A 48,392-nucleotide genomic window follows, 5' to 3' on the forward strand; every position below is an offset into this window, starting at 1 on the left:
TATTTGTATCTACAAAGATAGTATTTTCTTTGCGAATGCAAAACTAATAGCTCTCCGCAGTTGAATCCTCCACAGATACCGCTCGTTAAATTAAACCACCTAGAGCGGAGACCACGGAGATTTTTTTTAAGATTCATTACCTTTCGCCGTATATACCTCCCGGTCACGGAGGATGGATTGCATGTGGTCTATAGCCCAACCAAAAAGGGCATTCAGATGAGGCATCAATGACGCTGCACGTTCCGTAGACTGATACTCCACTCTTGGTGGGACCTCTGCGTATGCCTTTCTGACGATGAAGCCATCCTGTTCAAGCGTCCGGAGTGTAGACGTGAGCATCTTCTGCGATATATCCGGAATGGCACGCTGCAGTGCCTTGAAGCGCATGGGATCGTTTTGCTGCGACAGTGTGTAGAGCACAAGCAACGACCATTTGTCGGCAATGCGGGCAAGCACATTGCGTATCGGGCATTCCGGTGAAGTCAAGTCTCTAATGAATACAGGGTTCGTCATATTGGCTTAAGGTTTATATCCGACTACAAAAATAATAATAAATATCCTATACTCCTAATCCGACTTGCAGCTCACAAGTTGCGCTATGTTAAAATTCATAAAATATTAATATTAAAAAAGATTGATAATTAGCATTACTAACCTCGACGTAACCAATCCACATTTCTGTACCTTATTGCATAGTAATTCTTGTCATTATAATTTTGCGGCAGAAAAATTTAGTAATTACAAATCAAGACACAATCATGAGCAATTATTCAAAAATCAACTTACCCTCCGACGCACGTGTAGAACTCCATGACGCACTTGGTCTGACCGGTGCGGAAGTTTCCGTAAATTCCCTTCCCGCAGGTGCACAGGTGCCTTTCGTTCATTCCCATAAGCAGAATGAGGAGATATATGCCATCCTATCCGGGAGCGGCGTGATGACGCTCGATGGTGAGAATGTGCAACTTAAAGCCGGCGATTGGTTACGCGTGGCGCCGGAAGTGAAACGTCAGCTTGCTGCATCTGATAACGAGGACATATCCTACATCTGCATTCAGGTGAAGGAAGGTTCTCTTGAAGGATTCACCATGACAGATGCCGTAATCTGACGATTGATAAATCATCATATAAACTGAGCCTGTACTTTCCCACACAGTACCGGCTCAGTTTTTATAGTCTGTAATCCTGTTTTCAGATCTCATTTGTAGAGGATGAACTCAATTTGACAACAATAAGAATTTTATGGTTGCGTTTATTGTTTGTGAGTGCATTCTGTGTAAAATCCCGTTATACTTCTTTTTTCCGTCGTCTGCTGACCGCGGCGGTGATAGTGTGCATGTTGCCGTCTTGCAGCACGAAGAAAAATACTCCCGCTTCGCGCAACTGGCAGGCGTTCACAACTCGTTATAACGTCTATTTCAACGGCTCAGAACATTATAAGGAGACTCTAAAGGAGATGGAGGATAAATATGAGGACGACTATTCCCGCCTACTCCTCACCCATCCCGCTGAAGCTCGCGCCGACTCCAAAATGCCACAACCTTCAGGTGATTTCAAACGCACCATCGAGAAGATGCAGAAGGCAATACAATTGCACTCCATATCAAAGAAACCCAGAAAACGCTCCTCATCGCCCAAAGAGAAGGCTTTCCGTGAACGCGGTGAATTTAACCCTTTCCTCCACAACGCCTGGCTTATGCTTGGCAAGGCTCAATATCTTGACGGTGATTTTCTCGGTGCCGCCACCACATTCCTATACACTGCCAAACATTTCTCATGGCTGCCAGACGTTGTGACTGAGGCAAGGCTTTGGCAGGCACGATGCTATTGCGCACTCGACTGGACCTACGAGGCGGAGAATGCCTTGCATCCCGTAAAAGAGAAAGATCTTACCAACAAACAGCTTCGTCATCTCTATAATCTCGTGAAGGCTGACTATCTGATACGCACCGACCGATATGAGGAGGCAGTCCCTTGTCTGCGTGAGGCAGCCATGTCGGCTTCCGGAGCACAAAAAAACAGGCTCTGGTTTCTGCTCGGGCAGATATATGCCGCGCTCGACAGACGACCCCAGGCTTACGAAGCTTTCAAGAAAGCCGGCGCCGGTGCCGCCACTCCCCACCGCACAAAGTTCAATGCCCGAATAAAGCAGAGTGAGGTATATTCCGGCAACAACATACGCGGTGAAGTAAATTCTCTACGTGCAATGGCAAGATACGAACGCAACAAGGAGTATCTCGACCAGATTTATTATGCCATAGGCAACCTGTATCTCTCACGCAAGGACACAACAGAGGCAAAGAAGAACTACATCACTGCCGTAGAGAAATCCACGCGCAACGGAATAGACAAGGCTCTCGCCCAGATTGCCCTCGGCGGAATATACTTCGATGAAAGAGAATATGAGAAAGCACAGCCATGCTATTCGGAAGCCCTACCTCTGATACCCGATAACTTTCCCGACCGGAAAACCCTCGCCCTGAGAAGCGATGTGCTTGACGAACTTGCCGTATATTCCGGCAACGTGCATCTGCAGGATTCCCTGCTCACTCTCGCCGCAATGACCCACGACGAGCAGGTGGCGGTATGTCAGAGAATAATCGACGAACTGATAAAGAGGGAGAAGGAGGAGAAGGAGAATGCCCAGCGAGAGGAGTATCTCGCGCAACAGGAGGGTAACAACAATCCCATTGACAATAAAGCCCCTGCCACACCCAATATCTCCATGAACACCGACAAATCATGGTATTTCTACAACAACATGACCAAGAATGCCGGAAAAACCGAGTTCCAGAGAAGATGGGGCGCACGTAAACTTGAAGACAACTGGCGGCGACGCAACAAGGCAAGTTTCTCTTTCGACGACGAGGAGACAAAACCTGATGAGGAGCTATCAGACGACCTTTCATCTTTGCCAACCGATTCTATCGGTGCAGAATCCGACAACGATCAGCTCAAAGCTGACGACCCTCACAATGTGGAGTATTATCTGAAACAGATCCCATCCTCTCCGGAAGAGATACAGAACGCCAACGACATAGTGATGGAGGGATTATACAACATGGGGGTGATACTGAAGGATAAACTTGAAGATTTCAATGCCGCACGAAAGGAATTTGAGAGGCTTGACAGCCGTTATCCCGACAATATCTATCGTCTTGACGTTTACTACAATATGTATCTTATGGCTGTCAGGGAGAATAACCAAAGTCTCGCCGAATCCTGGAGAAGAAAGATATTGGAGGATTTTCCGGATAGCCCTTACGGACAAGCGATGCGTAATCCGGATTATTTCGACAACTTGCGGCGTATGCACGACATTCAGGAGGAGATGTACAGCTCAGCATACAAGGCTTATCTTGACAACGACAACAGTGAAGTGCACGAGATGACCGCAAGAATGGAGAAAGACTATCCCTTATCCCCTATCCTGCCCAAATTCGTGTTCATCGACGCGCTGTCATATCTAACGGAGGGTGACAACACCAAATTCAAGGACCGCCTTACGGAACTCCTTCAGAAATGGCCGGACACCGACATGACGGATATGGCGTCAGGCATATTGAAGGGGCTGAACGAAGGACGCAAGCCTCATGCCGGATTGTCAAATTCAAGAGGTATGCTCTGGGAGACAAGACTCTCCGACCCCGGCTCTGAACTTGGAGAAAACGGCACGCCTGCCAATTTTGATTTCAATCCTGACGATCCGCACTATCTTGTGCTTGCATTCCCCACCGACTCCGTTAACGCAAATCAACTGCTGTATGACGTGGCGCGTTTCAATTTCTCATCTTTCGTGGTGAAAGACTTTGATCTCGAACCGATGCGGTTCTCCGACATAGGTCTGATTGTGGTGAAAGGATTCAAGAACCTCGCCGCTCTCGAGCACTACCGGAGCGTGATGGCAAAATCCGGATTCCGGCTCCCCGAGGAGGTGCGACCCGTCATGATCTCCAAACCGAATTTTGAACTTCTGCTCCGTGAAGGACGTTCTTTCGAAGAATACTTCCGCTCACGCGAGAACAACGATGCCTTAAAGGCGGAAGAGGATATACTCCCCCAAAACGACGACCCGCAGGATGAGACCCTACTGCAAGAGGATGAAAATCCGCAGGAAGAGGATGATCCGCAGGAAGACTTTTAAATTTCTCATACAACACGAAAAACTGAATGTAATTATGGATAAAATTCTCTGGGCTGACGATGAAATCGATCTGCTGAAGCCGCATATAATGTTTCTTAAAGCAAAAGGATATGACGTAGCCACCGCCTCTAACGGACGGGACGCGCTCGACATGCTGATGCACGAGAGGTTTGACCTGATTCTGCTTGACGAGAATATGCCCGGGCTCTCCGGGCTTGAGACCCTCTCCAAAATTAATCAGACTCATCCCGAAATTCCGGTAATCATGATCACAAAATCTGAAGAGGAGAACCTCATGAACCAGGCTATCGGGAACCAGATTGCCGACTATCTCATCAAACCGGTTAATCCCAACCAGATTCTGCTATCAATAAAGAAGAATCTTCACAGCAACGAACTTGTAGCCGCCCAGACCTCTTCCGACTATCAGCAGGAATTTCAGAAAATATCCTCTCTCATCAATATGGCGGATTCCATCGAGAATTGGATGGAAGTGTACCGTCAGCTCGTGTATTGGGAACTGAAACTTGCCGATACCGACACTGCCCTTGCACAGTTGCTGTTGATGCAGAAGCGTGATGCCAACAGCAATTTTTGCAAGTTTGTGAAGAGAGAATATCAGGGATGGTTGCAGTCTGACGATCATCCTATGATGAGCCATGAGATATTCAAACGCAAGGTCTTCCCTCTCCTCGACAAGGGTGAGAAGGTATGCCTGTTCATAATCGATAATTTCCGTCTTGACCAATGGAAGGTGGTGATGCCGCTGCTATCCGAATGGTTTGATATGGATGAGGAGCTATATTCCTCAATCCTACCGACGTCCACCCAATATGCCCGCAATGCCATATTTGCCGGGTTAATGCCGTTGAAGATTAAGGAGATGTATCCCAACCTGTGGGTGGAGGAGGATGAGGATGAAGGACTCAATATCCATGAGAGCGAACTTATACGCACCCAGCTTGAAAGATTCCGCAGGAAGGAGAAATTCTCCTACAATAAGCTCAACGACTCATCTGCCGGAGAGAAATTCCTCAACAAGATTAACCAGATAAAAGACGTGCCGCTCAACGTGGTGGTACTCAACTTTATCGACATGCTATCCCACGCCAGAACCGAGTCGAAGATGATCCGCGAGCTTGCAAATTCCGATGCAGCCTACCGCTCGCTCACGGAATCATGGTTCCGACATTCCTCTTCGCTCGACATATTCCGGCGCATCGCCGAGCTCGGTTACAAGGTCATACTGACCACCGACCACGGCACAATCCGTGTGGACAATCCGATAAAGGTGGTCGGCGACCGCAACACCAACACCAATCTGCGATACAAGGTAGGGAAGAATCTCAACTACAATCCCAAGCAGGTGTATGAGATGGCGGATCCAAAGAAGTTCGGTCTACCATCCCCCAACATCTCCAGCACGTATATCTACGCACTCAACGAAGACTTCTTCTCCTATCCCAACAACTACAATTATTACGTGCAATATTATACCGGCACATTCCAGCATGGCGGGATATCGCTTCAGGAGATGCTTGTGCCGATAATCACAATGTCGCCGAAATAATACCTCATTATGCGCAGATTGATGCCAATAGTCCTTGTGTCGATGATGTCTGTCGCCCTATCCGCAACACACGGAGCCGACGACAGGCACACTGCCGTGTGCCGTATAGCCGAGAAGGCGGCTGCCGGCGACCCAAAGGCAATGTATGACCTCGCATACATGCACGACATTGGCTACGACACAATTCCGGTGGATTCCGCACGCTCCACCGCCCTATATCGTATGGCTGCACAGAAAGGGTATCTCCGTGCTCAGAATTATCTTGGGTTCAGGTATTTTAAGGGAGAGTTTGTCAACAGGAATGTCGACTCTGCCCTATTCTGGCTGTCAAAAGCTGCGGATGGTGGCGATATGTCGGCTGCCAATAATCTCGGCTACCTATATTTCGAGGGGAAAGAGGTGGAACGTGACTATCAAAAGGCTTTCAAATGGCTCTCTGCTGCATCTGCGGCAGGTGTGCCTCCGGCGCAATCCCTTCTTGCCGACATGCTGCGCATTGGTCTCACATCATCTCCCGACACTATTAAAGCCCTTGAGCTATATTCCGATGCTGCCTTACACGGCATAGCGGATGCTGACATAAAGATCTCTGAAATGATGGGACGCAAGTGGGTGACACTGCCGCCCGATTCTGCATTGTCCCTCGGATTGAAGTATTATACCCGTAACGCGCCAGTGACTGCCGTAAGGTTGTTTGAGAATGTCGCACACACAGGAAACCCTCATGCCCTTGCCCTATTAGGCGATGCTTATTCAAAAGGGCGTGGAGTAAGCTACAACCATCAGCTGTCAACCTCATATTTCCTTAAAGCGGCATTGGCAGGTAATCCGGCTGCACAATTCATAATTGCCGAACTTGCCGACATATTCCCCGATGCGATACCTGATTCCATACCGCCTGCCGCATACTGGTATGAGAAAGCCGCTGAAGCGGGCATATCGGATGCCGGAGCAGCGGAAGAGGCTCTTATGAACGTATCGGAATGACCTAAGCCGAATCATTCGCGGTTCAGCACGTTCAGCGCATTCCTCCTCATTCCGTCAAGTTTTGCCCTCTTCATAGCCGATCCCCTGAAAAATGCTGAGAAATCAGCCTGTGTCATTGCAGCGACATCCTCCGCACGAAGCGACATGATACCATCTTTGGCACGAAATTCCTCCATACCCGTAGGCTTGATTCCAACGTTATGCGGACACACCCTCTGGCAGACGTCACACCCGTAGAGAGTATGCTTGCCGGCATCACTGCGCATCACTTCGAGAGCATCCCCTGCCCAATCCCCACGGTGTTCAATTGTGAGATAATTCAGACATCTTCTTGAATCCACACTCCCGTCGGCATCCAATGCCTTTACCGGACAACTGCTGACACAAGCTCCACAACCTGCACACAAAGCCTCTGTCGGCTCATCCGGAGCCACAGGAAGCGTCGTCATCACTTCGGCAAGGAAAATATAGCTGCCAAAATTATCAACGATTACAGAGCCATTTCTGCCCAATCTCCCGATTCCGCTACGCAACGCCCAATACCGTTCAGCCAACGGCGCACTATCGACACATATCCTCCATTCCCCTCCATACGTATTGCGCAGACGCTCCACTGGCGGAGAAAGACGCCGTCTTATCACGTCGTGATAGTCCTCTCCGTAGGCATAGCTTGCCACCACAGGAAGGCTATCATCCCGGAATCTCTCGGGCGCATAACTGAATGCAAGGCTTATCACCGTAGCGGCATTCTCAAGCACATTCCGCGGATCAAGTTTAAGCTCAACATGACGCCGCATATATTCCATCCCGGCATGTTTCCCCTCCTCTATCCATTTTGAATATCTCGCGCTCTCCTCCTCGCTCACCGGCTCGGAACGGGCGAAGCCTACCGCCACGGCACCTGCCGATAGAAATGACTCGCGTATTTCCGTTTTTAGCCTATCCATCCCTACTTCCTTCCGAAATCCGCCGGAATCTCACCCCATCTGTCGGTCTGCCATTTCAGCACCTTGCATGGGAATTGATGCGTGTGGAGCCATGTGACGGCACGTGCCATCAGTTCAAACACCTTTCCATTGCGGGGGGTGGTCTTCAGCTGAGTCTTTATCTTACCGTTTCTAACCCACGCCATACCCGACACAGAATCAGAATAGATATTGTGAAAACGTCCCTCCTTCGTCATCAATGCCATGGCATGTACGATTGCAAGAAACTCCCCGATATTGTTGGTGGCATCCTCAAAAGGACCTATCCTGAACAGAGTGCGCCCGGTCATAAGCTCCACACCCTGATATTCCATCTTTCCCGGATTGCCGAGGCAAGACGCGTCTACCGCCCAGGCATCAAGATCCACTTCCGGGTTAGTCATGTAGTCGGGCTGTCCCGGCTTGGGGAGCGCACGGCTGCTTGCCCCGGCAAGGAATCTGCCGAGGTCGCCGGCATCCTCCTTTTTTGAATACCTACGATAGGCTTCCGCCGCTTCCGCCGCACTCCCATAACCCTTATACACCGGATTAGGATATCCCTCCACCTGGTCGCGGGCATCTCCCCAGTCGTCATAGACTCCCGGATTATGCCCCTTGAATATCACATAATATTTCTTATCTTTTGCCAAAACGATATCCTCTAAAATATTATTCCTCTATGGTAACGCATTATCCCATTATGGCTCCCTGCGATAGTCGTATCTGCCGCGCAAGCCCTCGAAATCATCCGGAGTGCGACGCAGGTTGTCTGTATCCACAAACGGATTATATGATGCACATATCCGCTCCATGCTTATGCCGTCGCCACCCGAATACGCACCCTCCAATCCCGATTTGTCACATTCCACTCCGAAATACTCCTCCACTGCCTCTATTGCCATACGAGTGGCACGTTGTTTACCTTCAAGCGAATATCCGGCTATATGCGGAGTGGCAACTGTGGCAAGACGCATTAATTCCAAATCGATGTTTGGCTCCCACTCCCAAGTGTCGATTATTGCCTTGGTCTTACCCTCTTTCAGATGTAATTTCCATGCCGCATTGTCAACCACCTCCCCACGGGCTGCATTTATCACGATTGCGCCTCTCTTGAGCATGTCAAGCTCACGTCTTCCCACGAGATGGAAAGTGGCATCCTCACAGTCTCTGGTCAACGGGGTATGGAAAGTGACGGCATCCGCCTCATTCAGGACCTGCGACAGGCTGAGATAACGCACATCTGAATAGCCCGCACGTTTACGCGGCGGATCACACACAAGCACACGGCATCCCAACCGGTTGCCCCAATCCGCCACTATACTGCCGATGTTGCCATAACCCACCACTCCGAGAGTGTCTTTCCTGGGGTCAAAGCCGTTACGTAGCAACACCGACCATACGTATTGAGCCACACCGGGAGCATTGCATCTGGCGGCATTCCTGACTGCGATGCCATTATCGCGACACCAGCCGAGGTCTATGTGATCCATGCCTATGGTAGCGGTGGCAACAAGACCCACCGACGAGCCCTGAAGAAGCTCTGCTCCGCAACGTGTGCGGGTGCGCACTATCAGGGCATCTGCATTCTTCACCATTTCACGGGTGATGGCATCAGGTGAAACATAACTGACGTCTGCAACCGATTCCATTCGTCCTCTCAAAAATGGAATCTTATCATCCGCTATTATCCTTATTTTTTGATCCATTAAGAGTCTCTTTTTATTGTTTATCCCGGACTACCCCCGTTGACTATCATCAATATGAAAAATATGACATACACAAATGCCGGAACTGCCACTGCTATCCATTCCCTACGCATGCGCCAGAGTGCACACAGGTTAGCTACCTGCACCGACACAGTGAAATACAGAGTGCCAAGATATGCGAGCATATTTGAGAAATCCACAAATATACACACCACACACACTACCCCGAGTATCGTTATCGTCATATTTAGCGCATTGACACGCGAATTGCCGGCATAAAGCTTTATGCTGTTGTTAAGGGCAAGAAGGGCTCCACAGAAGATTGCAACCCCGACGCTGACAGCAAGCACCACTATCTCAGACGCCTTCGCAAAGTCGCTGAACAGATTTGTGAACTCCGGCACGGTAAACCAATCCGGATGTATCAGACCAAGTCCGACACCTACCCAATAAGGCGCGACAAGTCCCATACATAATGCCAGGAATTCCTTTATGCGGAATGCCTTCATCATTATGGCACCCACGATATAGGCAACCGTCATAGGCAGGAACGCATACTGAAACATTGACCCAACGGAAAAGAATGTGCCTATGGCAAACATCGCCTGAGTGGCATTATGCGACTTGTACTCTCCAAAAAGTATCGACAATGCCAACAGATTGACCACACAGATCAGCGTAGACGAGGAAAGATAGTAGTTAAGCCACGGATTTGAGCCAGCAAGCACAAGGAACATTGCCGGGAGCACCGGTTGTGTCGAGCGTATGAAGTTATGCGTCCTGTTAAGGAAGAATCCGCCTGCCGCTATCGCGCCCAGAAGCACCGTATTGATCATCCACGATGAGATGGGGGGAATATTCCAGGTGTTGGGCGACGGAAGGCATATACCAAGCTCTCCGGTTATTCGTTCGGATGGGCGCAACATGAATGTGATTGCTGTCATGGCAAGCATCACCATGGCAGCAATCACGAGTCCTGTCTTTCCTATTCCTCTATATTGAGTACTCACTTATCTAATTTTTTCCTTTTTCAATCATCTTCCTCATTCTTCTTCCACCCTTTGCGCTGGCGCATGTGGACCGGATTTATGACTGTCGCTGATGATTCCGGAAGTCGCGGACCTCTTGAATTGGCAGGATTATACCCTTTTTTCTCCGGTTGACGATCGCGGTCGCCGCCTCGGTCAAACTTACGGTCGCCTCCTCGGTCAAACTTGCGGTCGCCACCTCGGTCAAACTTACGGTCACCACCCCGGTCAGACTTACGGTCACCACCCCGGTCAAACTTACGGTCACCACCCCGGTCAAACTTACGGTCGCCGCCTCGGTCAAACTTACGGTCGCCACCTCGGTTATTATCAAACGAAGGACGTCCACCACGCGGATTATCATCCCTCATCGGACGGAAGTTGTCGAAATCCTCATCATCCTCCCTGTCATAACGGTTGCGGGAAGCATTGTTGAAGCCTCTGTCGAAATCCCTGTCGAAACTGCGTTTCTTATCATCTCGGTTGAATGGCTTCTTCTTTTTACGATCATCTGCCATCCCTTTACCGCTATTGAATTTACGGGCCTGACGCTCCCAGTCATCATCAGATATATGACGCACCTTCTTCGGTCCCTGTTCCTTTCTTGCATCGGGATTGCTTATGCTGCCTCCTTCGGAACGGAACTCTGAATATTTACCGTCAAACATCACGTATTCACGAAGAGTACATTCCAGACTGCCATTATGAAGAGGAATCTTCACCGACGGCTTCAGACCGATTTCCGTAAACTGCTCCTCCTTATATCCGATAATCCATGCATGCCAGCCCTTGAAATACGTCTTTAGAGTGGTGCCTATGCTTCTGTAGAGCATATTGATATTCTCCGGACGAAGACGCTCTCCGTAGGGAGGATTTGTCACCAACACACCTTCCGGAGCATTGTCAGTCCAATCCGTCACAGATTTGCACTGAAGTTCAACCATATTGTCTACGCCTGCCGACTTTATATTCTTACGCGCTATGGCAATAGCCTCCGGCGATATGTCGCCGCCATAAATCTTATAGGCAAACTCACGTTCGGCAGAGTCATCGTTGTATATCTCCTCAAAAAGCTCCTGGTTGAAATCCGGCCATTTCTCAAACGCAAATTTATCTCTATAGATGCCGGGATTGATATTGGCAGCTATGAGTGCCGCCTCCACGAGGAATGTGCCGGAACCACACATCGGGTCAACAAAATCGGAGTCGCCTCTCCATCCGGTCTTCATTATTATGCCGGCGGCAAGCACCTCATTGATAGGAGCCTCTGTCTGCTCCACACGATATCCACGCTTGGAGAGAGGCTCTCCGCTCGAATCAAGTGATATTGTGACCCGATTATCGGATATGTGGACATTGAGCTGCACATCAGCACCCGTCAACCGTATCGACGGACGACGGTTATACTTATCATTGAAATGATCTGCAATGCCATCCTTCACCCTATATGTCACGAACTTGGAATGAGTGAATTCCGCGCTGTTCACTGTAGAGTCTATGGCAAAAGTGGAATCTACGGTCATGAACTGCTCCCAGTCAAGATCACGCACCTTGTCGTAGAGTTCATCAGTGGAATCCGCAGTAAACTTCACTATCGGCTTGAGAATCCTCAAAGCTGTGCGGCAGCATAGATTCGCACGATACATCAACTCGTTGTCTCCCTCGAATGTAACCATCCTAAGACCGATTTCTACGTTCTCGGCCCCTAAGTCTATGAGTTCATCACGGAGCACCTCTTCAAGACCCTGAAAGGTCTTTGCAACCATCTGGAATTTGGTTTCCATTGTTTTATTTTGACTTCTTGTTTGTTAACCGGGTCGCTGTCGCTTTCCCGCTCGTTATGTCTTGATGTTATTTCTTTTTCTTAGTGTATGCATTCCCCTTTGTCGGGAGATGCTATGTACGGGTTAGGAAAAATCACCGAATGATATCGTCTCGCCCCCTTTCTCCTTTCGTTCGGAGGAACCATACTCCCGACGCCCCTCAGTGAGACGCTGAAGTTCATCGTTAAAGCGTGGATCTCGGTTGAACGTCGGCACGCTCTCTATCATGGCTATGATTTCATGATTGTCAAACTGCGACGGCTTCAACACGGCATATTTCATACGCGCTGCAGTGCGTCTCTGCTTTATGACCTTGTCCGAACCATAGAAATCTGCGATACGCTCTGTCGACTCCTCCTTCTTCAGCTTCTCCTCCTCATGGTCTCGACTTGCCTCAAACACGATAGGACCCTTACCCTTGTCGTCGCCACCTCGTTGAGTCTGCTCCGACTCACGCAGGGTGACGTCGAAGCCGGAGGCAAGCACGGTGATCTTAACCTTGTCACCAAGTTCCGGATTGTCGCCGATACCCCACTTCACATCTATACTTGATGGCAATTTTGACGTGAACTGCGTGATCTCCGCAATCTCTTCGGCTCGCAACGGATTCTCCGAATCCCTCGAGCAGGTGAATTTGAAAAGAAGACGCTTCGACGTGTTGATATCATGAGCCTTAAGCAAGGGTGAATGGAGGGCATTGTGTATTGCGTCCGAGATACGGTGCTCCCCTTCTCCGTAGGCAGTGGAGATTATGGCGGTGCCACTGTCCTTCAGCGTGGTCTTCACGTCCTGGAAGTCAACGTTGATGTAGCATCGCTCTGATATGATGTCGGAGATGCTTCGTGCGGCATTGGCAAGAGTGTCATCCGCTTTCTGGAATGCATTGAAGAAATTATAGTCTTTATACAGTTCTATAAGATTCTCATTGTTGATCACGAGCAGAGCATCCACGTGCTGGCGCATCTCATTGGCACCGTCAAGTGCCTTCAGAATCTTCTTCTCCCCTTCAAACATGAACGGCACCGTGACGATACCGATAGTCAGCATATCCGCCTCTTTGGCAAGACGTGCCACCACCGGCGCGGCTCCCGTGCCCGTGCCGCCTCCCATACCGGCTGTGATGAACACCATCTCCGTGCCGTCCTGAAACAACTTCTTTATCTCCTCGCTGCTCTCTTCAGCACATTTCCTCCCGACATCCGGATTATTTCCTGCTCCTCGGCCGTGAGTCACCTCCCAGCCAAGCAATAGCTTAGTCGGTATCGCCATCTCATTCAGATGCTGCTTGTCGGTGTTACACACCACAAAGTTTACATTCGGAATGTTCTGACCATACATGTAATTGACAGCGTTGCTTCCACCGCCGCCAACTCCGATCACCTTTATGATGGAGGCGTTGGGGTCTTCATCAAACCGCGCATCGTCCGCAAAATTATATATTTCGTCGTCGTTTGACATATAGGATTCTTAATTTAATTGAGGTAAGAGATTGTTTTTCTATTGAAAAAACTTTTTAGGGAACTTATATCAGTCCGATCACTCCATTAATTCGGAATCATCTTCCGGACCGCTGAATATACTGCCTATACGGCGCGCAATACCTTCCATAAAACGGTTGGTCCTTTTCTTCTTCACTTCTCGTCCTCGGACTATCGGTTCCTCTACCACTGGAACTTCTCCGGCAGACGGCACCTCCTCTATGACAGGCATCTCAAGACATTCCTGCTTGCTGAGGGTGGCACCGGCATAAAGCACACTGACAACCTGAAGCATGTTCTTGCTCGTGTAGAGTGATTCATCCACATGTACATAACCGGGCATCTGACCACGACGGACGGGAAGTCCGCTCTGCTGCTCCAGAAGATCAAGCATACCTTGAAGACGCGCACTGCCTCCTATGCATATTATCCCTCCCGGAAGATCCGTCTCCTTAAGATCGGCATATTCAATCTGCTCCATTATGTTGGCAACAATCTCTTCCGAACGCGCCACAACAAGATTATTGATATCCGATTGTTTGATTCCGTTGATATTTGAGGGTGAAATGATATCGGCACCCATGGCATTACCATAGGTCTGCTTGATCTGTTCGGCTTTCTCTTCCAATACGTTAAGCGAAGTGATATCTCTGGTGATGTTACGTCCGCCAAAAGGAAGCGTTGCGAAATAACGCAAACCGCCTTTCTTATATATGGAGACTGTAGTGGTCTCTGCGCCCATGTCAACAAGCATACAGCCCAGGCGTTTCTCATCAGGGGTCAGTATCAGATGACCAGTGGCAAGGGCAGTGACAACGAAACCCTCTATTTTTATTCCAAGCTTATCGGGTATAGTCCGGGTCAGATTTCGTTTCAGTTCCGGACGACATACTATCAGATCATACGTTGCCTCTATATAATTGCCTATGGCTCCCTTAGGAGAATGTGTCTCTGTTTTACCCACTGTATAGATACGTGGCACAGCATCTATCACCTCAAGCGTGTTGTCGATTGCCTTACGCTTGGCATCTTCCCGAAGCCGACGTATGAGGTCTTCGGTTATCTCCGTGTCTTCCGGAAGATTGAGCGACACTTCTGTTGTGATACTTTTGAGCGAACGACCGGACAATCCTACAAATACGCTCTTTATCTTGCGAGGTGAAACTTCAGGTCGGTTTTCAAGCCTGCTCAATAGGCGTGAAACCCTGATTGAAGTCTCTTCCGGATTCTGTATAATACCATACTTCACCACGTCCAAGGTGCTCTCCTCTTCCATGGCGACCACTTCCAGCTGACCCTCAACCGACGTTTTGCCTATTGATGCTATTATTTTCGAGCTGCTTATCTCCACAGCTGCTATATATCTTTCACTCATCGCGTGTTATTGTTCTCTATTATTAACCAATTTTCCGCAGTCTTGTTCAGTCTCTCCATGAATATTGGCTATTGCAACTGCGGCAATGTCGCCTCCTCAAGCGCGATATCATCGCCATTGTCCTCACCATGGTTCAATCTGCTCTTGTCTCTGCGTGTCGCTACCACCTGACCTTCAAATTTAAGCGAAATTGTATCATACGCCTCCCACCCTTTATAGGGCATAACCTTACGATACATCGCGAGTAAAGCTCTGCGCTTCTCCGGAAGCCGAGTAGTATCACCCAAATTTATCACATGCCCGTGGATCCGTGGAATCAAGATGATATTGTCCGCATCATCTGCCTCTATCATTCCCACAAGCTTATTGAGTATCGGATCGGAAGTGATGAACTTGACTACCGACAATAGATCGTGTGGTCTGAAGCGGTCCGTGAAATTTCCGCTCACTATCGGGACATCAACAAAGAAGTTGGCTTTCGCTTCTATTCGCTTACCATCCTTATTGATGTAGTAACTCTTTCCTCCATCAAACACCCGCAGTGCCGGAATCATCGGCGTAACAGTCACGCAGAGGATTCCATCTGTGCGCAATACACAATTGACCTCCTCAAAATTGGAAAATCTGCCAAGATAATTCTTAACCTCCAAAGTATTGATATCTTTAACAGGACATCCAATTATTTTTCTCGGATATCTTGATAATTCATACAATACACCGTTACGCGTAATTGTGTCGGCACTCCCCGCCCTCGTTATGGCTACCTCTATTCCATTACAGGTATGACGCTCCGACTCTCCGTGTGCCCATATCGTCACAAACGTGATATAGCAAAACAGAGAGCTGAGTATCATCCATTTAAGAATAGTCCTACCCATAGCTATGCAGATATCTATGTAGGGTTTTCACCCTTTAGTATTGCTTTAATCTCGGGGAGCAACCGGTCGATGTCGGCGGCTCCTAATGTCATCAAGATGTCAAAATTACTATTTTTTATCTTATTTAGCAAATATTTTCGCTCACAATAACATTTATCTGCGGATGTGACAGCATTGAGTATCAACATGGAGTCAACTCCCGGTATCGCTTCCTCGCGTGCCGGATATATCTCTGGCATGATCACTTCATCCGCTTCCGAGAGTGCCTCGGCAAATTCCGGAGCGAAATCACGGGTGCGGGTGTAGAGATGCGGCTGGAAAATCACGCTGACCTTCCGACCGTGATAAAGACGTTTTACCGAGCGTATCGATGCCTTGACTTCGTTTGGACTATGGGCATAGTCATCAAGAAGCACCGGACCGCCGTCCCTGCCGTCGAGGATGATCTCAAATCTTCTCTTTGCTCCCCGGAATGTGCGGAGACCCTCCCTGACCTCTTCAGGTGTGGCTCCGGAATGCAACGATGCCGCTGCTGCCGCAACTGCATTGTCGATATTAATCTCCACCGGCACTCCAAGTTCTATTTCCTCTATCCTTACGGAGGGACCGACAAGAGTGAAGCTCAGGCGTCCGTCGCCATACATGATATCCTCTGCATGCCAGTCGCCATCACTGCCGCCGCTATACGTCTCAACCCTTACTCCGGAAGATACGCGTGGCTTCAACTTTAGTCCTGTGTGAAGCAGAAGCAGACCTCCATCACGGATCAGCTCTGTAAAACGTGCAAACCCTTCAAGATAGCCCGCCTCATCCCCATATATGTCAAGATGGTCAGGATCGGTCGATGTCACTACCGCGATCTCCGGACTCAACTGATGAAATGACCTGTCATATTCATCAGCCTCTATGACCGACCATTCCGAACCTTCACAAAGCACAAGGTTGCTGTCGATATTTCGCAGGATACCGCCCAAGAAGGCATTGCATCCCACCGACGAGCCTCTCAATATGTTGGCGGTCATCGAGCAGGTCGTGGTCTTGCCGTGCGAACCCGAAATGCAGATTGCCTTCGTGCTGCGGGTGATCTTCCCGAGTAATGCCGCACGCTTTATCACTTCAAAGCCATTATTACGAAACCAGCTGAGAATCCGACTGTCTGAAGGCACTGCCGGAGTATACACTACCAGCGTATCCTCCCTATTACGGAAGGTTTCCGGAATCTCTTCCTCCAAATCAATATAGGTCATGATCACCCCCTCTTTCTCAAGAGCAGTGGTCAATGCGGAACGGCTACGGTCATAGCCCGCCACATCATGACCCAGACTCAGGAAATATCTCTCAAGGTTAGCCATCCCTATACCTCCGGCTCCCACAAAATAGAGATTACGGAACGGAGAGTCAGATGTCGATATATTTGTCATCATATCTATTTGCAATTTAAAAGTCTGCACACTTCATCCACGATATGGTCATCGCTGTCATGAAGTGCCATTTTTGATATTTCTGCCGACATGGAGGCGAGCGCATCCTTATCTTTTATCAATTCAATAGACTTGTCTACAAGCAAATCACGCGCCTCACTGTCTTTTATAAGCACGGCTGCGCCACGGTCGGAGAGTGCGCGCGCATTGTGGGTCTGATGGTCTTCTGCCACGTTGGGCGACGGCACAAGAATTACCGGCTTGCCAAGCACCTGAAGCTCACTGATGGAGCCGGCGCCTGCCCTTCCTATGACAAGATCCGCAGCCTTATATGCACTCGACATATCAGTGATAAATGGGGTCACCACTACCCCCTTAAGTCCACGTGCTGCTTCCTGTCCACGTGTGCCGAAGTTCTTTCCGGTCTGCCATATCACCTGTATGCCACTATCCGACAACCTCTTTACACCCTTCTCCAGGCTCTCGTTGATGGTGAGCGCGCCAAGGCTTCCACCCACCACGAGGAGTGTTGTCTTATCAGGATCCAATCCGAAGGATTTCCTCGCCTCTTTCGTATCCTTCTTGCCATTGAGAAGAGTTTTCCTTATGGGATTCCCGGTCTTAACTATATGGTCTGCCGGGAAGAAGCGTTCCATACCATCGTATGCCACGCAGATTTTCCCCGCCTTCTTTCCCAGAAGTTTATTGGTAACGCCCGCGTATGAGTTCTGCTCCTGGATAAGAGTAGGTATACCCGCCTTCTGCGCCGCCTTAAGCGTGGGTCCTGAGGCATATCCCCCCACTCCTATCGCTATGTCAGGATTGAAATCCTTTATGACCTTCTTCGCCATACGCATACTCCGGCAGAGTTTCTTCAACACTGAAATGTTACGCAGAAGATGCTTGCGGTCAAAACCCGCCACGGGCAATCCTATGATACGATAGCCCGCATCAGGCACACGGGTCATCTCCATGCGGTCTTCAGCCCCCACAAAGATTATATCCGCGTTCAGACGCCGGCGCAAGGCATCGGCTATAGACAATGCCGGGAATATATGACCTCCGGTGCCACCTCCGCTTATCACGACTCTCGGACGGCGGTCACTGCATGACGTGGCTGTATTATTCTCTTTCATTTTGTTGCTTCATTTATTTGTCCCGAGAAATTGGCGGCCTGCATATCTTCCGGCAGTTCGTCAAGTTCCTGCTTGATTGCATTTTTATTTCCGCTTGTCACGGCAAAACGGCTTACCGACAACATGATGCCTATTGCTGCCGACATGACAAGCACAGACGTACCCCCTTTCGATATCAACGGGAGCGGCTGACCACTCACCGGAAACAGTCCGGTGACAATCGCCATGTGGACCAAAGCCTGGAACACTATCAGCACCGCACACCCCATGATGAGGAACGCCGGAAAGGCTCGCGAACATTTATAGGCTATCCGTCCTGCCCGCGCCAATAGGAAGAGATAGATGACCAGCAGTATGATCCCCCCCACAAGACCAGTATCTTCCACTATGATGGAATAGATATAGTCAGAGAAGGCAAGCGGCAGACGCGAACTCTCACGACTGTTGCCCGGACCCTGACCGAATATACCGCCGTTTGCCTGCGATATCTTTGCAAAGACCACCTGACGGTTATAGTCGTCGATAGGATCATTCGGATGAACCCCGGCAATAAAACGTCCCACACGCCCTATATGTGTTTTTGATCGGTCGTTGGAAGAGACAATCTCAGTCTTCCCAATAGTATCAAACTCACTACCCTTGTCATTCTGATACTTCATTACGTAAAGCACCCCACCACAAAGGATATATATGCCGACAATCATGGCGAATTTTTTCCATTTCATGCCACCGATAAGAAACATAGATAGGCTGACACCAAACAACAGTATAGTGTTGGTCAGACCATTCTTCCACAGACAACCGCCAAACACAACCACCACAATAGCCGCCTCTATCATTCCTTGGTTTGAAACGCCTCGTGGCTGCTGATGGCGTCCGAGTATCGTGGCAAGAAGCACCACTACGGTCAGCTTGACTATCTCTGCCGGCTGAATCGTAAAACCTGCGACATTTATGGCGCGTTGCGCTCCGTTGATCTCAATACCTATGAAATTGGAAATCAACAATAGGAAAAACGAAATCAACGCAAGAAACCATGCGAATCGGCTATAATAACCATAATGGATATTCTGCAATACCAGCACAAGTCCCAATCCGAGCACGAGGAATATGCCATGGCGTATGAGTGGCATATACACGTTGGTGCCCGAGACCTCCGCACTGGATGCCGAGAACAGTTCTATGACCGATATCATCAGCAACATTATATATATACCCCAGATGTAGGTGTCGGGCTTTGGTCTTTCCGATGCCTGCACCGTCGCGGCACGCGTCCTTGACGACTGCCCCACCGCTACACCGTCAAGACTCTCCTTTATCTTTATTCCCTGTCCGGAAATATTTTTTGATGTCTCCATTATGTCTGTTTTTTTGAGAAGAGTTCGTAATCTGATATGTCAAACCATAGCCTTTACCGCCGCCTTGAATCTGTCGCCACGATCCTCATAGCTCTTGAATAGGTCGAAGCTGGCGCAACAGGGCGACAAGAGAACCGTGTCGCCGGCTACGGCATACTCACGGCATGCAGCCAATGCGTCGGCAAGGCTGTGGGTATCGGCTATAACGGGCACTTTCCCTGTAAAGAAATCCAACAGTTTCTCATTGTGAAGCCCCATGCAGACTATCGTCTTCACCTTATCCTTGACGAAATCCTCAATCTGGCTGTAGTCATTTCCCTTGTCCTTTCCTCCAAGTATAAGCACGGTAGGCGTCGTCATGCTTTCAAGAGCATACCATGTGGAGTCGACATTGGTGGCTTTCGAGTCATTCACGTAGCGCACACCGTCAACCGTTGCCACGTATTCCAGACGATGCTCCACCGCCTTAAAATCGGAAAGCGACCTACGGATGGAGTCCGGAGAGACTTTCATGACCGATGCTATGAGTCCGGCTGCCATCGAATTGTAGAGATTATGGCGTCCGGGAAGCGACAATCCGGTGCGGGGGATATCCCATCGCTCCTCTGTCGTGGAGAAGCACACATCTTCATTCTCTGTCCATGCGGCACTCTCCGGCTTCCTCTCAATACCAAACGGAAGACGACGTCCATCAGGATTGACCTCCGCAATCTTATCGAGTATGACGGAATCATCCTGCCAATAGATAAAGGCGTCATCCGGGGTCTGATTCTGAAGAATCCTGAACTTTGCGGCTACATAATTCTCCATCTTATGGTCATAGCGATCCATGTGGTCAGGCGTGATGTTCATTATAACCGCCACGTCTGCCTTGAACTGATACATATTCTCAAGCTGGAAACTCGACAGCTCTATGACGTAGACGGGATGGGGATCAACAGCCACCTGAAGCGCGAGACTCTTGCCGACATTGCCGGCAAGACCGGCATCTATGCCTGCCTCTCGCAACACATGATAAGTAAGAAGGGTAGTGGTGGTCTTCCCATTCGATCCGGTGATACAGATCATACGGGAGTCGGTAAATCCCCCCGCAAATTCGATTTCCGACACCACAGGTATGCCTTTAGCAAATATTTTAGCAACCATTGGAGCGCAGGGGGGTATTCCGGGACTCTTGACCACCACATCGGCATCAAGTATCTCATCTTCAGTATGCTTTCCCTCTTCGTATGGGATAGAATAGCTATCAAGCATTGCTTTATATTTGGATGAAATCTCCCCCATATCGGAAAGGAACACATCCATCCCCTTGACTTTGCCGAGGATTGCTGCCCCGACTCCGCTCTCACCTCCGCCAAGCACTACAAGGCGTCCGTCAGTATCTACTCCAAATCTATTTTTGCTCATAATTTTAATCCTTCTTAAATTGAAAAATTCTTGCTTACCACACGCGTCGTGCCGATGCACTACGATATCGTCTGAAGCATATTCATCGTATCTTCAGTGTGACGAATGTCAATGCTGCAAGGAGCAGACCGACAATCCAGAAACGCGTCACTATCTTCGATTCCGGCACTGGCATCTTCGGGAAGTTGACAAGACATTTCACCGACCCGTCGCCTGCCTTCTGGAAATGGTGATGCAGGGGCGTCATCTTGAATATACGGCGTCCCTCCCCATATTTCCTCTTAGTAAACTTGAAATATCCCACCTGAAGCACCACCGACAGGTCTTCTATAAAGAAGATAAGGCACAGCAATGGGATAAGCAGTTCCTTGCGTATCAATATGGCAAAGACGGCAAGAATACCGCCGATGGTAAGACTGCCCGTATCACCCATAAATACCTGGGCAGGGAATGCATTATACCATAGGAATCCCACCAATGCCCCGATGAAAGCTGCCGCATACACCACAAGTTCTCCGCTGCCCGGTATATACATGATGTCGAGATAGCCGGAGTAGATCACGTGCCCACCGAGATATGCCATAATGGCAAGTGCCACCGCTATGATAGCCGATGTGCCGGCACAAAGTCCGTCAAGACCATCGGTGAGATTCGCGCCGTTGCTGACTGCAGTCACCACTATGATGACCACAAACACAAACACTATCCAGCCCAAGGTCTCCGCCGCATTCTTATCACTGATCCAGCCAGTGAGCCATTCATAGTTGAAGTTATTGTTCTTGACAAAGGGGATAGTGGTCTGCGGAGTCTTTACCGGATGGGAGTATACCACGTTGTCGGTCGTGGTGTAGAGTTCTGCTGTCGGTCCGTCTGCCGACTCCACACGCTCCGTCGCGCTAATATTGCGGCGTACCTCACTGCCATTCTCACTCATGAGGATAGAAGGGGAGAGCCACATGGTAACGCCCACAAGAAGACCGAGACCTACCTGACCTATAACCTTATATTTCCCCTTAAGACCATCCTTGTTATGATATTTCAGCTTGCGGTAATCGTCAAGGAAGCCGATGGATCCCATCCATACTGTCGCCACGAGCATCAGTATCATGTAGATATTCGACAGATTGCCAAACAAAAGACTGGGCACGAGTATCGACAATATGATTATCACACCACCCATAGTAGGCGTTCCTGTCTTTTTCATCTGTCCCTCAAGCCCGAGATTTCGCACCACTTCTCCCACCTGCATTTTCTGAAGGCGACGGATTATATATTTGCCGCAGACAAGTGCCATAAGCATTGCCAGGGTGAATGAGATGCCGGCTCTGAAGGTAATGTAATCCATCAGGCGTGCGCCGGGCACGTCTGAATCCTGAAGCAATTGGAATAACGAATATATCATCTTTTTTCGAATGCAAGTTTAACCTCTTCTCTATCATCAAAATGATGTCGCACTCCCTTTACCTCTTGATAAGTCTCATGACCCTTACCGGCTACAAGCACCACACTTCCCGGCTTTGCCATGACCACTGCCTTGCAGATCGCCTCGCGGCGGTCGGTGATGCATTCAGCACGCTCAAGCTCGTCGCGGTTGAGACCTGCACGCATCTCAGCAATTATATCCTCCGGATTCTCATCGCGGGGGTTATCGCTCGTCAGAATGAGATAATCGCTTCGGCACGCCGCCTCCTGAGCCATCATGGGGCGTTTGCCATGGTCGCGGTTTCCGCCTGCACCGACCACCGTTATTATGTTGCCATCCGCGCCTACAATCTCGCGTATTGTGTCGAGCACGTTGACAAGCGCATCCGGAGTATGGGCATAATCCACTATGGCAGCAACCCCATCACCTGACATAAACGACTGGAAACGCCCGGCTACGGGCACAAGACGGCTCATGTTGACAATCACTTCCTCCGGATCAAATCCCGTCAGTATCGACGCGCCATACACGTCTGTGAGATTGTACGCATTAAATCTGCCGGTGAATCTAACCTCCACCTCCTTACCGTTAAGAAGCATAAGGGTGCCGTCGAGACGCGTCTCAAGCACTTTCCCTCGGAAATCTGCATCCGAACGCAAGGAATAGGTATAGACTTTTGCCTTAGTGTTCTGAACCATATAACGCCCGCATTTGTCGTCGGCATTGACAAGTGCAAATGCATCCTTCGGAAGCATGTCGAAAAATGATTTCTTGGCATTCATATAGTTCTCAACTGTGCCGTGATAGTCAAGATGATCGCGGGTGAGATTGGTGAAGATGCCCCCGGCAAACTGAAGACCAGCCACTCGCTTCTGCGACATGGCATGCGACGACACCTCCATGAATGCATATTCACATCCTTCCGACACCATCTCCGCCAGAAGGGAATTGATGGTGAGCGGGTCAGGGGTGGTATGAGTGGTAGGCACCGCACGATCCACCACATAATTGCAGACGGTCGACAGAAGTCCTGCCTTGAAACCCTCAAGCTTTGCCATCTCATAGAGTAGGGTAGCGGTAGTGGTCTTGCCGTTTGTGCCGGTGACGCCTACGAGTTTCAGCCTCGACGACGGATGTCCGTACCATGCAGAGGCAAGGCGACCCAACGCCTCTGCCGAATCAGACACCTTGATATATGTGACCCCCTTCTCAAACATTGCCGGAAGGTTCTCACAGACAATTGCCCCGACATGTGCACTCGCCACCATCGGGATATACTTATGACCGTCATTTGTGACTCCCTTGACAGCCACAAACAGTCCGTCTTTCTCCACCTTACGGGAATCGCTCTCAAGCGACGTTATATTTTTATCTGTCTCTCCTATGATCTCAACGACGTCTATATCCTTGAGTAGGGTTGATAATTTCGATGTCATATATTTTATTGTTTTGCTGTTTATTATCTTCTGTCATGCTCCCGTCAGATACGCAGATAGAGCACTATATTATCACCCGGTATCACCTTGCTTCCTTTCTTAATGGATTGCGACACCACACGTCCGGAGCCACGTAATATCACGTTTAGTCCACGATGCTCAAGCAGCCGCAATGCAGTAGATGCATCATAGCCGACCACATTGGGCACCGTCATGAAGTCGTAATCCCCGGCATTCCCTTTCACCTTCTTCGACTTCGTTATGCCGAGAGGAGTGGTGATATCCGGTGTCTCGTATTTCTCAGAAGCGGTCAGCACAGGAAGCGTGCCTGCCCGCTCCGACGTGAATGTAGAGGAATTATCGAGCATACCACGTGCAAACATCTTGGTAGCCATATTCTTGACTACCTGTCCTGACGTGCGGTTTGCGCTTGTTCCCGAAGGACCGAGCACGAGAGCCATGCATGAATATTTGGGCGAATCGTATGGGAAGAATCCGGCGAATGCATAGCGTCGCCGCGTGAGGTCATACGTGCCTTTGTCTACCGGATAGGCGGTGCCGGTCTTTCCAACCACCTCTACGCGATCATCCCTGACCGCACGTGCCGTGCCGTGTTCGCCCCACACCACCTCGCGCAGACAGAGCTTAACCTTCTCCGCAGTCTTCTCGGAACATATCCTCTCGCGGATATAGTCTACCGGCAAAACGGAGTCGCGACCATCCTCATGTATCAATGACCTCACAAGGTGCGGACGCACATAACGCCCTCCATTTGCTATGGCATTATAGATGGAAAGGGTGTAGAGTGGGGGAATCTCGGTGTTGTAGCCATAAGATTGGCGGGCAAGGTCGAGATGACGCGCGGTCATCGTTATGTTGTTGCCACGGGAATCCTTCGGCAGAAGTTTCCTGACACGCGGAGTACACTCTCCAGCTATACCGCTGCGCATACGCTCAAAGAATCCTATCTCCGTGAGACGATCATGAAAACGCGCCGGATCATCGGCATACCCACGGAATATTACGCGTGCGATACCCGTATTTGACGACATCTCAATCACTTGCTTCATGCTCTTTACCGACGGGGCATGAGGATCGCTCGTCCGCTGGAACGGACTACAGTCTATCATGTCGTTGACACTGCGCACCAGCCCGTCTTCGAATGCAATCATCAATGAGATGGGCTTCATCACCGAGCCGGGCTCAAAGGGGAGTACCGCACGGTTGAGAGCCTCGCCATACGTGCCGTTTTCAAGAAGCTCGATATTTGAGATAGCCTTTATCTCGCCGGTGGCTACCTCCATCAATATGGCTGTGCCCCATTCCGCATTCGAACCCGCACACACCTCCAGAAGCTCCTCCTCAAGCATATCCTGAAGGTCAATATCGATGGTGGTGTGTATATCGAATCCTCTGACAGCCGGTTTGTCTACCCAGTTGCCGATCCCGGATGTGAGAGCCACCTTCTTGGCCACTCCAGGATGACCGTAGAGCAAGGAATCCAAGTCTTTCTCCAATCCTGAATAACCGTGGAACTCTCCCGTCTCATGATTCTCGTTAACACGACCGATACTACGGTACGCCATCCTACCGTAAGGATAGATACGCACGTTTTTCTCCTCCTTATAGACCGGGATGCGGAATCCCCGCCCCTTGAAATCCTTCAGGAAAGGGAAATTGCGGATCTTTTCAAAATCCTCCATCGTCTTTTTCTGTGCCACACGGAGGGCGCGCGTGCGTTTATCAGGAGCCTTGTCGAATTCCTTTTTAAGACGCGTATGCCATGAATACTTCTTATATGTGACGGCGTTCTCCCTAAGATTCTTCACCCTTGGATAATAATAGTCAAGCGAGTCGGCAAGACTGTCAATCTTTGCCCAAGGCAATGTGGCAGGAATCTTATTGTGACGCAAATCAAGCTTCACGTCATACACTTTCAGATTGCACGCCAATATATTGCCGTTGGAGGCGAGTATATTGCCTCGTTCCGGAGGGATGACAGTGGTCTTCGACAATTCTCTATGTGCACGTTCATTCCATTGCGGAGCCTCTACAATTGTGGTGTCGATAAGCTTCACTATCACAGCTATGGAGAACAACAGGAATGCGACGGTTATCAATCCATAACGGAACAATATATGATTTTTATTGGTCTGTCCCTTCTGTTTTCTATTTCTCGCAGTCATTTCTCAGCGTTGAATTTATCAATCGTTGTCCTGTTCTAAGACGTATGGTGGATATTCCTGAAACTCAAGTCCTAATCCTTTCTCCTTTACCATACGCTTCATCTCAGTCTCTCGGATAAGCGACATATACGCGGCTTTCTCCTGCAACTTTGAACTTTCAGCTATCTGAAGTTCCGCAGTCAGACGCTTTATCTCCTCCATCTTGGTCTTTGTCTTATAGCGTAGTCCCATCAGCGACAATATCGCCACGACAAACACCATTAGCAACCATGCGTTGCGTTTGAAAAATTCCACTGAGAACGACCGTCCGTAGCGTAGGTCTGAAAACCATGATGGGGTAGGACGCTCCCTGTCCTTTTTTATCTTTTTATCTTTTATATTCTTTTTCTTTGCCATAATGTGAGAGAGTTGTGTTGTTTTAATTATATCGCAGGCCTATCCGACAAGCTCTGCAACGCGTAGTTTCGCACTACGTGAGCGTGGATTTCGCTCCACCTCCTCCGCTGTCGGTTCAATAGGCTTACGTGTTATCAGTTTCCACGGTGTGCTCAACCGTCCGAAGAAATCTTTCTCTTCACGGCCATCCACGTTGCCGCTTTTCATAAAGTTCTTCACCATACGGTCTTCAATCGAATGATAGGTCAGCACCGCCAGTCTGCCACCCTTGCGCAGCACCCTTACCGAAGATTCAAGGAAACGACGAAGGTCGCCCATCTCGTCGTTGGTCTCTATGCGCAATGCCTGGAAGATCTGCGCCAGTTCCTTCTTTTCCTGACGTGGATCCATTGCCCCTTTCACTGCATCCGCAAGACGGAAAGTAGTATCGATGGGTCCGTTTTCCCTCGCTTTCAATATCGCTTTGACAACGTTGCCCGGACGCTTCAGATCGGAATAAGCATTCAGCATAGTCCGCAGGTCAGCCTCCGTGGATTCCGATATGATGTCGGCTGCCGTGCGCTGTGCATTGCGGTTCATACGCATATCGAGCGGGGCATCCGTGCGAAAAGAGAATCCTCTCTCTCCGGAATCAAAATGATGAAAGCTCACACCAAGGTCTGCCATTATACCGTCTGCCTTATCTACGCCGTGATAATGCATGAAATTCTCTATGTATCGGAAGTTGGAATGCACAAATGTGAATCGTGGATCATCTATACGGTTGGCATACGCATCCATGTCGCGGTCAAACGAATAGAGTCTTCCCGTCTCGCCAAGATGACTCATAATGGCGCGAGAATGTCCGCCACCCCCGAATGTTACATCTATATATACACCTTCAGGTTTGATCTCCAACAATTTAATCGTTTCTTCAAGAAGCGCGGGGATATGGTAAACGGGTTCAGACATTTCAAATAACTCCACAATTTTGGTTTGGGTTTGTAAAGTTAGCTAAAAATCCAAATAATATACAAATCTTTATTGCCAAAAAATTTTAATTTGTATGCTTTTTTTATCATTTTTTACAAAATAAGCTGACCATTCCAATTTCAATGATGAAATCCGGGATGGTCAGACTTATATCTCACCTTTTCACACTCCAATGATGCTACTGAGGGGGGCTTAATCCATAATCGGATATCTATTCCGATTAATCAATCTTGTCGGCAAGATCCGACAGTTTATCTGCACCTGCATGCAACAGATCTGAAGCCTTATCCTTCAGTTTATCCATCATATCGGATGCCTTGTCTTTCAACGTCATACCTGCATCAGCAGCTTTCTCACTCGCAGCTGCCACCTGCTCGGATGCCTTATCCTTCAGCGCAGCCACCTTCTCTGAAGCGGCTGACTTCAGCTCGTCCGCCTGTGCCTCCAGGTTCTTCTTCTCATTATCACATGCCACCTTCGCTGCTGCAGCACTGACCTCTGCCGCGGCTGCCGCTACCTCTTGATAGTTCTTTGAATCCATAATACAATCTGCTTTAATAATTTCTGATTAATTGTTTTCCAAGTAAGCCTTCAGATTTAAAAATTTAATCAAATTATAAATTTAAACAGAATGGATGTAATGAATATATGCGTATTTCCACTCTTCATAACTCATAACCCTGACCTCTGACTTACTTTTCACTTCATTCTTAAAAACCATTCTACACTGAGATGGTTAGAATGCGTTAATCATTTTTAACACAGTGTTGTATCATGTCGGCTTCCGAGAAATCGGAGGTCATTTTCCCGTGAGAAGACCTTGCAGATCGTTGAGCATATTGAGAGCTTGGAGAGGCGTCAGCGTATTGACATCCACTCCAAGGAGACGGTCACGTATCTGAGAGAGCAACGGGTCATCAAGCTGGAAGAAACTCATCTGATAGCCATCATTACGTGAGTCTATTCCCGACACAGCCCCCTTGACAGCAATAGAATCCTTATCTCCATTGACTCCCTTCGATGCCTCCTCAAGATGAGCGAGAACCTGATTGGCACGCTTAACTATGGCAGGAGGCATACCGGCAAGTTTTGCCACATGGATGCCGAAACTATGCTCAGACCCACCCTTCTCCAACTTACGGAGAAAAACCACCTTGCCTCCTATCTCCTTGACAGAGACGTTGTAGTTGGAGATACGCTCAAACTTATTCTCCATCTCGTTGAGTTCGTGATAATGCGTGGCGAAGAGCGTTTTCGGGCGACAACGCCCGTTGTCATGAATATGCTCCACAATTGACCATGCTATCGAGATGCCATCGTAGGTAGACGTGCCGCGCCCAAGCTCATCGAAGAGTATGAGCGAACGGTTGCTCATATTGTTCAATATCGATGCCGCCTCGTTCATCTCCACCATAAACGTCGACTCGCCGGACGATATGTTGTCGCTCGCCCCGACACGCGTGAATATCTTGTCGACAATGCCTATACGTGCAGCCTTTGCCGGCACAAACGAACCAATCTGCGCCATAAGTGCTATCAGCGCGGTCTGGCGGAGAAGTGCCGATTTTCCGCTCATATTCGGACCCGTGATCATTATTATCTGGCAGCTGTCGGAATCAAGAGTTACGGAGTTTGACACGTAGCTCTCCCCCGGCGTCATGTTGCGCTCTATGACAGGATGACGACCCTCCATAATCGAAAGAGATAATGAGTCGTCTATCTCCGGACGCACATATCCATATTCCGCAGCAGCCTCGGCAAACGACAACAGGCAGTCGGTCTGTGCCACTGCCGACGCATTAACATGGAGATCGGTGAAACGGGTGTTGATTTTCGACAATAATCCCTTATATATCCGGTCTTCTATCGCCGCTATACGCTCTTCCGCCCCGGCTATCTTCTCCTCATATTCCTTTAGTTCAGGGGTGATGTAGCGCTCTGCATTCACGAGCGTCTGTTTCCTTATCCAATACTCAGGCACCTTATCCTTATGCGTATTGCGCACCTCAAGATAATACCCGAATACGTTGTTGTAAGCCACTTTAAGCGATGATATACCCGTAGCCTCCATCTCGCGCGCCTGAATCTCCTGAAGTTTGCTCCGGCTGTTGGCATGTAGTCCTCTCAGTTCGTCCAACTCAGGATCCACTCCTGGCGCAATAACCGGAGCCTTGCCGAATGAAGTGGGGGCATCTCCCGAGATGGTTGCCGAAATCCAGTCTGCCACATCGATTATATCCGTCATTCCCACGCCGATATCCTCAAGCACAGGAATACCGGAACCACGAAGAATATCCTTGAGAGTCATGGCTCCCCTGACCCCTTCCGAAAGTTGGATCATCTCACGGGGTGAGATCTTGCCGGAGGCGACTCGTCCGCCCAGACGTTCCATGTCACCGGTGCGGCGAACAGCGTCGCGCGCCTGATCCCTAAGCTCATTATTGCTGAAAAATGCCTCCACAGCATCATGCCTCTTATTCAGCCGCGATATGTCAAGCAACGGGAGTATAAGCCAACGATATAAAAGGCGTGAACCCATGGGACACACCGTCTTATCAATTACTTTCAGCAAACTTTTGCCCTCCGGACCCATACTCTCCACAAGCTCCAGATTCCTGACCGTAAAGCGGTCAAGATGCATATATAACCTGTTGTCTATACGGCTCAGCGAAGTGATATGAGAAAGCTGAGTATGGCTCGTAAGGTCAAGATAATGCAGTATGCTACCCGCCGCTATGACTCCCAAGGGGAGATCGCCCACGCCAAAACCTTTCAGCGTGGCGGTGGAGAACTGACGGAGCAGACGCTCCTCGGCGGCATCCGTGGTATACACCCAGTCTTCAAGCTCAAACACACTGCATTTATGGGAGAAATTACGCATACAGAAATCCCGTGTTCCCCGCATACGCAGCAATTCCTTTGGCGACATGTTGCAGAGCAACTTGTCTGCCTCCTCAGCCGTGGTTTCCGAGCATAGAAATTCACCGGTCGAGATATCAAGAAACGCGAGTCCTACACTATTCTTCCCGATATGAACCGCCGCAAGGAAGTTATTCTCCTTAGCCTGCAATGCACCCGTCGAGGTGTTGACTCCGGGCGTCACAAGCTCCGTTATGCCACGTTTTACGAGTTTTTTCGTAAGTTTCGGATCCTCAAGCTGCTCGCATATTGCCACCCGACGTCCCGCTCTCACGAGCTTCGGAAGATAGGAGTCGAGCGCATGATGAGGGAATCCGGCAAGCTCCACCGACTGTGCCTTGCCGTTGGCACGCCGCGTGAGGGTTATGCCCAAAATCTCGCTGGCAGCAATCGCATCATCGGAAAAAGTTTCATAAAAGTCGCCCACACGAAACAGGAGTATCGCATCGGGATGTTTCTTCTTCATCTCCAGATACTGGAGCATAAGGGGTGTCTCTGCTATTTTTGCCATCTTTGTTTAAGTATTATCCGAAGATTGAAAGCATCCATGTCGACATTCCCACGTATATCAGAAGTCCGACGACATCATTTGTAATCTGTATGAAGGGACCGGTTGCAAGTGCCGGATTAATTTTCAGACGTTCAAGGGTCAATGGCACAAACGTGCCGAACACCGTAGCGAAAATCACCACTGCAAACAGCGACGCCGCCACGGCAAACGACACCGTATATTTCACGCCCGTCGGCTGTGTGAAGAAAATATATAGAAACACCACCGTCGATATGACCACCGCATTCATTATCGCCACAAGACTCTCGCGCCCTATCTGACCGACGGCATTCTTTATGTCAAGGCGTCCGTTGGCAAGACCCTGCACCACGATTGCCGATGCCTGCACGCCGACGTTACCACCGGTGCCGCCGATCAGCGGGATAAATATGGCAAGAGCCGTTACAGCCGCTATCTGTGCCTCAAAACCTCCAAGGATAATGGAGTTGACGATTCCGCCTATTATGCCAATAAGCAGCCACGGGATACGAGCCTTGGTCTGTGCAAACACCGAGTCTGACGCATCGACGTCGGAGGAGATACCTGATGCCAACTGATAGTCACGTTCGCTCTGCTCACGCACCTCATCCATCACGTCGTCAACCGTAATCTGACCCACAAGTCGCCCGATACTGTCAATGACAGGCATTGCCACAAGGTCATATTTCTCGAAGTCGATAGCCACCTCATCTATCGGGCTATCCGTGCGCACCGACACCGGAAGCTCCTCCATAACGTGCTTGATTTTCGACACGGAAGGGTGGGTGATCATCTTCTTCAATGGAAGCACACCTCGAAGTCGGTTATCATCATCAACCACATAGACGTAGTAGATATCATCCAGCTCCTCTGCCTGACGGCGCATCTCCCGCAGACAGTCCGGCATGGACAGATTCTCGTTGACCACGATCATCTCCGTGCCCATAAGTCCGCCCGCCGTGTCCTCGTCATATTGCAGGAGGTCGACGATATCGCCCGCCTGCTCCACGTCGTCGATATGCTGGATAACCTCATCGCGGTCCTCTTCGTCAAGTTCCTGGATAAGGTCTACAGCATCGTCCGTGTCAAGAAGATCGATGAAATGACCGATCTGCTCCGGGTCCATACCCTCAAGGAGCTTCTTACGGTCATCCTCATCAAGCTCCATCAGCACGTCTGCCTTCTTCTCCTTATCCTCAATAAGGTTGAAAAGCCATTCTGCCTGCCGCAGATTGAGCGACTGGAAAAGCTCCGCTATATCGGCGGCATGAAGCTCAGCCACCTCTTGCTGAGCTGCCTCCTGATTCTGACTGTCTATCAGTTCGCCGATACGTTCTATATCTGTCTCTGTAAATTCCTTCATAATGCAAAATTACAAAAAAATTTTCAGCACGACACCAAATTCCACCCCTCTTGTTTTCCATATCCCCCACACATACAATCCTAAGCCCCCGTCTACTAAAAAAATACGATTGCCATCAATCACGCTATTACCCAACTGTCAATATTACGGGTGACGTGTGAGAATGATATGCCGATCTTGAATAGCTTCCTGCTGTCAGCGGCAAATGGTATGAGATAATCCTTAGTCTCTATCTGACGCAGAGCATCTTCCGCCGGTCTATCAAGTTTCAATTCCATCACATAGATATAATGCTCCGTCTTCAGCAACAGGTCAATGCGTCCGGATGCCGTGCGATATTCTGCCTCAACCGCACACCCCAATACCTTGAAAATTATATATAGATTATTCTCAAAATATATCTCCGGACGACATTGCGACAATTCGTAGGGTATATCTGCCAGAAACGCTTTCAAACGTGTCAGAAACATTTCCGGGTCGCCATCCTCAACATCATTCAGAAACGAGTCTATCACACGATTAGTCCGTCCCTCCGGTCGATTCAAGTAGATTGGAAGCAACTGCCTGTAAAGCCCATCCTCAACTTCAAGGTTAGGGACCCCGATAGTGTACATTTTCCGACGACGGTCATAATCCTTTATTGTCAGATAGCCCGACTGAAACAACAGTGGCACCGGATCCGTCATATAGGAATCACTGGAATAGAGCACAAGATCGCTTATCTTATCCCGATTGAGGTCTGGAAGATACATATCCGTAGCCCGCAACGCCTTAAGAAGAAACGTCGGCGTGCCGGTCAGAAACCAATAACTACCGATCTCCTTGTTGGAGAGTGCCGACATTAGTGAAAACGGATTATAGATATCCTCACTTTTTGCCGCAAAATGATAGCCGTCATAATTTTTCTTCAGCTCCGCCATGGTATCCTCGAAGCCGAGCTCCAGTCCTTTACCAAGCATCGCCACACCTTCGCTCAACTGAGCACGTATCTCATCGGCAGTGATACCACATATTCCGGCATACTCCTTATCACTTGTTATGTCGTAGAGATTATTGATGTCGCTGAAAATACTCAATCTGGAGAATCGGCTCACCCCTGTTATCATAGCGAACCGGATATAATCGGAGGCTGCTTTCAATGTGGCGTAAAACGGCTTCAGACGCTCCCTGAACACCTCATTCAATTCCGCATCCTCAATACTGGCGACAAGCGTCTTGTCATACTCATCCACCAATATCACCGCCTTTCTCCCGGTCTTCTCCACCGAACGGCGTATACATCCATAGAAACGCTGCGGGAAATCCCATTCATCAGTATTCCTACCGTATTCTCGTTCCCATTCCACGATATGGGCATTCAGTATGGAGTCAAGACCGGTAGGCGAGGAGCAGTCGCAATTCACAAGATTAAGACGGAACACAGGATGCCGATCCCATTTATATGGATAGGAATCAATCGACAGACCCTTAAAAAGATCTCGTCTCCCCTCAAAAAATGCCTGAATGGTAGATAGCAACAGACTCTTCCCAAAACGTCGCGGACGACTCAGGAAATAATAGCCATTCCCGTCAACAAGTTTCCTGACATATTCAGTCTTGTCGACATACACAAATCCACCCTCCCTCAGCACCGGGAAAGACTCTATACCTATCGGGAATCTCATTGCCGTCATAATCTAAAGCCATTTATCCTAATCAGAACACGTTTACTTCACAAATGTAACCATTTCCCCCGAATATCCCAACAATACACAGATTTTTCATTCAGAGGAAATGGCTTCATCCGGCAGAACGGCAGTTGCCGTCAGTAGCGGAAAGAGGAGCCTCCAAGAAACTCGCGGAGCAGGGAAGTGGTCGGTATCTGGTCAGCGGGGATTGGCTCGAAATAGCTCAGGAACCGCAACAGACGGAATGCCTCCGCATATTCTGGCAAATCTTTCGGCACCTCACGCAACACCGGTTCCGCATATTGTTTCATCACTCCCAACTCAAATATGAGCGACGAGTTGAACGTAGCGTCGGCATTCTCGCTGAACGGGAATATCCATTTCTCCTCACCGCGACGCACACTCGGCCAGCGACGGATCGTATCCAGCGCAGAGATATGACGATATTTGCTGTCTCGCACGATACGGCGCAGCAGACGGTTATCCGACGTAGAGATCCAGTTGTGATTATCAATTTTAAGAGTGGTCAATGCCGAGACGTAGACCTTATACACCTCATCAGGATTAATAGAGGCTGTAAGTTCGGGATTAAGCCCGTGGATACCCTCTATCACAAGCACATCGTTCTTATCAAGACGCAATGGCTTCTCCTTCTCTATACGTCTGCCATATTCAAACGAATAGGAGGGTAGGTTTATCTCCTCGCCACGCAACAGACGGCTGAGATCGGAATTCAGACGCTCCAGGTCAAGCGAATACAGGCTCTCATAGTCATATTCCCCATTCTCATCCTTAGGGGTATGCTCACGGTCGACAAAATAATCATCGAGCGATATCATCTTCGGCACTATCAGGTTGGTCATAAGCTGTATGGAGAGACGCTTGGCAGACGTGGTCTTGCCCGACGATGACGGTCCGGCTATCATGACGATTCCGGCTCCCCCCTCCCTGCGGCGGCGTGCAATATCGTCACTTATTGCACCGAGCATCTTAGTATGCATAGCTTCCGCCACGTTGATAAGTTCCGCCGTGCGGCAATTCTTCACCGCCATATTAAGTTCACCGACATTCTTCACCTGTATGACCTTGTTAAACATCAGCTGGTCGGTGAAAGCCTTATACATCTTCTCCTGCGGGGGATTATCCTTCAACACCTCATCCACCTTATCCGCCGACATGGCAAAAAGAAGGAATCCATCCTTATACACCCGTAGATCAAAATCCCGGATAAAACCTGTGGAGGGTGCAAGTGGTCCGTAATAGCTGTCGGCAAGACTGCCGAGACGGTAATAGGTGGTATAAAGCTCATGCAGCGTCTCAAGTAGAGTGACCTTTGCCGTCAACCTCTGCTTACGGAAAATCTCAATGGCATCCTTCGTCATGCGCTCCTTACGACGGAACGGGATATTCGTATCGCGAAGATTGCGAAGATGCGCCAGCAGCACATCGACAGTCTCCTGCGTAACGCTGACCACCGCCTCATCTTTCAGCAGACGGCAATAATGCCCCTTCGACATTGAATGCTCTATGCGCAGCGTCACACCCGGCATAACCTCCTCAACCGCCTTATATAGCATCATACAGAGCGAGCGCACGTATACACGGCGTCCTGCCGGAGTCTCTTTCCCGACAAACTCCACCTGACGCGGAGCAAAAAGAGGGAAGCACAAGTCCTCTGTCTTATTATTCACAAGTGCACATATAGGCTCAAAGGCAAGCTCTCGTCGGAGACGCGGAAGCATATCTATGATTTTCTCACCCCCAAGCACATTGACATAACTGTCGGTATTTTTACAATAGATTTTCATAACGTGGAATTTTAAGTGGAATCAGACTTAGGTCTCATGCAGTCCATACCGTGGAAGCCCCAGCACCCGGAGTTCCATCGGCACCCAAGCGTCTGGAGTTCCGTGCCCGAGCCCATGGGCGAGGGGTCCCTGCGAGGGGTCCCTGCGAGGAGCCGGCAGCAAAGCCCTTCAGTCTGTAAAATTAACAAAAAACTTTATTCTTTTGATTATCTCACCTCCATTTCATCATAAAAAAACACCATCTTAACCTCACAAAACGTAATAATTCACAAAAAATAATGTTTTTAATCCAAAAAATTTGGAAGTTACACCAAATAGCACTAACTTTGCACTCGCAAAATACATCCGGACAGGATGCAGTTGCGGTCTTGTGGCCCATTCGTCTATCGGTTAGGACGAGAGATTTTCATTCTCTAAAGAGCAGTTCGACTCTGCTATGGGCTACCATTAATATAAACGAACGAAAGACAAAGACAACTTTTAAGATGGCAAACCATAAATCATCATTAAAAAGAATTCGCCAGGCGGAGAAGAGAAGACTCGAGAACCGCTATTGGGCAAAGACCGCACGCAACGCCGTTCGCCGTGTGCGCAAAATGACTGACAAAGCTGAGGCTACTGAGGCTTACAACAAAGTCAGCGCCCTCCTTCAGCGCCTTGGCCGCAAGAACATTATCTCTAAGAACAAAGCCTCTAACCTTTGCAGCGGCCTTGCTCTTCATATCAATAAACTTGCGTAAACTGTTGGCGGACACGTCCGCCCGTTATTGAAAAATATTTCCTTCAGCATGCGACGGCCTCGTGGTCTTGACGCAGCTGCAATAAGGATTGCGTCGGCCCATTCGTCTATCGGTTAGGACGAGAGATTTTCATTCTCTAAAGAGCAGTTCGACTCTGCTATGGGCTACCTCCCTAAATCCATCCTATCCCCAGAGGCCGGTTACTCCCAAAAGTGCCGGCCTCACTCTTTTTATAAACCTTATGCCTTTTATATCTATCATTCATAATTATGATTGGCGAAAGTGAATCTGAGCAACGGGGAAGATGGTATATCTATATTTTTGTTTAATCTGTCTGTAAAACGACAACCGGCATAATCTGATGACGCAATATCGTGAACAGACACAATTCAAAACTCTATCATGAAAACAGCGGAATTAGCGAACCGGATTTTCGACCGGTCAGTAGAAAGATACCATATCTCTGACGACATCAACCTCCCGTGCCCGAATCCTTTCGAGAAAGGGTCGATCGAAGCAATATTCTTTGAGAAAAACTGGGTGGACGCTGTGCAATGGCATCTCGAAGACATAATCCGTGACCCGGAGATCGATCCTGTCGACGCTCTCGCTCTAAAACGGAGGATCGACAAATCGAATCAGGTCAGGACCGACATGGTAGAGGAGATAGACTCATGGTTCCGCGATAAGTTCCGGAACGTGGTCCCTGCCCCCGACGCTTCCATCAACACCGAATCGCCGGCATGGGCTCTCGACCGTCTCTCAATACTTGCCCTGAAGATATGGCACATGAGGGAACAGGCTCAACGCACTGATGCCGACCCTCAGCATATCGAGAAGTGCAAGGGGAAACTCGAGATCCTTCTCGAACAGAGAGACGACCTCTCATCTGCAATCGACCAACTGATCGATGATATCGAGGCAGGAAAGAAATACATGAAGGTCTACCGCCAGATGAAAATGTATAACGACCCGGCTACAAACCCGGTGTTGTATGCAAAGAAAGGCTGAACACATCCATAATCAATCAAATTGAAAATGAAACGCCATTATCTGATCCCTTCCTCCGATTCGCTGCTGAGAGGGGCGTTATCCTTGGTCCTTTCTGCCGGAATGCTGTGTGCTTCCGCATATTCCGTGTCAAGGGCAGACAGACTGAGTCCTCTCGCCGCCGGCTATCTGGAACGTGCCGAAATCATGATCGACGAAGGCAACTTCGCCGGAGTGATCGACCAGCTGAGGCATCTTGAGACGCAAGGCGTCTCTCTATCGTCTCAGGATCGTGAGGACTTCACCTATCTTCTCGCCCTTGCGCTCTACCAGCGTGGGGATGCCGACTGCGTCGACCTGCTACGAGAATTTGCCTACAATTATCCGGCTTCCACTCTCGCCATATCTGCAAGACTCGCCGCCGCCGACTATTTCTTCTTCGCCCACAGATTCAACAGCGCACTCGAGGCATACCGGCAGATCGACTATTCAAGAATAAGCCCTGCCGACCGTCCGCTATACCAGTACCGTATGGCATTGTCTATGGTAAAGAGCGGGCATTACGATGAGGCAAGACCCATCTTCATGCAGCTCCATGAGTACCGCGACTTTAATCTCGCCGCCGACTATTATCTGTCGTATATCGAATACGTAAATGGCAATACCGATGTGGCGTATGACGGGTTCAAGGAGGTGGCTCAACGGATGAATGGAGTCAACAACGACGGTATCGCGCCTGACTATTATATAGCACAGATTGAATACTCACGCGCACAATATGACCGGGTGATAGCTCTCGGATCGGAACTAATTGAGCGTAATCCGGTGGAAGAACTAATTCCCGAGACCCTTAGAATAGTCGGACTAAGTTATTTTAAGACCGGACAGGAGGAGAAGGCTCAGAAGTATCTTGAGAAGTACGTGCTGATGCCCGATATAAATCCTGCTCCGGATGCTGTCTACGCCCTTAGCGTGATTGAATATAGCCAAGGTAATCTCGATGAGGCTCAGACGGGATTCGCCACGCTGACCGAATTAAACAACGATCTCGCACAAAGTGCTTATCTTTATCTCGGACAGATTGCCGTGGCACAGGGCGACAGCAATGCCGCAGCCATATCTTTTGAGAAAGCGGCGAGGATGGGATATGACCGCAACGTGACAGAGACCGCGCTATTCAACTACATCACGGCAAGAACCCGTGGCGGCAACATACCCTTCAGTTCCTCAATACCGTTGCTTCAGGAATTCATCCAGAAATTCCCCTCCTCCCAATATGCTCCCAGGGTGGAGGAGTTTCTTGCATCAGCCTATTTCAACGAGAAGGATTATTCCAACGCCCTCGCAAGCATCAACCGCATAAAACGCCCGTCGCAGAAAGTGCTTGAGGCGAAGCAGAAGATTCTGTATCAACTTGGAATGGAGTGCATGTCAAACAGCCGCCCTGCCGATGCACGGAAATATCTTATGGAAGCGGTTGCCATAAACGGCGACCGCGCACTGAAGGCACAGGCAAACCTGTGGCTTGGCGACGCTTGCTATGCCCTCGGAAAATACGGTGAGGCTCAGAATGCCTACAACGCATATCTCTCCGCCGACAAAAAAGGGGAGAACCGTACCCTCGCCCGCTACAACCTTGCCTACGCTCTGCTGATGGACGGCAAATACTCCCGCGCAGCCGCAAGTTTCGCCGATGCCATGAAAGCCGACCCTATGCTTCCTAAGAGGCTATACGACGATGCTCTTATAAGGATGGCTGACGCGCAGTATTATTCCGGAGAGTATAAGCTTGCGCTGAAGAACTACTCCACTGCAATATCCGGCGGCGCACAGGACAGCGACTATGCCACTTTCCGCCGTGCCGTCATGTACGGGCTCGATGGCGACATAAAGCGAAAACTCTCCGAGCTTTCCGATATGCCCTCACGATTCCCCGGCTCAAAATGGCTGCCGAATGCTCTTCTGGAGAAGGGTCAGACCTACACCGGATTGGGAGATACGAAGAATGCTGTCATTGCCTTCGAGCAGTTGCGTTCCACCTATAAGCAATCGGCTCAGGCAAGGAAAGGTATGCTCAACCTTGCAATAGCCTACATGGACGCGAAAGAATACGGCAAGGCAGAGGATTCCTACAAGGAGATTATCCGCAAATGGCCGTCGAGCGAAGAGGCGGTGCTCGCCAATGACGACCTGCGCCAGTATTATGCCGCCAACGGTGGTCTGCGTGAATATGCCTCATTCCTGAAATCCGTGCCAAACGCGCCTCAGATCGACGCTTCTGAGATGGAGACTCTCGCTTTTGAAGGGGCTGAGACGGCTTTTGCCGACGACATCAACGCCACAACTCTCCTGCAGAAATATGTGGAAGACTACCCCAACGGACGATATCTCTCACAGGCTCTTCTCGACATAGCCACCGGCAAGGAGCAGACAGGGGAGAAGGAGACCGCACTCAACGCTATTGAGTCGCTTCTGGCAAGACGGTCCGACTCTCCGCAAGTGCCGGAGGCTCTCCTCCTGAAAGCACGTATAATCGAGAGCTACGGTCCCGTCCGTCGTGACGATGCCCTGAAAGCTTACAAGGATCTGGAGAAACGCGGTGGCAACGATTATCTCGCCGATGCCTACGCCGGAATAATGCGCAACACCGACAAGGATTCCGAACGCATGAAATATGCCGCTCTCGTCCGCACGTCCGGTGGTCTCTCTGCCGATCAGATGGAGGAGGCGGAATTCTACGAGGCTTCCGCTATGCTGAAGAATGGCGACACGAAGAATGCCACGGCAATGCTGAAAAAACTTGCTGCAAATCCCAAGAGTCTATCCGGCGCGAAGGCTGCCGTGATTCTCGGACAGCATTACATAGACTCCGGCAACATATCCGGCGCGGAAGAGGTGCTGACGGCATTCACCGACGAGGGATCGCCTCATGAATACTGGCTCGCAAGAGGCTTCATAGCCCTTGCCGACGTCTACCACTTGAAGAAGAAGGACTATCTCGCCGTGGAATATCTCAAGAGCTTGCGCGATAACTATCCCGGCAAGGAACTCGACATCCACGACATGATTGATTCGCGTCTGAAAGAATGGAAATGATCCCTTAATTTAAGATTGAAAAAATGACCATCAGGAATATATATCTTGGCACTTCGATTGCTTTTGCCTCTTTCGGAATCCTTCCCTCAGCTGCCCAGCTCCATGAGTCGATCAGCGTGGAAGGTAAATACGTGCCGGAAATAATAAAGGTTGACAGAATTAACACGTTTCCAAAACCTCTGAAGTTCTCCATGGCTGCTTCCCCTCTCGAATATGAGAAAAGCGGTGTGGCAGCGGCATTTATCCCCTCCATGCTGGCGATGCCGGCTACCGGATGGAACGACACCAAGGAATTTTCCTCCAACAGAGGATACCTTGAGCTTGGTGCCGGATCATGGCTCAACTCGACGCTGAGTGCAGGCTACCGCTTTGTCGACAACGCATCCACTCTTGCCGGCATAAGGCTCCAGCACAACTCCACGTCGCTCTGGAAGCCTCACATGAGTGATGCCACCGACGACGTGACCCGCTACCGCTATGACGAGTCGGTGGGTCTATACATATCGCACGTGTTCAAGGGATACGGACGTCTCGATGCCTCCCTCGACTACCACGTGGGGATGTTCAACTATTACGGCTACTGCCCCATAAATCCTATCGCCGACACAAAGATCGATGCCCCCACGCAGACGCTCAATGATTTCGCTATGCGAATCGACTGGCGTTCACCAATGTCGAACGCCTCTACACTGTCATACGGAGCATCCGCACGCGTGCGCCATTTCGCATTCCGCTCACTCCCTCTCCCTTACGCTTGGGATAAGGAGCACTCCAAAGGGAACCGCGAGACCGACATTGAGATTGCTGCCGGAGTCAGGATGCCCTGGGATGGTGGCAGTTCAATAGGGCTGGATGCAGACCTCAACGTGCTGACATACGGTGGTGAACAGGACCTGTTCAACTATTCGAAGGGTCCGGGGGAAACGGAAATCTCTCTCCACCGTCCCGACAACTACGGGATGCTCGTGCTCACCCCCTACTACCGCTTCAACCGCGGAATGCTCGACATTCGTCTCGGTGCCGATATCGACCTGACATTCAATGCCGGACCCGACGGCAACCGTTACTCCTTCTTCCACATTGCTCCAGACGTGAACTTCGCCTTGCAGTCAGGACAGTTCGGCATGTATCTCAACCTGGTCGGAGGCTCGCAGCTTAACACTCTCGCCAATCTCTACCAGAACGACTACTATATGTCGCCTGCCATCACCTCCACACGCCCGACCTACACCCCGCTCGACGCGACGCTTGGGATTAATATCGGTCCGTTCTCCGGTTTCTCTATCGGAGTGGAGGGGAGATTCATGGCAAGCAAGAACGTGCATCTCGGCGGATGGTATCAGGCATGGATAAACAATGGCGACAAGGCATTCAGCGGAATGTATGACCAATCCGGAGATCTATCGAAACGCGCAATGATGTATTCTCTCGACTCGGAGGGTATCAATCTTCACGGATTCGGGATAAGCGGTGTCATCGAATACACACCTTCATCCGTATTCTCATTCAAGGCTAAGGCTACAGTGCAGCAGCAGGACTGGAAGAAGGGCATATTCAATGGCTACGACCGTCCGAAGGTGACTGCCGACATATCTGCCGCAGTGCGCCCTGTCTCTCAGCTGAAGGTATCCGCCGGATTCAACTATCGTGCGAAACGCGCGATATATACGCGCTCATTCGTTCCGCTGTCAGCCGGCATCATTCCGGACTCCGACAGTGAGAATCTGTGCCGTCTCAGCCTCCCCGACATCTCTCTGCTGAATCTGGCGGCATCCTGGAATTTCACCGACTCCTTCTCCGTATGGCTTCAGGCTGACAATATCCTTAACAGGCATGACGACATGCTCCCGATGCTGCCGGCTCAGGGCATTTCTGTGGGGGGGGGTCTGAAGGTGCTCTTCTGACGATGGAATCCCGACCGATACAATCCATTTTTTTACAGATTACTTTCACGACCGGGAAACTAAATATCTCTCCCGGTCGTTGATTTAATTAGGCAGACATCTCGTCTGCTCCGGATAATATTAATTAAGTCGATATATGAGCCAGCAGAATTTAACTTTGGCATATCTCAATGAAGATGACAGGGCGTATGGACTCGCGGGTATGATGATCTCCCTTGCAAGCCTGAACGCCATTGACCGAGTGGCGGAAATCTGCCTGGATTCCGATGGACCTATGGTGGAGTTCTCCCACGAGTTCTATTTCCAGGGTTCGCCATCCATATCTCCCAAAGCTACATGGGACAATCTCGTCCAGAATTTCCATATCACCACCGCAATGGTGCTGTCAAACGTAATGGCAAGATCCGTCGTGCGCCTCAAGAAGGATGCTCCGGAGGAGATCATGAAGGAGATCTACAAGGAGGTGGAGAAGGAGGGGCACGACACGTGTGCCCTTGAGGATGATGAGATTGAGAATCTCTATAACAATGCCCTGATGCGCACAAAGAGGCTGTTCTTCAATCCGCGTCTGCATCCTGCCATTGATGAGTTTGCCAGAATAATATCCCGAAGAAGGATATTGTCCGGCAGAGAGATCCGCGACGAGCTGCATTTCCTGCAACTGATATGACAGATCATGCCCAAACAGACTCAGACAGTCTCCGCTATATTGTAGCGGGGACGTTTTTTTACCTCCACATACATCTTACCTACATATTCACCGAGTATTCCCAATCCGATAAGCAGAATCCCCGTGCAGAACCATATCGAGAGGATGAGCGAAGTCCAGCCCTCTATGGTCTCTCCGCTGAAATAGCGTGCCATGACGTAGATACCCACCAATAACGCCGCCATCATAAACACCACCCCAAGCCAGAACAGCATCCTGACAGGACGCACCGAGAACGACGTGACACCATCTCCGGCAAACTCTATCATCTTACCCAACGGATATTTGCTGCTGCCAGCCTTGCGCTCTCCGCGCTGATAATACACCTTGCTCTGTCTGTAGCCCAATTTGGGAACGATGCCGCGAAGAAACACGTTACGCTCCCCATATTCCAGCAATGCCGAAAGTGCATCTCTTCCGAGCAACCGAAAATCGGCATGGTCATACACGCACTCCACCCCTAAATGACGCAGTGTAGTGTAGAAGCAATGTGCCGAATGACGCTTGAACCAGCCGTCGCCCACCCGCTTGCTGCGCACGCCGTAGACTATCTCCGAGCCATCCATGTAAGCCCTCACCATATCCGGAATCACCGACGGGTCATCCTGAAGGTCGGCATCTATCGTGACACACGCATCGCAATTCCCTGCGACATATTCCATACCTGCCAACAGTGCATACTGATGACCGAAATTACGGCTCAGACGAATTCCCTTCACCCTGCAACACGCATAGCCGGAAATAAGTCCCCACGTGCCGTCAGTGCTCCCGTCGTCCACATAGACAATGTAGCTGTCGTCTCCCACCAGACCCGCCTCCGACATTTTCAACAGAAGCGATGTCAAGACATCATTCGTGCGGGGTAGGGCACTCTCCTCCTGAAAGCACGGCACGACCAACGCCAGACGGATTCTCCTCTCTCTATCCATCCTCAATCTCTCTCTTTCTTAAAACGGTCCTTATCCCTGTTACGCTTCTTCTCCAAAGATGCCTCAAACGCTTTCGTGAGATCCACACCTGTCTGGTTTGCAAGACAGACAACCACCCAAAGCACATCGGCAAGCTCCTCTGCCAGACCCTTACGCAAATCTCCCTCCTTCGCAACTTGATCGCCATACACGCGCGATATGACCCTCGCCAGTTCGCCGACCTCCTCAGTCAGCACTGCCATATTCGTGAGTTCGGAGAAATATCCGCCACCCACCGTGTGTATCCATTCATCCACAAGACGCTGCGTCTCTTCTATCGTCAGTCTATCCATCAGTATTCTATAGTATGAAGTTCCACCATATCCTTACCCACCCGCAATTCCACTTGTGCCCCCTCTATCATAGGATAATTCCCCACGACGTGACCCACCGGGAAGCGATACGCCACCGGAATCCCGTTAAGACCATGACGGGAGAGCAACCGGCTCACCATCTCCTCCATATCCTCATGGTTAAGGTCGGGGCCATATTCCGTAAACTGACCCACTATCACCCCCTTAACTCTGCCGAGATTACCGGAAAGTATAAGGCGCGTGAGCATACGCTCCACCGCATAGACAGCCTCCGAGATATCCTCCACGAAAAGAATCACGTCCTCATCATCCCCAACATTGAGCATATCCCACGGGGTCTGTGCCAAGCCGTTGAGCACTGCAAGATTACCACCCCTCAGTTCCCCTCTTGCCACACCCTCACGGTTGAGAGCATCACCGGGGAAGGCGTAGTGCATCGCCGGATCCCCTGTCATGACGTCGAGCAATGCGCGTGTGCAAGGGTCATAATCCCCCTCCAAGGTGAGATGCTTCGCCATAGGGGCATGAAGCGACGCAACGCCGGCAGTATGCCACAACGCATGAAGTGCGGATATGTCGGAAAACCCGACAAGCCATTTGGGATTGCGTCTGATCGTCTCCTCCGGGAGCTCCGGCAGAAGATGGATGCAGCCATACCCTCCACGGGCGCAGAAGATGCACTTCACATCAGGATCCGACAGGGCGGCAAGTATGTCGTCACGCCGTTGTGAAAGGCTGGAGGCAAACGAGCCATCTGCCGGTCCCTTCGCACCCGGCATGACCACTGGATGAAAGCCATGACGTTCAAAAAAAACGGCGGCTCCATCCACGTATTCACCCTTAACCTTCGTCGCCGGCGACACAATGGCAATCTTATCCCCCCTCTCCAATGGCGCGGGATAGATAATCTTATCTCTCTTCATAATCCCTTTCTTTCACTTATTTAAGTTTCGCAAGTTTGCCAACTTGCTTCACTTAAATGGTTTAATGTTTAAAGTTTATGGTTTATGATCATTAAATTTTGTATAATGAAAAGATTCGAGGATTTCCGTGAATCTTAAACCTTAAACTATAAACTATCAACCACTGAAGTGCAGCTTGCGAAACTTCAGTCACTTATCAGTTCACCTGAACCGGAATACCGGTAGCCGACTCTATCCTGCGGGCGATACCCTCCAGTTCCTGACGTTCCACCTTCACTAAATGCTCCTCCGGAGTGCTGCGGTCAAGGCTATAGAGCATTATTTCACGCGGTGCTATCTTGCGGTACGCCTCAATAAGCGCATCCACCTCTTCCGGCGTGGTGTTGTCAACCGGCTTCCCGTCATGTTCGCCACGAAGCATCATTGTCTGTATGATACCCTCTCCTGCAAACTGACGTAGACCCTCCACCACACGCTCCACCGTAAACTCTTTTGATGTCGGCTGGTCGATAAGACGCATCGTCGGCTCAATAGCAGAATCCAACTTCAGTATATTGTTATCCACTTTTTTCAGAGCGTCGGCAACGGCAGGGCTGAATATTCTTGTGGAGTTAGTCAGCACCGACACCTTGGCATTCGGATAATACTTGTCGCGGAGAGCAATCACATCATCTATTATCTCCGGAAAATCCGGATTAAGGGTCGGTTCGCCATTGCCGGAGAATGTGATTACGTCAAGCGGATCACCCGCTCCCTTCATGGCGGAAAGTTTACTCTCCAAATCTCTTCTCACCTTCTCACGCACGGGCAGACCCGTCGTGCCCTTACCTTGCGAGTTGTACCCCGCCTCACAATACAAGCAGTCGAACGAACAAACCTTCCCGTCGTCCGGACTGAGATTTATACCCAACGACACCCCAAGACGTCGGCTCTTTATCGGACCGAACACCGTGGAATGAAACAATACAGTCTGATCTTTTGCCATAACAATTTCAGTTTATACGGCAAATTTAACCAATCATATCCAAATATCCGCACGAATACCCTAAAAAACTCCTCCCATCCTCATCCCCACAGCTAAATCCACCACCAAGACCACTAAGACCACAGAGAATTTTTCACTTTGTGGTCGAATACTCCGGGAAGGTTTTCATTGCTTAATTCTACCTAAATCTGTACAAATATGAAAGTACCGAGACCGCTGCACCAAAATAAATTTTATTAAAAAAATCAACAATCTTATTACCATGTGTTTACTCCTTTTAAATATATCTAAAATATGAAAGTTTTGTTTTGGAGGGTGAAAGTTGCAGGAGCTAATTTTGTAATAAAAAATGCTAAGTAGAGGAGTGACATTATTGACAAAGAGAGAGGTTGCATTGACTGTCCTCTCAAAATTGCTCTATGCAATGACAGCCGATATGAAAGGTTCGGAAGAGATCAAGGCATCCCATCAGACGATTCTGAAAGAGTATGTAGAAAAAAATCATGGAGCCAAAAGTAAGCGAAAAGAGAATAAATTCTCTTTTCAATCCATTCCATGGAATAATATACTTGATTCCATAGCTTCAGGCAATCCATTCTTGAGAAGATATATTGAATCCGATAGATTCTCTAAGACGGAAATCCGATATATGTGTGCCATGCTATGCGGACTCTCAGGAAAGGAATATGGGTTGATTACAGAATCCAGAAGCCATTATAATATTAGTTGGTCAATACGGCAGAAATTCGGATTGCCTCCCAAAACCACCAATCTCCGTATCTTCCTTCAGAATCTTTCAGGACAGGAGAAAGACGAAAGACCATAAGAAACCGCAGCACTCTGATTTTTTTGAATGAACCTGTTTTAACCACGGATTTCTCAACGTTTTCCGTGGTTAGTAATCGTAAAAAAATAAGTTGTGAAAGTTTGGCGCATATTTCCGAGGGATTTCGGAGTAAGGAAGATGGAGCATAGCGGGCTATGCGACTGATTCCGCGCTCCGAAAGCACCGAAAAGATGCTGCCACAATAAAAAATTTACATTTATAACTTTAACAAGTTATTTTTTGAAGATTACTAAATCTCTTTGTGATGAAAAAATTTTTAGTAATTTTGCATACCTATAATCAATCATCACAAGAGATAACCTAAAATCATGCTACGATTTTCTAAATCACTACTATTTACTCTGCTATTACTAATCATTAGTGCAGCTTCCTGTTCAGAATCATACGAACAGGGAATCTTGAATCGTGCGGAAGCCTTGATGGAGGCTCATCCTGACTCAGCAATGGCATTGCTATCATCCATTGATAAGCAACGCCTTACCGGGAACAGACAGAAAGCCCACTATGCACTCCTTATGTCGATGGCCCTTGACAAGAACTATATCGACACCACCTCATTCGATGTGCTGCAACCGGCAATTGACTATTATCTCAGGAAAGGTTCCCCTGATGAAAAATTGCGTACTTATTATTATCAAGGTAGAATATTTCAAAATAAAGGTGATAGGGATAATGCCCTAAATGCCTTTGTAAAGGGCATTGATGTGTCTCATTTATGCTCAGACTCATTATCAATAGCTCGAACTTTGGTAGCACAAGCACTTTTGTACTATGAATTCTATGATTTGACCAGCTACACTGAAAACTATATCCAAGCTGCGAATATTTACAATTCGCTATCTCTTAATAATCAAGAGTTTGATTGTCTGATTAATGCATTAAATGGATCAATTATATTATATAATCGTTCACGCGCCGATAGTTTAATTGATCAATGCAAT

At 49.3% G+C, this 48,392-nt stretch carries 37 protein-coding genes, 2 tRNA genes and 1 pseudogene; 13 read left to right on the forward strand and 27 right to left on the reverse strand.

The window, feature by feature from the left end; all coding sequences use genetic code 11:
- Positions 1-126: 126 nt before the first annotated feature.
- Entirely contained in the window at positions 127-513 is a 387-nt protein-coding gene (locus tag E5331_RS17315; protein WP_123484651.1) for a winged helix-turn-helix transcriptional regulator, read from the reverse strand.
- 245 nt (positions 514-758) lie between these two features.
- Between E5331_RS17315 and E5331_RS17320 the strand changes: the two genes are divergently transcribed.
- From E5331_RS17320 to E5331_RS17335, 4 genes are all read left to right on the forward strand, one after another.
- Positions 759-1,109 carry a cupin domain-containing protein gene (locus E5331_RS17320; protein WP_123484650.1) on the forward strand — a complete coding sequence of 117 codons (351 nt, stop codon included), beginning with the start codon at positions 759-761 and terminating at the stop codon, positions 1,107-1,109.
- Positions 1,110-1,261: 152 nt separating this feature from the next.
- Positions 1,262-4,144: a type IX secretion system periplasmic lipoprotein PorW/SprE gene (gene porW / locus E5331_RS17325; RefSeq protein WP_275441285.1), complete on the forward strand. Its 2,883-nt coding sequence runs from the start codon at positions 1,262-1,264 to the stop codon at positions 4,142-4,144.
- Between the two features lie 22 nt (positions 4,145-4,166).
- Positions 4,167-5,714: a T9SS response regulator signal transducer PorX gene (gene porX, locus E5331_RS17330; protein WP_420813848.1), complete on the forward strand. Its 1,548-nt coding sequence runs from the start codon at positions 4,167-4,169 to the stop codon at positions 5,712-5,714.
- Positions 5,715-5,723: 9 nt separating this feature from the next.
- A complete protein-coding gene (locus E5331_RS17335; protein WP_123484649.1) occupies positions 5,724-6,701 on the forward strand; it encodes a tetratricopeptide repeat protein in 978 nt (325 codons plus the stop codon).
- An 11-nt stretch (positions 6,702-6,712) separates the two neighbouring features.
- Here the strand turns inward: E5331_RS17335 and queG are convergent, their stop codons facing one another.
- The 22 genes from queG to E5331_RS17445 all read right to left on the reverse strand — a co-directional run bounded on the left by queG (position 6,713) and on the right by E5331_RS17445 (position 35,975).
- On the reverse strand, positions 6,713-7,648 hold the full coding sequence (gene queG / locus E5331_RS17340; protein ID WP_123484648.1) for a tRNA epoxyqueuosine(34) reductase QueG: 936 nt from the start codon (positions 7,646-7,648) through the stop codon (positions 6,713-6,715).
- A gap of 2 nt (positions 7,649-7,650) precedes the next feature.
- On the reverse strand, positions 7,651-8,316 hold the full coding sequence (locus tag E5331_RS17345) for a ribonuclease H1 domain-containing protein (protein ID WP_123484647.1): 666 nt from the start codon (positions 8,314-8,316) through the stop codon (positions 7,651-7,653).
- 48 nt (positions 8,317-8,364) lie between these two features.
- Positions 8,365-9,372, reverse strand: coding sequence for a 4-phosphoerythronate dehydrogenase (locus tag E5331_RS17350; protein WP_275441286.1), 1,008 nt, complete (start codon positions 9,370-9,372; stop codon positions 8,365-8,367).
- A 20-nt stretch (positions 9,373-9,392) separates the two neighbouring features.
- Positions 9,393-10,382 carry a hypothetical protein gene (locus E5331_RS17355; RefSeq protein WP_135986010.1) on the reverse strand — a complete coding sequence of 330 codons (990 nt, stop codon included), beginning with the start codon at positions 10,380-10,382 and terminating at the stop codon, positions 9,393-9,395.
- 20 nt (positions 10,383-10,402) lie between these two features.
- Positions 10,403-12,184, reverse strand: coding sequence for a THUMP domain-containing protein (locus E5331_RS17360; protein ID WP_123484645.1), 1,782 nt, complete (start codon positions 12,182-12,184; stop codon positions 10,403-10,405).
- 123 nt (positions 12,185-12,307) lie between these two features.
- Positions 12,308-13,681: a cell division protein FtsZ gene (gene ftsZ / locus E5331_RS17365; protein WP_123484644.1), complete on the reverse strand. Its 1,374-nt coding sequence runs from the start codon at positions 13,679-13,681 to the stop codon at positions 12,308-12,310.
- 78 nt (positions 13,682-13,759) lie between these two features.
- Positions 13,760-15,076 (reverse strand): cell division protein FtsA, encoded by a 1,317-nt coding sequence (gene ftsA / locus E5331_RS17370; protein WP_123484643.1) that lies wholly within the window; start codon positions 15,074-15,076, stop codon positions 13,760-13,762.
- A 68-nt stretch (positions 15,077-15,144) separates the two neighbouring features.
- Entirely contained in the window at positions 15,145-15,954 is an 810-nt protein-coding gene (locus E5331_RS17375) for a cell division protein FtsQ/DivIB (RefSeq protein ID WP_123484642.1), read from the reverse strand.
- A 14-nt stretch (positions 15,955-15,968) separates the two neighbouring features.
- Positions 15,969-17,375 carry a UDP-N-acetylmuramate--L-alanine ligase gene (locus E5331_RS17380; protein WP_123484652.1) on the reverse strand — a complete coding sequence of 469 codons (1,407 nt, stop codon included), beginning with the start codon at positions 17,373-17,375 and terminating at the stop codon, positions 15,969-15,971.
- A gap of 5 nt (positions 17,376-17,380) precedes the next feature.
- A complete protein-coding gene (gene murG, locus E5331_RS17385; RefSeq protein WP_123484641.1) occupies positions 17,381-18,511 on the reverse strand; it encodes an undecaprenyldiphospho-muramoylpentapeptide beta-N-acetylglucosaminyltransferase in 1,131 nt (376 codons plus the stop codon).
- Positions 18,508-19,869, reverse strand: coding sequence for an FtsW/RodA/SpoVE family cell cycle protein (locus E5331_RS17390; RefSeq protein ID WP_123484640.1), 1,362 nt, complete (start codon positions 19,867-19,869; stop codon positions 18,508-18,510). Before E5331_RS17390 ends, murG begins: the two co-directional genes overlap by 4 nt.
- Positions 19,870-19,908: 39 nt before the next feature.
- Complete coding sequence (gene murD, locus E5331_RS17395; RefSeq protein ID WP_123484639.1) at positions 19,909-21,276, reverse strand: UDP-N-acetylmuramoyl-L-alanine--D-glutamate ligase; 1,368 nt, start codon at positions 21,274-21,276, stop codon at positions 19,909-19,911.
- An 82-nt stretch (positions 21,277-21,358) separates the two neighbouring features.
- On the reverse strand, positions 21,359-22,678 hold the full coding sequence (mraY, locus tag E5331_RS17400; protein WP_123484638.1) for a phospho-N-acetylmuramoyl-pentapeptide-transferase: 1,320 nt from the start codon (positions 22,676-22,678) through the stop codon (positions 21,359-21,361).
- Positions 22,675-24,135, reverse strand: a complete 1,461-nt coding sequence (locus E5331_RS17405; RefSeq protein WP_123484637.1) for a UDP-N-acetylmuramoyl-L-alanyl-D-glutamate--2,6-diaminopimelate ligase — start codon at positions 24,133-24,135, stop codon at positions 22,675-22,677. Before E5331_RS17405 ends, mraY begins: the two co-directional genes overlap by 4 nt.
- A gap of 44 nt (positions 24,136-24,179) precedes the next feature.
- Complete coding sequence (locus E5331_RS17410; RefSeq protein ID WP_123484636.1) at positions 24,180-26,321, reverse strand: penicillin-binding protein; 2,142 nt, start codon at positions 26,319-26,321, stop codon at positions 24,180-24,182.
- Between the two features lie 18 nt (positions 26,322-26,339).
- Positions 26,340-26,717 (reverse strand): FtsL-like putative cell division protein, encoded by a 378-nt coding sequence (locus E5331_RS17415; RefSeq protein WP_123484635.1) that lies wholly within the window; start codon positions 26,715-26,717, stop codon positions 26,340-26,342.
- Positions 26,718-26,756: 39 nt separating this feature from the next.
- Positions 26,757-27,668, reverse strand: a complete 912-nt coding sequence (rsmH, locus tag E5331_RS17420; protein ID WP_123484634.1) for a 16S rRNA (cytosine(1402)-N(4))-methyltransferase RsmH — start codon at positions 27,666-27,668, stop codon at positions 26,757-26,759.
- Positions 27,669-27,909: 241 nt separating this feature from the next.
- The gene (locus E5331_RS17425; RefSeq protein ID WP_123484693.1) at positions 27,910-28,230 is read right to left on the reverse strand and encodes a hypothetical protein; all 321 of its coding nucleotides are present in this window, start codon (positions 28,228-28,230) and stop codon (positions 27,910-27,912) included.
- A gap of 258 nt (positions 28,231-28,488) precedes the next feature.
- On the reverse strand, positions 28,489-31,119 hold the full coding sequence (gene mutS, locus E5331_RS17430) for a DNA mismatch repair protein MutS (protein WP_123484692.1): 2,631 nt from the start codon (positions 31,117-31,119) through the stop codon (positions 28,489-28,491).
- 13 nt (positions 31,120-31,132) lie between these two features.
- Positions 31,133-32,500, reverse strand: coding sequence for a magnesium transporter (gene mgtE / locus E5331_RS17435; RefSeq protein ID WP_123484691.1), 1,368 nt, complete (start codon positions 32,498-32,500; stop codon positions 31,133-31,135).
- A gap of 119 nt (positions 32,501-32,619) precedes the next feature.
- Positions 32,620-34,173 carry an ATP-binding protein gene (locus tag E5331_RS17440; protein WP_135986012.1) on the reverse strand — a complete coding sequence of 518 codons (1,554 nt, stop codon included), beginning with the start codon at positions 34,171-34,173 and terminating at the stop codon, positions 32,620-32,622.
- A 131-nt stretch (positions 34,174-34,304) separates the two neighbouring features.
- Positions 34,305-35,975: a nucleoside kinase gene (locus tag E5331_RS17445; RefSeq protein ID WP_135986014.1), complete on the reverse strand. Its 1,671-nt coding sequence runs from the start codon at positions 35,973-35,975 to the stop codon at positions 34,305-34,307.
- A gap of 372 nt (positions 35,976-36,347) precedes the next feature.
- Between E5331_RS17445 and E5331_RS17450 the strand changes: the two genes are divergently transcribed.
- From E5331_RS17450 to E5331_RS17475, 7 genes are all read left to right on the forward strand, one after another.
- Positions 36,348-36,422 (forward strand) — tRNA-Glu (locus E5331_RS17450).
- A gap of 38 nt (positions 36,423-36,460) precedes the next feature.
- Entirely contained in the window at positions 36,461-36,715 is a 255-nt protein-coding gene (gene rpsT, locus E5331_RS17455; protein ID WP_123484688.1) for a 30S ribosomal protein S20, read from the forward strand.
- 95 nt (positions 36,716-36,810) lie between these two features.
- Positions 36,811-36,882 (forward strand) — tRNA-Glu (locus E5331_RS20480).
- 235 nt (positions 36,883-37,117) lie between these two features.
- Complete coding sequence (locus tag E5331_RS17460) at positions 37,118-37,726, forward strand: DUF4254 domain-containing protein (protein ID WP_123484687.1); 609 nt, start codon at positions 37,118-37,120, stop codon at positions 37,724-37,726.
- Between the two features lie 27 nt (positions 37,727-37,753).
- On the forward strand, positions 37,754-40,801 hold the full coding sequence (locus tag E5331_RS17465; protein ID WP_135986015.1) for a tetratricopeptide repeat protein: 3,048 nt from the start codon (positions 37,754-37,756) through the stop codon (positions 40,799-40,801).
- Between the two features lie 23 nt (positions 40,802-40,824).
- Positions 40,825-42,705, forward strand: coding sequence for a hypothetical protein (locus tag E5331_RS17470; RefSeq protein ID WP_135986017.1), 1,881 nt, complete (start codon positions 40,825-40,827; stop codon positions 42,703-42,705).
- Between the two features lie 136 nt (positions 42,706-42,841).
- Positions 42,842-43,375, forward strand: coding sequence for a hypothetical protein (locus tag E5331_RS17475; protein WP_135986019.1), 534 nt, complete (start codon positions 42,842-42,844; stop codon positions 43,373-43,375).
- A 20-nt stretch (positions 43,376-43,395) separates the two neighbouring features.
- Here the strand turns inward: E5331_RS17475 and E5331_RS17480 are convergent, their stop codons facing one another.
- The 4 genes from E5331_RS17480 to E5331_RS17495 form a co-directional block, all read right to left on the reverse strand.
- Positions 43,396-44,343, reverse strand: a complete 948-nt coding sequence (locus E5331_RS17480; RefSeq protein ID WP_123484683.1) for a glycosyltransferase family 2 protein — start codon at positions 44,341-44,343, stop codon at positions 43,396-43,398.
- Positions 44,344-44,345: 2 nt separating this feature from the next.
- Complete coding sequence (locus E5331_RS17485; protein ID WP_123484694.1) at positions 44,346-44,666, reverse strand: nucleotide pyrophosphohydrolase; 321 nt, start codon at positions 44,664-44,666, stop codon at positions 44,346-44,348.
- 8 nt (positions 44,667-44,674) lie between these two features.
- Positions 44,675-45,619, reverse strand: a complete 945-nt coding sequence (locus E5331_RS17490; RefSeq protein WP_135986021.1) for a S66 peptidase family protein — start codon at positions 45,617-45,619, stop codon at positions 44,675-44,677.
- Positions 45,620-45,815: 196 nt separating this feature from the next.
- Positions 45,816-46,604: a radical SAM protein gene (locus E5331_RS17495; RefSeq protein ID WP_123484681.1), complete on the reverse strand. Its 789-nt coding sequence runs from the start codon at positions 46,602-46,604 to the stop codon at positions 45,816-45,818.
- 349 nt (positions 46,605-46,953) lie between these two features.
- Between E5331_RS17495 and E5331_RS17500 the strand changes: the two genes are divergently transcribed.
- A complete protein-coding gene (locus E5331_RS17500; protein ID WP_135986023.1) occupies positions 46,954-47,430 on the forward strand; it encodes a hypothetical protein in 477 nt (158 codons plus the stop codon).
- Between the two features lie 329 nt (positions 47,431-47,759).
- Positions 47,760-48,392 (forward strand): annotated as a pseudogene (locus E5331_RS17505) (hypothetical protein); the annotation flags it as partial.

Source organism: Lepagella muris (assembly GCF_004793975.1).
Taxonomy (GTDB): domain Bacteria; phylum Bacteroidota; class Bacteroidia; order Bacteroidales; family Muribaculaceae; genus Lepagella; species Lepagella muris.

Coding starts and splice junctions, on each gene's coding strand:
- E5331_RS17315 (WP_123484651.1), bottom strand. CDS start 513: ATGACGAACCCTGTATTCATTAGAGACTTGACTTCACCGGAATGCCCG.
- E5331_RS17320 (WP_123484650.1), top strand. CDS start 759: ATGAGCAATTATTCAAAAATCAACTTACCCTCCGACGCACGTGTAGAA.
- E5331_RS17335 (WP_123484649.1), top strand. CDS start 5,724: ATGCGCAGATTGATGCCAATAGTCCTTGTGTCGATGATGTCTGTCGCC.
- queG (WP_123484648.1), bottom strand. CDS start 7,648: ATGGATAGGCTAAAAACGGAAATACGCGAGTCATTTCTATCGGCAGGT.
- E5331_RS17350 (WP_275441286.1), bottom strand. CDS start 9,372: ATGGATCAAAAAATAAGGATAATAGCGGATGATAAGATTCCATTTTTG.
- E5331_RS17360 (WP_123484645.1), bottom strand. CDS start 12,184: ATGGAAACCAAATTCCAGATGGTTGCAAAGACCTTTCAGGGTCTTGAA.
- ftsZ (WP_123484644.1), bottom strand. CDS start 13,681: ATGTCAAACGACGACGAAATATATAATTTTGCGGACGATGCGCGGTTT.
- ftsA (WP_123484643.1), bottom strand. CDS start 15,076: ATGAGTGAAAGATATATAGCAGCTGTGGAGATAAGCAGCTCGAAAATA.
- E5331_RS17375 (WP_123484642.1), bottom strand. CDS start 15,954: ATGGGTAGGACTATTCTTAAATGGATGATACTCAGCTCTCTGTTTTGC.
- E5331_RS17380 (WP_123484652.1), bottom strand. CDS start 17,375: ATGACAAATATATCGACATCTGACTCTCCGTTCCGTAATCTCTATTTT.
- murG (WP_123484641.1), bottom strand. CDS start 18,511: ATGAAAGAGAATAATACAGCCACGTCATGCAGTGACCGCCGTCCGAGA.
- E5331_RS17390 (WP_123484640.1), bottom strand. CDS start 19,869: ATGGAGACATCAAAAAATATTTCCGGACAGGGAATAAAGATAAAGGAG.
- murD (WP_123484639.1), bottom strand. CDS start 21,276: ATGAGCAAAAATAGATTTGGAGTAGATACTGACGGACGCCTTGTAGTG.
- mraY (WP_123484638.1), bottom strand. CDS start 22,678: ATGATATATTCGTTATTCCAATTGCTTCAGGATTCAGACGTGCCCGGC.
- E5331_RS17405 (WP_123484637.1), bottom strand. CDS start 24,135: ATGACATCGAAATTATCAACCCTACTCAAGGATATAGACGTCGTTGAG.
- E5331_RS17410 (WP_123484636.1), bottom strand. CDS start 26,321: ATGACTGCGAGAAATAGAAAACAGAAGGGACAGACCAATAAAAATCAT.
- E5331_RS17415 (WP_123484635.1), bottom strand. CDS start 26,717: ATGGCAAAGAAAAAGAATATAAAAGATAAAAAGATAAAAAAGGACAGG.
- rsmH (WP_123484634.1), bottom strand. CDS start 27,668: ATGTCTGAACCCGTTTACCATATCCCCGCGCTTCTTGAAGAAACGATT.
- E5331_RS17425 (WP_123484693.1), bottom strand. CDS start 28,230: ATGGATTCAAAGAACTATCAAGAGGTAGCGGCAGCCGCGGCAGAGGTC.
- mutS (WP_123484692.1), bottom strand. CDS start 31,119: ATGGCAAAAATAGCAGAGACACCCCTTATGCTCCAGTATCTGGAGATG.
- mgtE (WP_123484691.1), bottom strand. CDS start 32,500: ATGAAGGAATTTACAGAGACAGATATAGAACGTATCGGCGAACTGATA.
- E5331_RS17440 (WP_135986012.1), bottom strand. CDS start 34,173: ATGACGGCAATGAGATTCCCGATAGGTATAGAGTCTTTCCCGGTGCTG.
- E5331_RS17445 (WP_135986014.1), bottom strand. CDS start 35,975: ATGAAAATCTATTGTAAAAATACCGACAGTTATGTCAATGTGCTTGGG.
- rpsT (WP_123484688.1), top strand. CDS start 36,461: ATGGCAAACCATAAATCATCATTAAAAAGAATTCGCCAGGCGGAGAAG.
- E5331_RS17460 (WP_123484687.1), top strand. CDS start 37,118: ATGAAAACAGCGGAATTAGCGAACCGGATTTTCGACCGGTCAGTAGAA.
- E5331_RS17465 (WP_135986015.1), top strand. CDS start 37,754: ATGAAACGCCATTATCTGATCCCTTCCTCCGATTCGCTGCTGAGAGGG.
- E5331_RS17470 (WP_135986017.1), top strand. CDS start 40,825: ATGACCATCAGGAATATATATCTTGGCACTTCGATTGCTTTTGCCTCT.
- E5331_RS17475 (WP_135986019.1), top strand. CDS start 42,842: ATGAGCCAGCAGAATTTAACTTTGGCATATCTCAATGAAGATGACAGG.
- E5331_RS17480 (WP_123484683.1), bottom strand. CDS start 44,343: ATGGATAGAGAGAGGAGAATCCGTCTGGCGTTGGTCGTGCCGTGCTTT.
- E5331_RS17490 (WP_135986021.1), bottom strand. CDS start 45,619: ATGAAGAGAGATAAGATTATCTATCCCGCGCCATTGGAGAGGGGGGAT.
- E5331_RS17495 (WP_123484681.1), bottom strand. CDS start 46,604: ATGGCAAAAGATCAGACTGTATTGTTTCATTCCACGGTGTTCGGTCCG.
- E5331_RS17500 (WP_135986023.1), top strand. CDS start 46,954: ATGCTAAGTAGAGGAGTGACATTATTGACAAAGAGAGAGGTTGCATTG.